Origin of the sequence: Nonomuraea sp. NPDC049637 (genome assembly GCF_040675235.1) — a bacterium.
Taxonomy (GTDB): Bacteria; Actinomycetota; Actinomycetes; order Streptosporangiales; family Streptosporangiaceae; genus Nonomuraea.
On the sequence record NZ_JBFAOM010000029.1, the window covers coordinates 57,672 to 114,726 of the forward strand.

Consider the following 57,055-nt stretch of genomic DNA (forward strand, 5'->3'; position numbering starts at 1 on the left):
CCCTTACTGAACTAGCTCGTATATCGATGAAGTCTTCTTGTCGCCGCGCTGGTTGTCGGCGAGTTCGTGGCGCTCGGTTTGGACCCAGAGCCGCGTCGTGCCCGGCGTTGGTGCGATATCGATGATGCGGTCAGCCGGACTGCCCCCGGGCAAGGTTGATTTGGTCCATCTGCCGTCGCGTAGGTTGATCACATAGGGGGCGCCGGAGGCGGGGTTGGCGGCGATCCACAGACCGCTCGCCGGGTCGGTGCGCACCGCAGTCAAAGCTGTCTGCACCAGGTTCAGGCTCACCTGCTTCCATTGGGTGCGGTCCCAGTGCAGCACGATCGGGCTGCCACCGTCCGCCCAGGCGGGGCCGACCGCCCACGCGTGGCCATCTGGCTGTGCGGCCAGACTCATCTGCTGGAGGTAGCGCCGCCCGCGACACGATGACCGAGCCGACTCCACCATGCACGGATGATCGACTTTCTTCCAATCTGTGCCGTTCCAATGCAGCGTGACGGCCACCTCATTGCTCATCTGCGCGTCGCTCACCGCCCACACGTCATCCGGACCCGTTGCGGCGACCGCGGCCAAAGAGCGCACCGGCAGCGTGCTCTGACGCCATGCCTTCCCGCTGTGATACAACACCGTCGAATCCCCGCCGTCGGGGTCCATGGAGGTGACGAACCACGCATTGTCTCGGGAGTCCACGGCGATATCGATCACCGGGTTCCACATCGCGCTTAGGGACCGTTGCCGCGTCCAGCTTCCATGAGACCACCGCCACAGATCCTCTGTGTTGTCGTCCACATGTTGCACGGTCGCGACCGCCCAGATCGTCTCGCCGGATGGCGAGCCGCCGACTTCGAGCTGCGAGGCCTTGCCGAGCTGTTTGGGCAGCCCGGCGCGCTTCCAGGAGACCCCATCCCAGCGCAGCATCGACCAGGCACGCCGGCGACCCTCCGCGGCGAACAGTAATGCCCCGCCGTCCGCCGTCGGCACCAACCGTAAACCGCTTTGGGTGGTGTATCTCACCGTCCAGCGCGACGCCGACTCGTCGGCGTCATCAGCCGTCCGCCCATAAACGCTCAGGGCCGTGTCGGAGGCCAACACACACACGCTGGCAAGGACCAGGACAGCGAGCACACTCGAAGCCTTTCGCATCCGACTAAGGATCACACAACGTGCGTAGGCATCGGTAATGCCGCATTACGCCGTCGCTCTGGAGCGCCGTACCTGGTCCGGCGGCATGGGTGTCTGAACCGCGCCATGCGGATCGACCTGTACACCGACACCACGCGGGAAACGATCAAGTCGTCCCTGGGAAGCGATGATCAACAGGCCCATGCTCGCCCAGCTCACGCCTACTCGTGAACCCCCCATCGTGGTGACGCTCACGTTGCCGGGGTCCTGCCGGATCGCCGCGAACACGTCCACGCCCTCAGCCTCCGCCGACACCTCCTCACCGCCGTCCCCGATCTCACCACCGGCCTCCTTAATCCCGATCTTCCGTCTCGGCGCCGTCCTCGCCGCGGCGCTCGATCAGGGTGAACATGCGCTCGGCCACGTCGTCACTGACCCGTGACCAGACGCGCAGTGTTAGTGCCTTCTCGGATTGGTCCAGCGCAGAGCCGACGATCCGCTGCAGTCGCTGCTTGGCCGGCGGCTCGATCCGCTCATCCTTCAAATGGGCCAGCAGCGCCGCCCGTACCCGGTCGGCCCGCCGCTCGGACAGGCACACGTCGCCGGACAGCCACTCGGCCGCCTTCTCGGCATCCTCGACACCGCACTCCCGAAACCCGGTGAAGGCACGCACGTCGGCCCTATGCGGTGCCGAAACTCGCCCATAGAATCTGATCTGGCCTTCTATCGTCAGCACACGTGTTTCGGCCCAGGTCGGAGATACGCCGGCACCCCAGTCCGGGTTCTCGGCGGCCAGGCACAGCGAGGGCGCGCATGGTGGGCGGGATCGGTGGCCGTCACGGCTGGTACTTGGGAGAGGTCCAGCGTCGCTTCACCTGGTCGGCGTGCCACGACGGCGCCATCGTCGCCGCCTCCATATCCTCGCTCCTTACCAGTCGCAGCGGATCCCGACGCGGGCCGCTGCTGTGGAGCATGCTTCTCGCAAGCAGCATCGCCAGTGTGGCGACCAACATCGCCGTCGCTTAACCCACACTCGCCGCGCGTCTCATCGCTGGATGGACGGGCTTCGCGCTGATCGGTGCGTACGAGATGCTCACGAGCCAAGTCAGCGCGGGCGCACGATCATCGGCCGACATGCGGCAGAGGCCGGGCGACGAGGTCCGGAATCACGGCTTGACCCTCCAGCAGAAAGCTTGGCGATGGCCCAAGCGCAGACCGATCCTGAGGGGCGCATCCCATCGGGCGCAGCCATCGCGCGAGTTCCAGCACTCATCACGTTGGGACAGCTCGCAAAGAGGGTGGGGGCGGCGGGCGAGCCCAGCGGACGAGAACTCTGGCGCATGACTCCTTGCCAGGAAGGCACTGACTGGCAACTGTTTGAGCGCCTCGCCATTGGCTAATTCAAATGCGGCATCCAGAACATACGAGGCATTTCACCCCCCGGACATCACGCTTCAATCACGTTCCGCAGACAGGGCAGGCGATTCCTTCTTGGCAGGCGACTTCTCTAAGGGACTATGCGCGAGGAGGAAACCATGAGCGCCAGCCAGATCGGTTATGCGGCGATCGATGTTGAGACGACAGGGCTACGTCCGTCATGGCATGACCGGATCATCGAGATCGGCATCGTCCACACCGATCCCACCGGGCGGGTGACGGGCGAGTGGAACACGCTGGTCAACCCGGAACGTGACCTCGGCCCGCAGCACATCCATGGCATCAGCGCCTCCGACATCCGCCACGCGCCGACCTTCAAGGAAATCGCAGGCACTGTGCTCTCGCTGCTGCGGCATCGAGTGCCGGTGGCCCATAATCTCCGGTTCGACGCCGAATTCCTGCAATACGAATTTGCCCGCATCGGTACCCCGATTCCATCCTTGCTGGACTTCGGCGTATGCACCATGACCGAGGCACGCCGCTTCCTGCCCCACGCACCACGGAACCTGGCAGGCTGCTGCGCAGTAGCGGACATATCCCTCGACTGCCACCATGACGCCTTGATCGACGCTCGCGCTGCTTCCGAGCTGCTTCATCACTATCTGGCCCTGTCCCGCCCCGCCTACCCTTGGCCGACAGTGCTTCACAGCACCAACACGACCATCCCATGGCCGGTGCTCGACGAGACCCGGAAAGACTGTGTGCGCAGAGGCATCTCAGCCGAACGCCAGAGCCACTTCCTCGCCCGCATCCTTGACCGCGTCCCCCAGACGGCGCAGCCTATGACAGCCGAGCCGTACCTTGCTCTCCTGGACCGGGTGCTTCTCGACCACCACATCTCCGCCACCGAAGCCGACGCCCTAGTGGAGCTGGCGACCTCACTCGGTCTCAGCCGCGTAGAACTCGAAGCCCTGCACCGCGACTACCTCGCTGAGATCGCACGAGCGGCCCTGGCTGACGGGATCGTCACCAACGCGGAACGACGCGAACTAGAGCTCGTCGCCTCTCTGCTCGGATTGCCCGACACCGCCGTCGAACAGGCATTGAACGTGGCCACCGTCCCCGTCGCCACCGTAAGGCGGTTCGAGTTGCATCCAGGTGACCCGGTCGTGTTCACCGGCGAGATGGACGACGGCCGGGAAGTGTGGGAGGGCCGAGCCCGCCAAGCGGGCTACCTCCCGCACCCCAACGTGACCAAGAAGGTCAGGCTCGTCGTCGCGGCCGACCCCGATTCCCTATCCGGCAAGGCTCGCAAGGCACGCGCGTACGGCATCCCCATCGTCACCCCCCATGCCTTCGCCCGCATGCTTGGCTGATCTAGATCTCCGACCCCCTGAACGTGAGAGGAGCATCCCCTGGTGCGTGCGTGGTATCCCCGAATGGCCGAGGTCAGCGGTGTCGGATTCGCCGGCAGCCCCGGCGTGGACAGAAGCCGCCTGCCTGAGACCCACGTCAGGCCCATCAAGGCGGACAACGGCTACATCTACTGGCCCACTCCCAGCGGGCACACATCCGCTTCGCCAGCGCATGCCAGAGCCTCCGCCGAGATGCGCGGCATGGATATCCCGTCACTGGTTCGATGGGTGTGGGAAGGGCTGGAAATCCCAGGTACCATCTCGGATTACCATTTCCTGCTGCAGAGCGCGATCGGCCGGCTGTGGTCGGCTCGTGCTTCTGATCCGGGCGGCCTGCAGTTCCTTGAGATCTTCGCCGATCTGGATCTCCGCCTGATCGAGGCCGCCCCTCGGCCATTCCTGATCGATGAGAATGACGCAACGAAAGGCTACTTCCACTTCTCCGGTGTGGCGACGTGGGTGTCGCTCCTGCGGACGGAAGGAGCACTACGAGAAGCTCTCGCGATCAACAGGAGGCTACGGCGCTTCGACGACGGATACCGGCTGGAGGATCTTGAAGCCAAGGTCGCCGCCCTCGACGAGGAGGCCCGGTGCACGAGACTCGCCTGATCGACGCCCTGACCGGTGACTCCTGTTTGGAAAACGCGTTTCTCAAGTGGGTCCTGAGTGCTGCCGCCATGCCGGGCATCGCCACGCACGTGCACGCACAGCATCCGGTATCGGCCGACGACCGTTCCTATCATCTCGACTACTTGATTTCCGGCGTGCGATCACAGGTAGTAGTCGAGCTCGACGGCTACGAGTTCCACAGCTCCAGGTCAGCCTTCGTGCACGATCGGATTCGGCAGAACGACCTCGTGGGGCTGAAATATGAGGTTCTCCGTTTCTCCTATGCCGCCATCCGTGAGCACACCGCCCGCTGTGTGACGCAGCTGCAGAAAGTGCTGCGACGGGATCCGCTGTTGGCCACCTATCTGATTCCCGATCCCATCGTCCCGGTCCCTGACGACATGGACCCCAACCCGCTGGGGTTCATCACTCCCCCGCCGCCCCGGCCGACGGTGACCGCGGGCGGCTATTTCGACCGCGCCCGCCGGCACCTGAACCTGAGCCCCTTGCGTGAATGCCAGAAAGAAGCCCTCGTCGCACTGGCGAACTACTACCGGCGCGGTGACATCAACGCCGCCTGCGTAATGTCCGTCGGCGCCGGCAAGACGGCCTTGGGCGTGGCCGCCACACTGGCCTTCACCCGGCGCAGGGCCTTGATCGTCACTCCGGGACGCGTGATCCGGGGAACGTTTGCCAATGCCCTGGACCCGGAGAGGGCGGGAAACGTGCTCTACACACTGCGGGGCGGACCGTTGCTTTCCGGCATGAGGGCTCCGGCCGCCGAGATCCTCGACACCGAGCTAGGCACGATCCAGGCTGTCAGCCGGGTGCAGTTGCTCAAGTCAGATGTGATCGTCACCAATTTCCATTCCCTCGGAGGTCCGGACAGCGGCCTGCTGTCCAAGCTGGAGCCGGATGACATCGACTTCATCGTGATCGACGAGGCCCATATCGCCGCTGCAGAGTCATACCGGCGTCTCTTTGCACGATTCCCGCGCGCCCGGCGCTTGCTGATGTCCGCATGCTTCAACCGTGCCGATGGCAGGACCATCACCGCGGACGTTGTGTACCGCTACCGGCTCATCGACTCGATCGCCGACGGCCATGCCAAGCACCTGCGGGCCCACAGGTTCACCCCCGACGTGGAGGAGACGGAGTACGAGATTGTCTGGCCCAGCGGCGAGCGTGAACCGATCGTCGGCAAGGCCGCATTGTTGGAGATCATGAATGACGAGCGGAAGGTGGCCAGAATCACCGCCACTTCTGAGGAACCGATCCGCCGCGTCATGCGGATCGTCCGTGACTGCCTGGCCCAGCAGACGCAGGCACTGTCACCGGTGCGGCCACGAGCCTTGTTCGCCGCGCTCGGCCAAAGTCACGCCGAGCAGATCGCCCGCATCGCCAACGCTCACGGCATCGCCTCCGGCACACTGCACCATTCGATGACCGACTCAGAGATTGCCGCCATCCGCAAGCGCTTCGAGTCCGAATCCGGCAACCTTCAGGCCATCGTGCAGCTGAAGATGCTTGGCCAAGGGTACGACCTCCCGGCGATCACTGTGGTAGTGCCGATGCGCCCCTACGGCAGCTTCGGTGAGTTCTATCAGCTGGTCGGGCGTGGCATCCGCACGGTGCATCATCCGGCGCTGGCCCAACGGGCGCAGCCACAACATCTGGACTTGGTCTACCACGGAGAGCTCGGCCTGGACGATCACCTCGAAACGCTGCGCAGGGAAAACGACATGGATCCTCGGCCCGCGGTCCCTGACGACTTCGGCGACGCGCCCGTGCCTGATCGCGGCGCACCCCCCCTCGACTCACCGGTGCACGCCGACATGCACGTGACCGTCATGGCAGAGCACGGCGACAATCGTCAGCAATATCTCTACACCGTCGACCAGGTGGAGGCGAGACGCCAGGAACGCGAACTGAACACCCTGGCCCATCGCTACGCCGCCTACGTCGCCACCACGACCAGCCCGAGGACCTTCGAGGAGTTCGTCGCTGTGATCAGGAGTGCCCATGGGTGAAACCGAGCTCGCCTCCAGGCTGGCATCCGCAGGCGCCGATGAGTTTCTCCACATTGAACGCGAGGCAGGGCAAGAGGCGGCCTTCAAACAGCTCGATGTCCTGACAGCGAACCTGATGCTCATGGCGCTGTCAGGCCGCCCGTTGGTCTCCATGACGCCGGGCAGACCTGGACGCAGCAGCGGCGACACCGTGTCGATGACCTTCCTGACCCCGCAGGACCGTGCCTTTGTCGATGACACTTTCTCCTTGGAGAGACAACAGCGAAAGGGAGCCTGGTTTCTGCCGGAGGAGGCACGGCTGAAGGCCGGCAACCTGAACCTTCCGGCCTATGCTCGCCATCATCCCGGACAGTGCTTCACGCTCGCTCAGAGTGACTCGATTCGTACCCAGCTCAGCTCGACCGCCGACGCACTGCTGGTCTGGGCTCTGCTCATCCCGCTCTTCGACACTCTGATGGCGCCCCTCGTGCTCCGCGCCGTGGGATCGGAGCAGTCCGCTGACGATCAACGCTCTGTCTGGGCGACGGTTCTGGACTCCTACACCAGCCTCGGGATAGCACGCACCCCTGAAGTGGAGGTATTCACCTACGGAGGTGGATGGGGGCATCTGGATCGGGCTGGTCAGGCCCACGCCCGCGTCCTGCTGCTGGATGCTCTGGCCCGGCACGACCTGCTCTCCGTCGCCGCGCGCCTCCGCGCGACGCGTCTGCGTACAGTCATCCGCGCGATCGTCGCGAAAACGCGCGCGACTACGCCACTCGCCCGTCGCGTCCTCAACTCGACCTTGAAGCCGACATTGAGCGCCTACTTCGCCGGCGACTGGTTGGCCTGTCTCGACTACCTCGGCATGCCGCCCAACCCAGGAGAAGAGCTGGTCACCGCTTTGCCGGCGACGAAGCTCTATGTCGGCGGGATTTCCAACGCCAGCTCGACAGCGGCCAAGCACGGAGTAGAGGTCGGCGACGTCGCGGCGATGCTGGCCGCCTTCCTCAACCAGACCACAGCGGTCTCACCCGTCGAGCAGCGTGTCGATGCCCTGCGCCGGTGGTGGGGAGAGTTCGACTCCGTGCATGCTCGGCAGGAGTCCGGAATGAAACCCCTCTGGGGCCTGGTAGAGGATGGCGGATATTCGGTCGGGTACGGCCAGCGGCCGGACCACAGGCTCTACCGAACCCTGCTTCCATCCGACCTGGTGGAGGAGATCGACTCCCTCTGGGACGGCACGACCCTCTCCCGCTGGCCCGAGGCCATCGTGAGCGAGCCCTATCCCCACCGGCTGATGGCCGAGACCTTCGGCATCGCTGTGCCGTTCTGGCACGCAGTAGCCCTGACCACCTGGTACATCTGCGAGGGGCCGACGTCACGCACCACCCTGTCAGGCTTGCGTGCCTACCATGAGGGCCACCTCGCGGAACTCGCCGACATCGGCACGCCTATTCACCCCAGCCTCTTCGACGAACTGGAGCAAGCAGAGGGCCGCCTCGGGCCTGTGGAGGAACTTCCTACCTACGAGCACTGGTTCCAGGGTAATGATGGCCTTGCGCTTCGAGTGACCGGTGGAGGCAATCGCCGCAACGGCTTCAGCATTCTGCGCGATATCGTTACTCGTCATCGGCGCGGATGGACCAGCCGCTACCTCGACGACTACTTGCGACGACGGTGGCACACCGAACTCACCACCGTGGCCCGAGAACTCAACAAGACGATCGCCACCACCGGCAGACCGCCGACGTTCAAGCGGTTCGCCCGCTTCGCCGCAAAGGCAGCGAACCACTGGTTCAACGGCGACCTGACCGGCCTTTACACCGCCATCGGAGAGAAGGCACCCACCAGCCCTCCTCGCGTCGATCTCCTACCGATCGCCGCACATGACTTCGTCGATGCCCTCTACGCAGAGCTCGGCGGACAGCCATACGAGGAGCTCCTGCGGGTAACAGATTTCCCTCTGGCCGACGTGTACCGGCAGAAGTCCCGGCTGGCGAGTGCTGGAGTCACGTATCTGCAGATGTTCGAGGCATTGGGACGGGCGCCTGAACCTAAGGAGTTCGGGGTCAGCCGGTACGAGTGGTCATGGTCGGGCGGGCCTGACAATGGATGGCCGATCTATCAGTCGGCCATCGAAACAATCCTGCGTCGGTACCAATAGTGGACATGGCCAGTTGCCTTGTGTCCTTCGGAGGCCGATGGGGCGTCGCCTCTTTCCCGTCCCGGTGGATCAAGCCGTAATGCCATGAAGCGCCCCGGGTTCGGTGGAGACTGTGGTGTGTCCCGGGTTGAGTGGAGGTGGGTTACTGGATTCTTGTGCCGCTTGATGAGAGGAAAGTCGCATGAAACGACGAGGCTATTCGCCAGAGTTCCGGCGCAAGGTGCTGGATCTGGTCGAGGCGGGGCGTAAGGTCACCGACCTGGCGTGCGACCTGGAGATCAGCAGTCAGACGATCTACACCTGGCGGAGGCATCGCCGTCGAGGTGGCCTGCCGCGTGCTGGACGTCTCGGTGTCCGGCTACTACGCCTGGCGGGATCGGCCGCCAATTTCGCGGGCACCGAACTGTGCCAGACCGGGTTCACCGATGTTGAGCTGGAGCGCTGCGACTTGTCCAACATGACGGTCAGAGCGTCGGGCATGCATCGTGTCCGAACGTCGGGGAGTCGGCTGATCGGCATGACTTGGACCGAATGCGCGTTCCGTGACGTGCTCTTCGACACGTGCCGTGCCGATCTGACTGGGTTTCGGTTCTCGACGTTCAAGAACACCGTTTTCCGTGACTGCATCGTGCCGGAGGCCAATTTCCAGAACGCCGACCTGCGGGGAGTTCGCTTCGAGCGCTGTGATCTAAGCATGGCCCAGTTCTTCCAGGCGCAGATGGATGGCGCGCACTTCTCCGACTGCGTGCTGCTCGGGATCGGCGGTGTCACCAGCCTCAAGGGCGCGACCGTCAAGAGCCGGGACGCGCATGGACTGGTTTTCGCCCTGGCCGGCGCGTTGGGCATCCTAATCGAGGAGTAGACCTCATCATTGATCATCCGGGTGAGCGGGCTGGTGTTCTCCTGTCGGCCGAGCTTGTCGAAGCCGGCGACCTTCGTTCTTCGTGACGCACTCGCTGGCGGCTTGGTCCACCGTGGCGAACTCCTTGTGTGCAATCGAGTGGGGGTTTACCGGCCCCGAAGGTGGTGGCGTGGTGCATGTCCTTCGTCGTAGTCATCGCCGCTCGTGCGGTGGACATGGCGTCGCGGGCGCCGAACTCGTTGCCGTGTCCGCAGCGCGTGTAGCGGATGACCCAGACCCGGCGCCGGGCCGACCTAGCTTGATCTTTAACCCTTCTCATCACCATGGGCGCCCACAGTCCCGGGTCGCCGTCGGCGATGGTGCGCGGGTGGTCGGCGGGGACGAAGCCGGCCACCGCGTCACCAGCCCTTCTCCCGGCTCTGCGACCGACCCTACTTTCCGGTATCACCGGCCGCACGCCGTCGCCGTCCACGCACAGGAGGCGACCGCCGGGGCGGTACGCGTCCATGGCGTACGGCCCGGCGGTGGCCGTCTGCTCCTGGCGGGGCGCCTACTGCTGGGGACGATCCCCGGCTTGTCGACGACCTTCGTCTCCAACTGCGCGCTCCACACCAGGGGAGCGCCAGCCTCGACGGTTCCGGCCGTCCCGCTGGAGAGGGCGTCATCGCCGCCTTGTATCCGATCGCACCGTCGCCGCCTACGAGGGCGTCGCGGCCGACCCGGACACCTCGAAATGTCGCGTCCGCCGTCCACGCGCCCTCCTGGCCCATCTTCTGATCTTTGGGGCCGACGGTCAGGCCCTCGATGTCCGCCTGGCGCTCGGCCACCAGCGTCGCCGCGCGGCTCGTCGGGCTGCAGGACCGCATCGGCGAGACCACGCCCGGCGCCTACGCCGACGTCCTGATGGTGGAGGGCGATCCGCTGGAGGACATCGCCGTGCTGGCCCGGCCAGAGGAGCACGTGAAGCTGGTGATGAAGGCTGGCCGCGTCATGCGCTCAACGGAGAGGGGGTGACAGGACTCCCCCTCCCGAACGTCTTAAGACCAGAAAGCCGGTTTGCCGGGCTTGAACAGCCAGTCTGTGAAGAGACCGGACAAGTCATGGCCGGAGACCCGCTCCGACAGAGCGATGAAGGCGCGAGTATCGGCGTTGCCGTACTTGTGCTCCGCCGTCCACCTGCTGAGGATCTGGAAGAACGCCATGTCACCCACCTTGCCCCGCAGGGCGTGGAGGGTCATCGCGCCGCGGTAGTAGACAGGGTCGTGGAAGAGCGCCGCCGGGCCGCCGGGGTCGGCGGGCGGCGTCCTCCAGAACGCGTCCTTGGCGGGGGTGGCGTAGGCCATGTCGAAGGACGTCTGAAGGCCTCGCTCGCCGATCTTGTCCTGCCAGAGCCACTCGGCGTAGGTGGCGAAGCCCTCGTTGAGCCAGATGTCCTGCCACCGACTGGGCGTCACCGAATCGCCGAACCACTGGTGCGCCAGCTCGTGGGCGAGCAGCCCCTCGCCGGGCACCTCCGCGTAGATGGGCCTGGTCTGGGTCTCCAGGGCGTAGTCCACCTTCGGCGCGTGATCGACGATCGCGCCGGTGGAGGAGAAGGGATAGGGGCCGAAGAGCGAGGCGAAGTAGTCGAGGACGGGAGCGTGGCGCTCGGCCAGGTTCGCGGCCTTGCCGGCCAGCTTGGGGTCGACGGCGACGATGGTCCGGTACTTTCCGATCTTGGCGTCGGTCAGCCGGAACTTTCCGATGGTGACGGTTGCGAGGTAACTGGCCATCGGCTCCTTGGCGTCCCAGACGTACGTGGCGCGGTCACCGGTGCTCCTGCGCGAGATCAGGTCACCGTTGGCGACCGCCACTCTGGTACTCGGCACAGTCACCGAGAAGCGGTAGGTGGCCTTGATGCGGGGCATGTCCCCCTACACGGCTGAGTCCGGCGAGACGATGTCCCAGGTGCCGAATCGGGTCAGGCCGGCCGATCCGGCCGCCGCCACCGAGGCGTGGTTGTCAAGCTGGCAGCGGTACTGCGGCTCGTAGCCCCGTGCTAGGGCGTGCCGGGAGATCGCGCGCACGAGGCGCCGGGCGTGGCCCTTGCCCCGGTACGGAGGCAGCGTGAGCACGCCGAGGTCGGCCAGCGGCGTATCGTTCCACGGGTACATGCTCGCCGCGCACACCAGCCGCCCGTCATCGAACGCGCCGTATACCGCCCAGTGGTCCAGTTCGACGAATGCGTCGTCGCGATCCTGTTCCGACGCCGCCGCCTCGAACTGCCCGAACATGTCCGCGTCAGCCTCGGTGAGCGGGCGGATCGAGGGGTCGTCCGGTTCGCCGAGCAACGTCTCCCGGGCCTCGTCGGTGAAGTAGAACAGGTTGTCGGCTCCGTGCAGCGAGATGCCGGACTTCTCCAGCCGCTGCCGGAAGTCCGCCTCGTCGACCGGCTGCCCGTCTTCCAGGCCCATCGTCGTGGCGACCGCCGAGGTGAGCAGAACGCGCGTCCTGCCGTCGGTCGTCGTGAGGATGGTGAGCCGTTCGTCCTCGTCGAGGACGGTGTCGACGAGAACGCTGAAGGCATCGTCCTCGTGGATGACCCGACTCGTCGTGGAGGGGGTCAGCCAGAACTCGGTGAGGGTGGAAGGGAACACGTCGGGTGCTTTCTGCTCGTTGTGGTCAGGCGGCCGGGTGGGCTGGGTCCGGAGAGGTCAGAAGCGTTTGACGAGACTGACCGCGCGGTCGGTGACGGTGAAGCCGAGACTCTGGTACAGGCCGAGGGCGCCGGTGGGGCTCTCGGCGTCGACGTCGAGTACGGCGTGGTCCAACCCCTCGGCTCGCAGGGCCCGCAGCAGGTGGGCCAGCAGCGTGCGGGCCAGCCCCTGCCCGCGCGCGTCCCGCCGTACGCCGACTGCCGTGATGTAACCGAACGGTCCGCCGCGCAGCGGCCACTCGTCCTGCGGCACGTCGACGAGGATGAAGCCGACGACGCGTTCGCCGTCGTGTGTGCCGGGGGTGACGGCGAGTACGGACAGGTCCGGGCGGAATGCTTCCAGCCGGTCACCGGAGGCCCACTCGGCGGCGGTAACCGGCTGGGAACCCCAGTGGTCGCGGAAGGCGTCGTTCAGCGCGGACCTGGTTCGCTCCTGCCACTCCTCGTCGTAGGGCACAAGCCGCACCCCGGGGACCGACGGCGGCTCGGCGACCGGCGCCTTGAGGTCGCGCTCCAGCTCCAGCCACCACCGGGCGCGCTCGTAGCCGTGCGCCTCCAGGAGCCGGATGGCAGGGGTGGCGTGGTCGTGCGCGCTCGAGACGAGCCACCCGGGCAGGGCCACGTCGCAGGCCGCGAGATGCTGGAGCCCCCGGGCCTCCTGCCACGCCAGCAGCGCCCTGCCGATGCCTTCACCACGACGGTCCGGGGCCACCGTTCCGTCGAGCTCCACCCGGACGATCGTCTCCTGGCTCGCCGGGGCCGCAGCCGAGCCGTAGGCGACGGCCCGCCCGGCGGCGTCGACGGCGATCACCGCGTCGCGCTCGGGGTCGAAGGTCGTGCTCTTGAACTCCTCCTCCAGCTCGTCCCTCATCACCAGCGAGCGCGGATGGTCGACCTGTCCGGCGGCCCGCTTCAGGTCGAGGATCAGGCCGATGTCGGCGACGGTGACAGGTCTCCAGGTCAGCCCGTCACCGACCGTGGGCAGCGCGATGGTCGACGGGGCGATCACCCGGTCGCGCAAGGCGCGGAGTCCAGGGCTGTGATGTGCTGTCCCGCTCATGGGACATCCTTTCTTCGACGCCGATCGCACCCATACGGGACGGCTGTGGCGCCGGGCCGATAGAGGAGCGGGCATGAGGACTCGCGGCCGCAGGGAACTCTCCTGTGCGATCACTGTCTTCAGACACGCTCTGTCTTTTAGCTTTCGCTCGTTTTGGATCCGATCGTATTGAAAAAGAACGGCAGAGCAAAACTGTTTAAAGCCCGGCGTACGGACGCGACACGGACAAGAGACACCGACCAGCGCTTCTCCAGTCACCAGGACACCTGATCAAAGGAAGTAGAGCCTGTTGAGACTGACGGACTCGGCCGGCGGCGAGGAGACGAGATCGCCGTCGAAGGTGACCGTGCCAGTGGAAGCGTCCACCTGAACAAGCCCCGTACGGTCGTTCCGGACCATCGCCGACGGCCCGAGGCCGCGGGTGTTCCGTACCCCTACACGGCGGCGGCGAGTGGGCATCCGGTCCGATGCGGCAGTCGCGGCGGCCTGGCTGACGAAGGCCACCGACAAGTCGGCGGCTGTGGCTCCGTGCGCGCCGAACTGCGGGCCCAGCACGAGCGGCTCGCACGTGTCGGTCGACGCGTTGGGGTCGCCGGTCACGCCGAAGGCGGGAAACCCGGCCTTGAGCACGAGCTGCGGCTTGGCCCCGAAGTACTGCGGCCGCCACAGCACGATGTCCGCCAGCTTGCCGACGCTGATCGAGCCGATCTCGTGCGCGAGGCCGTGGGCGATCGCGGGGTTGATGGTCAGTTTGGCGATGTAGCGCAGGACGCGGTCGTTGTCGTCGCCTCCCTCAGCACCTCGCTCGCCCTTCATCTTCGCAGCCAGCGCGAGGGTCCGGCGGACGGTCTCACCCGCCCGCCCCATGCCTTGGGCGTCGGAGGAGGTGATGGGGATGACACCGAGGTCGTGCAGGACGTTCTCGGCGCCCATCGTGCCCGCCCGGATGCGGTCGCGGGCCATGGCGGCGTCACCGGGCAGGTCGGTCTTCAGGCCGTGCGCCGAGACGATCATCCCGAAGTGCTCGCCGAGGGCGTCGCGGCCGAACGGCAGAGTCGGGTTGGTGGAGGACCCGATCACGTTGGGCAGACCGGCCATGGTGAGCACGTCCGGAACGTGCCCGCCACCACACCCCTCGATGTGGAAGGCGTGGATCGTCCGGCCGTCCAGGACGGCCAAGGTGTCGCGCACCGACAGGCATTCGTTGAGCCCGTCGGAGTGCAGGGCCACCTGGACGTCGTGGTCATCGGCGACGCGCAGCGCGGTGTCCAGGGCGCGCGTGTGGGCGCCCATGTCCTCGTGCACCTTGAACCCGGAGGCGCCGCCCTCGGCCAGTGCCTCGATCAGCGGCGCGGGATCGGAGGAGGAGCCGCGGGCCAGGAAGCCGATGTTGACCGGCCAGGCGTCGAACGCGTTGAAGGCGTGCCGCAGAGCCCATGGTGAGTTGACGCCGACGCCCCAGACGGGGCCGAACTCCTGGCCGATGATCGTGGTCACGCCGGACGCCAGTGACGCCTGCATGATCCTGGGTGAAAGCAGGTGGACGTGGGTGTCGACGGCGCCGGCGGTGGCGATCATCCCTTCTCCGGAGACGATGGCGGTGCCGGTGCCGACGACGACGTCGACCCCGTCCAGTGTGTCGGGGTTGCCCGCCCGGCCGACGGAGCAGATCCGCCCGGCCCGGATCCCGATGGAGGTCTTGCGGATCCCGAGCAGCGCGTCGATCACCAGCACGTTGCTGATGACCAGGTCGCAGGTCTCCCCCACGGCGGCGGCCTTGAGATGCATGCCGTCCCTGGCCGTCTTGCCGAAGCCGGCGAGGAACTCCTCGCCTCGCCGCTGCGCGTCGTGTTCCACGCGTACGACCAGGCCGGAGTCGCCCAGCCTTACCAGATCGCCGGTAGTCGGGCCGTGGACGGCGGCGTATTCGAATGCTTGTGTGGTCATGGCGCGTCCTCTCTGCCGCTCATGCTTCCGGCGGAACCCGGGGTGGGCTCCCGGCCCGCGGGACGGTCGAGGTACCCGCAGGCGCGGGCCCGGCGCAGGGCCTCCTCCCGGGCTCCGGGGGCGTCGAGCGGGCCGTCGACGAGCCCGGCGAAGCCGACCGCGACCCGGGCGCCGCCGATCGGCGTCAACGGGACGACGACGGTGTCGCCCGGGGCGAAGCGCAGGGTGGAGCCGGCCGGGATGGCCGCCCTCCTTCCGTAGGTGGCCGCGCGGTCGAAGCGCAGCCTCGGGTTGACCTCGAAGAAGTGGAAATGAGAGGTGACGCCGATGGGCACGTCGGCGGTGTTGGTGACCTCGACGGTCACCACCGCTTCCGGCATGGCAGGCGGCGCGTCGGCCGGGACGATCGCCCCGGGGGCGAGCGGGCCGAGCGAGCCGGCATCGATCGGGTCGACGATCACCGCCAGCCTGGTCCCGTCCTCAAAGACGGCCTCCACCTGGACCTCGGTGACGATGTCGGCGACGCCGGGCAGGACGTCGTCGACGCCGAGGACCGTGCGTCCCGCCGCGATCGCCTCGGCGAGCCGGGCGCCGTCCCTGGCGGTCTCGCACACGGTGTCGGCGATCAGCGCCGTCGCCTCCGGGACGTTGAGCCGCAGTCCCCGCGCTCGCCGCGCGCGGGCGAGTTCAGCGGCGGTGAACAGGAGCAGCCGATCCTGCTCGGTGGGGGTGAGACGCATCAGTTCTTCCTGTGGTCGGATGGTGAGGGGGAAGGCGTCGCCGCACGGGCGAGGGCGCGGCGGTGGGCGGCGACTGCGCCCGGATCCCAGCCGGGCCTCGGCGCCGAGTCCAGCAGCAGCCGGGTGTACGGGTGCTCCGGCGCGGCGAGGACCCGTGCGGTGGGGCCCCGTTCGACGATCGCCCCGCGCCACATCACGATCACGTCGTCGGTGACCCACCGGACGACTCCCAGATCGTGGGTGATGAACAAGTAGCCGACGCCGGTCTGCTCCCGGATGTCGGCCAGCAGGTTGAGAATCTGCGCCTGCACCGAGACGTCGAGCGCCGCCACCGCCTCGTCGAGCACGAGCACAGCGGGTTCGACGGCCAGAGCGCGGGCGATGGCCAGCCGCTGCCGCTGGCCGCCGGACAGTTCGCGCGGCAACGCCGCGGCGGCCCGCTCCCCCAGGCCCACCTGGTCGAGGAGTTCGGCGATCCGAGCGGTAGCGTCGCGCCGGGGGAAGTGCAGCCGGAGGGTCTCACGCAGCGCCGCCGCCGCGGGGATCCTCGGGTCCAGGGAGAGGAACGGGTCTTGGAAGACCATCTGCGCGTCACGGGCTCGCCTCAGCCGTTCGGCGCGGCCGTGCCGCCGGCTCCGCGTCCGGTCGCGTCCCGCCACCGTCACCTGGCCGGCGTCTCCCTGTTCGAGGCCGACGATGATCCGGGCGGTGGTGGTCTTGCCTGACCCCGACTCTCCGACCACGCCCAGCGATCGGCCTTTGGCCAGGGTAAACGAGACGTCGTCCACCGCGAGCACCGGACCGTACGTCTTGCGCAGGCCGCTCACCCGCAGCACGGGATCGGCGGCGCCTACCGCGGTCGGCTCATCCACGGGAGCGGTCTCCTTCCTGCACGTTGGCGAGGACGAGTTCGCCCGCGCGGTGGCAGGCGACGCCGCCGTCCGGCTCGGGCCGCTCGGCACGGCAACGTTCGATCGCGTGCGCGCATCGGGCCGCGAACGGGCAGCCGGGCAACCGGGCATGCAGATCGGGAGGCTGGCCGGGGATGGCGTCGAGCCGCTGGCCGGGCGCTTCCAACCGCGGCGTGGACCGCAGCAGCGCTGCCGTGTACGGGTGCCGCGGCGTGGCGAACAGCGACGCAGCCTGGCCGTGCTCGACGATCCGGCCGGCGTACATGACGAACACGCGGTCGCTGATCGCAGCCGCCAGCCCGAGGTCGTGGGTGACGAAGAGCATCCCCGTCCCGAACCTGTCCCGCAGGTCCGTCAGCAGAGCCACGATCTCGGCCTGGGTGGTGACGTCGAGCGCGGTGGTGGGTTCGTCGCACAGGAGCAGCCCAGGATCGTTCATGAGTGCCGAGGCGATCATGATCCGCTGGAGCATGCCACCGGACAGCTCGTGGGGGTACTGGTGGAGAACGCGGTCGGTCAGCCCGACCGCCGCGAGCAGATGCCGAGCGCGTGCCATCGGCTGGACGCCGTCGGCTCCGCCGTTGACGCGGGCGCTCTCGGTGAGGAAGTCCCCCAGCCGCCGGAGCGGGTTGATGCCCGCCCGCGGGTCCTGAAAGATCATCGAGACGGTACCTGCCCGCAGGCGCCGCAGCCGGGCGGGCGTCATCATGAGGACGTTCTCGCCGGCGACCCTGACCAGCCCTTCCACGGAGGCCTGACGGGGGAGCAGCCCGAGCGCCGTCCGCAGTGTCATCGACTTGCCCGAGCCCGACTCCCCGACGAGGGCGACGATCTCCGAGACGCCGACGGTCAGGTCGACGCCGTCCAGAACGGGTCGGGTGACGCGGGGTAGCCCCAGGGTCAGCCCGTCGATCTCCAGCACGTGAGTCGAGGCGCTCATTGTTCCCTCCTGGCGACCCGGTCGGCCCAGTGCTCGCCGACGACGTTGAAGGCCACGACCGTCACGACGATCGCGACGCAGGGCAGGACGGCCGGCAGCGGCTTGCCCTGCAGGAGGGCGCTCTGCCCGGCGTTGATCATCGATCCCCAGTCCGGGGTCAGCGGCGCCACACCCAGGCCGAGGAAGGACAGCGCCGCCATGTCGAGCAGCGCGTACCCGAAGTTGACCGTGGACTGGGCCAGAACGACCGGCGCGATGTTCGGGATCAGGTGCCGCAGGCAGATCGACAACCCGGAGAACCCCTGGACGCGGTAGGCGGCGAGGTATGGACGCTGTCGTTCGCTCAGCGTGAGGCTGCGCGCCAGTCTGCTGACGAACGGCAAGTAGGCCAGCGACAGCGCGGCCACCGGAGCGAGGAGCCCCTCCCCGTAGAGGGCCACGAAAAGGATCGCCAGCAGCAGTCCAGGGAACGCAAGCAGCAGTTCGCTGCTGCGGGAGAGGGCCGTGTCGATCCAGCCTCCGCGCCAGCCGGCGGTCACCCCGACCACGACGCCGAGGACGGTGGAGAAGGCCACGATCCCAAGGGGGCCGAGCAGCGAGGTGCGTGATCCCAGGAGCAGACGGGACAGGGTGTCGCGACCGGCGATGTCCGCGCCGAGCGGATGTCCGGACGACGGGTCGGCGAGCGCGGCGCCCAGGTCGGTGGCGTTGGGGTCGGCGGGCGCCAACCACGGGGCGATCAGGGCGACGAGGACCACCAGTCCGGCGAAGGCGAGGCACGCCAGGTACAGTCCGTTCCGCCGAGTTCGGAGGTGCTTCAGCCCTGGGCGGCGGCTCAGCGCGGCGGCCGTCATTGGGCACCCCTCGCGCCGTACCCGACCCGCGGGTCGATCAGCGGGTGAAGGAGGTCGACCACCAGGTTGACCACAACGAACAGGGCGACGACGAGCAAGCTGATCGCCTGGACGACGGGGAAGTCCTTCACCGACACCGAACGAGCCAGGAACTCCCCCAGCCCGCCCAGCCCGAACGCCGACTCCACCAGCACGGTGCTGATCACCAGCCCGGAGACGGTCAGGCCGCTCATCGTGCTGATCGGGCCGAGCGCGTTGCGCAGGACGTGCCGGCGGATCACCGTACGCTCGGGGATGCCGCGGCTGCGCGCCACCTCGACATGTTCCCTTCCGAGCTCGTCCAGCATCGAGGTCCTGGTTACGCGGGTCAGGACGCCGATCCAGTAGAGCGACAGGGCGACGGACGGCAGGGTCAGGTGGTAGATCATGTCCGCCACGCCCTGGCCGCTGCCGATGGCCGGGAACCAGCCGAGCCGCACCGAGAACAGCCACAGCAGCACGATCGCCGCCACGAACGACGGCGTCCCGAGCGCGACGGTCGTCCCGACCAGGACGGCCGAGTCGGTGCCGCCGCCCCGCACCGCGCTGATCCAGCCGAGGGCCACGCCGAACACCACGACCAGCAGGGCCGACATCGCGATCAACAGCAAGGTGGCGGGCAGCCGGGCCTCGATCAGGCCGAGGACCGGGCTGCGGTACTGCACCGACTGGCCGAGGTCACCGGTGACCACCTGCCCCAGCCACTTGGCGTACTGGATGAGGAACGGGTCGTCCAGGTGGTACTGGGCGCGGATCGCCTCCAGCGCCTCCGGGTTGGCCGCGCGCCCGGCGAGCAGGAAAGTCTCCGGGGAGCCTGGGGCCAGATATAGGGCGCCAAACACGAGGAACGACGCGGCAACCAGGGTGGCGACCAGACCGGCCAGCCGCCGGGCCAGGTAGGCGGCGATCATCCGGCCGCCCCCACGTCCGCCGCCCACGGGTAGTACATGTAGGCGATGGTGGTCGGTGCGCCGGTGATCCTCTTGTTGAGAAACATGGTGGTGGGCCACTCGGCGACAGGGATCCACAGGGCCTGCTCGGCCGCCATCCTCTGCAGCCGCGCGGTCAGCTCCGCCCGCTTGGCGAGGTCGTACTCGGCGGCGGCCTGGTCGAAGAGCCTGTCGTAGGCCGGGTCGCTGAACCCGCTGTAGTTCTCGAAGTCTCCGCTGCGGAAGACCGAGTAGCTCGCCAGCGGGTCGGTGATGGACAGGTAGTAGGTGTTGGGGAACACGTCCACCGCCTCCCGCGCCGTGGGATCGGAGAACAGGGCGGTGTAGGCGTCGGGCGCGATCGTCTTGAGTTCCACGTCCAGCCCGATCTCGGTGCCCGCGGCCTGGACGGCGGTGGCCAGCAGCGACACGTCGGGCCCGATGGGACTGGTCGCCACGACGACCTTCTTGCCCGTGGCGCCCGCCTCCCGGATCAGCCGCCTGGCCTGCTCGACGTCCCGGGAGGCGGGCGCGAGGCCGTCGTAGGCGGTGTCGATCGCCGTCTCGGGGACGCCCTGCCAGGCGTCGCGCGGGGCGGGCGCCGCGGAGAGCGCGCCGACGCCGCCGAGGCCCGTCCTGACGAAGCCCTGACGGTCGAGGGCCAGCATGAGCGCCTTGCGGACACGCACGTCACCCACGGCGCCCTTGAGGTTCGTGACGCTCAGGCTGACCGTGGTCAGGCTCTTGCCGAAGTACAGCTTGCCCTTGCCGCTGGCCTCCAGCCGGGGATAACTGTCCGGTGTGATCAGGTAGCCCCCGTCGGTCTCCCCGGTGGTCATGGTGGCGGTTCTGGTCGTGACATCGGGGATGAAGCGGAAGGTCACCTTGCCGGCCTTGGCCCGCCGCCCCCAGTACCCGGCGAAGCGGTCCAGTTCGATGGACTGCCCTTTGGTCCAAGTGCCGAGCGTGAACGGGCCGGTGCAATCCACTCCGCCGTCGGCGGTGCCGAAGCGCTTTCCCATCGCCTCGGCGGCCTTGGCGCTGACCACCGTGCCGGCGGAGGTCGCCATCCACTGTGGGAACAGCGCGTCGGGTCGCTTCAGCGTCACGGTGACCTGCATCGGGCCAGTCCTGGTCACCGACTCGACGTTGTCGAGCGCCTTGTTCCAGTACGACCCCAGTGCCGGGTCGAGATGGCGCCGGATGCTGTAGACGACGTCGTCGGCGGTCATCTCTCCGCCGCCGTGGAACTTCACGCCGGGCCGGATCGTGTAGACGAAGGTCTTCGGGTCGGGGTTGGCCACCTTCGTGGCGAGGCCCGGCTCCATGGTGAGCTCGGGCGTCCAGCGCATCAGGCTCTCGCACACGTTCGCGAGAATCATGTTCTGCGGATAGTCGAAGGCGTGGATGTAGTCCAGCCCTGAGGGTTCGGCGTAGAGCGCCCAGGTGAACGCTGGGATGTCCCCCTTGGCCGGCGGCGTGCCCGCCGAGAGCGTGTAGGACGTCCCCCCCGGCACACCGCTCGGGGCTGTGCCGCCGCAGGCGGCGACGAGGACGCAGAGGACGGCTGCTCCCGCGAGGTTGCGCGGCTTCGGGGATCGACGCACGGAAGGCTCCCTGGTTCGTGGATCGGCGCAGACGGCGAGCACGGTCCCGCGCGTCATCGGCCGGCCCGGCTCGTCATGGGCGAGGCGCCGGGATCTGCTGGGTGATGCAGTGCACTCCCCCGCCACCGAAGGCGATGGCGCGTGAGGGCACCCCGACGACCTTGCGGTCGGGAAAGGCATCCGCGATGACCGCCAGGGCGCCCTCGTCAGCCGGGACGCCAGCGACCGGCACGACGACCCCGCCGTTGGCGACGTAGAAGTTCAGGTAGCAGACCTCGGTGGTCACGCCGGCGACCGTCGCGAAGGCGCTTTGCGGCACCTCGATGATCTTCAGCTGGCGGCCGCGGGCGTCTGTGACCGCCTGGAGCACCGCACGGTTGGCGCGCATGCGCGCATAGTCGGGGTGGGCCGGATCTTCGGGCAGCGACACGATCACGGTGCCGGGTGCCGCGAAGGCGCAGACGCCGTCCACGTGACCGTCGGTCTCGGTGTCCTCCAGCCCTCCATAGGGCAGCCAGATGATCTTTTCGACCCCGAGCTTCGCCTTCAGCTCGGCCTCGATCTCGTCCCGGCCCAGCCGGGGGTTGCGGTTGGGGTTCAGCAGGCACTGTTCGGTGGTGATCAGGGTGCCTTCGCCGTCGACGGTGACTGCGCCGCCCTCCAGCACCATCTCCGACCGGACGGTCTCGGCCCCGAGCAGGTCGAGCAGTCGCGCGCCGACCTTGTCGTCGGAGTCGTAGGGCGCGTGCTTCTCCCCCCACGCGTTGAACCGGAAATCCACCCCGGCCCGGCGGCCGTCGCCGGTCAGCGTGAAGATCGGCCCCGAGTCGCGCAGCCACGAGTCGTCGATCGGCAGCCCGATCACCTCGACGGCCGCGCCGCAGGCCGCGCGGGCGTCCTCGACCTGGTCGGGCCGGGCCACCATCGTGACCGGCTCGAACGCCGCGATCGCCTGTGCCACTGCCGCGTACTCCGCCCGGACCTCGGCCAGCACCGCGCCCCAGAGATCTTCGCGAGTCGGCCAGGCCATGAGGCACCCCTCGTGTGCCTCCCACTCCGCCGGCATCCGCATGACAGCCTCCTCACTGGCTGAAATTTCAGTCAGCCCCTCATCAGTGGCTGCTATGGTGTGGCTGACTTAATTTTCAGTCAAGACCTTTGAGGATATTTTCAGTAACGTGAGCGAACTGAGTCATCGTCAGAAGTCGATCCTGGAGGCGGCGACGCGGGTGATCGCCAGGCGCGGCGTGCGAGGGCTCCGCGTCGAGGAGCTGTCGGCAGAAGCGGGGGTCTCTACAGCGCTGCTCTATTACCACTTCGGGGACCGTGCCAATCTGCTGCGCCGGACCCTGGAGTTCATCAGCGACCGCGCGGACCGGTACACCGGCGAAGGCGTCTCGGCCGACGCCGACCCGTGCGCGGCACTGGAGCGCACCCTGCTCCTGGAGCTGCAGGACGACCCCGACGTGCGGGAGAACAGCACCGCCTGGGGCGAGCTGCGGGCCAGCGCCGTCTTCGAGCCGGAGCTGCAGGACCAGCTACGCACGTCCACCGAGCAATGGGTGCGCGACATCGCCGAACTGGTGGAGCGCACGCGGGCCTGCTCGGCGACACCGGCCGCCTCACACCCTGCCGACACCGCCGAGCGGCTCACCGCCCTGGTCGAAGGGCTCAGCGAGCGCTGGCTCAGCGGCTCGATCACTTTGGAGCGGGCCCGCCACCTGCTCCGCGACGCGATCGCGGCCGAGGTCGGCGAGACCCTTCACACAGGCTGAGACGTCGATGGCAGACGAGCACCAGGACGAGACCGGCTCACCCGTACCCGGCGGAGAAGGTCGGCGCGACCTCCGGGCCATAGCCGCCGCGACCCTCGATCGCCTGCCCGAACTCATCGAGGCATTCGTGACCCAGGTGGTCACGCTACCCGGGTATGCGAACGGCGAGGTCGGCGACGATGAGCTCAGGAGCGGCGCCGGAGCCAGCATCGAACTGCTGATCCGCCACATCGCGGACCTCCCCCTCGACCAGCGCCTGCGCGACGCGTCGGGCGAGATCGGGCGCGCCAGGATGGATGCCGGCGTGCCGCTCGAGTCGCTGATGCAGGCCGTCCGCCTGGACTTCAGGCTCGTCTGGTCGGCGCTGTCCGACGAGATCCAGCCGTCGGAGATGGCGGTCCTCATCGCCGGCGGCGCCGATGTGTGGGAGGCCGTCGAGCAGCATGCCAACGCGGTCCTGATCGGGTACCAGGCGCGGCTGGCGGAGATCACCCGGGCCATCGAGGACGAGCGGCGGGAGTGGTTCGCCCGCCTGCTCGCGACCGACGGGCAGCGGGCCGAGACCGTGAAGCGCGCGGCGCACGTCCTCGGCTTCGTGCCCGAGCGCAGGTTCGTCGTCGCGGTGGCCCGTCGCGGGGAGTCGGCTCTCGCCCGCGTTCGCGCCGACGTCCTGGGCCGGGGCGCTCCATGCCACCTACACACGCAGGCGGAGTCGGACACGCTGCTGTTTCAGTTGCCGAACGGGGCCGGCGACGCTCCTCAGCAGCGGTGGTTCGCCGGGGCGGCGTGCGTGGTGAGCTCGCCCTTCGAGGGTCTCGCCGCAGCTCCCCGCCACATCCGGCTCGCGCAGGCGTGCCGACGAGCACTCGGCGAACTGAACGGCCCCCGGCTCGTCCGCGACGCGTGGCTGGAACTCGCGGCGGCCTCGATCGGAGAGTTCCGGCGCGACCTCGTGCGCGACCTCCTTAGTCCGCTGCGCGGCCTCACGGCGGCGGATCGGGAACGGATCGTCGAGGCGGTGCACACCGTTCTGGAGACCGGCGGCGTCCCCGCGGCGGCCGCGCGCCTGTACTGCCATCGCAACACCATCTTTAACCGGCTGAACCGCTTCCGCGCCCTCACCGGTCTGGACCCGTCGAGCCCGCGTGACGCGGCGTTGATCAAGCTCGCCCTCCTCTGCCTGGAAGCGGCGGACTGAGACCGTCCCCCCGCCGCACCCCGGCTCTGCCGCACACGTGAGCACTCTTTGGACGGCAGCACAGTATTTCGCCTGGAAACCGCGACAACCGCCCCTTCTGCCGCGCGCCCCGTCGCCTTAGGTTTACCGGCAATCCCCCTGACCTCGAGGACTCTCATGCTCACGACCGTGGCCAGGCCGCCCTCGCTGAAACGAGTCGCGGCCGCGTCGTTCACCGGCACCGCGCTGGAGTGGTACGACTACTATCTGTTCGGCACCGCCGCCGCCCTCGTCTTCAACACAGCGTTCTTCACCGACCTCGATCCGCTGGCCGGTACCCTCGCGTCGTTCGCCACCTTCGCGATCGGCTTCGTCGCGCGACCGCTCGGCGCCGCGATCTTCGGACATGTCGGCGACCGCTACGGCCGCAAACGAAGCCTGCTGATCACCATTGTGATGATGGGCGCCGTCACCGGAGCCATGGGCGTCCTGCCCACCTACGAGACGATCGGGCTGGCCGCACCCGTGCTCCTGATCGTGCTCCGCTTCCTGCAGGGGATCGCCATGGGCGGCGAATGGAGCGGCGCCTCCGCCCTGATCACCGAGCACGCGGAGACGCGGAACCGCGGCTTCTACGCCATGCTCCCGCAGCTCGGGAACCCGGTGGGCATCCTCGTCGGGGTCGGCGTCTTCACGCTGCTCACCAACATCCAGTCCCCCGAGTCCTTCCAGGCGTGGGGGTGGCGGGTCCCGTTCCTGCTGGCCGTGCCGTTCACGATCGTCGCGCTGTGGATCCGAACGGCCATCGACGAGAGCCGCCACTTCGCCGCGGAGGCCGCCGAGGCAGGGGCCGCCGAGCGTCGCATCCCGCTCGTCCAGGTGTTCCGCGCGGAGAAGACGCGCCTCCTCGCCGGCATCGGCGTGGCCTTCCTCGGCATTGCGGGCTACTACTTCTCCGACACGTTCCTGCTGAACTACGGCACCCGCCAGCTCGGGATCGACATCTCATTCCTGTTGAACGCCGGACTCGTCGCGTCCGTGCTCAACATCCCGCTCTTCGTCCTCTGGGGCCTGTACGCGAACCGCGTCGGCGGCACCCGGATCTCGGTGATCGGCGGCGTCGCCACCGTCCTGTTCGCCTATCCGATGTTCGTTCTCGTGGGGCAAGGATCTGCTCTCGCGGTCGCCGTCGCGATGGTGACCGGCTCTACGTTGGTCTCGATCTCGTTCGCGGCCAGCGGCCAGATCCTCAACGAGCTCTTCCCGACCGCGACGCGGCAGAGCGGGATAGGCCTGGCCTACAACCTGGCCGGCGCCGTGTCCGGGTTCGTGCCGTTCATCGCCACCGTCATCATCGACGCGGCCGGGGACGCCCGGCTCTGGGCCACCGCCGGCCTCCTCATGGTCATCGCCCTCGTCACCCTCGGCGGCACCGTCGCGGCCCGCCGCCTGAGACTCCCGACCTCGACGCCACCGTCGACTGACCCAGCACACGACAGGAAAGGACCCGCCGCACATGAGCGGTTTCGGCAGATCACGAGTCCACGACAGCCTCGGTCCCGAGCCCGAACCCGGGTTCCACGACCCCGGTGAACTCACCCGCAACTGGGGAGCGAAGTGGGGCGCGGCCGACGAGGTCAGCCCGCTGCGCACCGTTCTGATGCGTCGCCCGAACCCCGGCCTCGCTCGCATCAGCGCCGACGCCTGGGACGACGAGCTGGGAGCCCTCGTCGATCCGGACAAGAACTGGTACTGGCTCGACCGGAAGGCCCCCGACCTCGACCTGCTGCACCAGCAGTACGAGGGCTACGTGGCGGCGTTGCGCGCCGAGGGAGTCGAGGTCGTCTTCGCGCCCGAACTCCCCGAGAGCTTCACGAAGTCGATCTACACCCGCGACCCGCTGATCACCGTTCCCGGTGGCGCGGTCATCACCCGGCTCGCGCCCCGCATGCGGCGCGGCGAGGAGCGGTCCATCACCGCGACCGTCGCCTCCGCGGGGATGCCCGTGCTGGGCACGGTCACCGGAACGGGCATCGCAGAAGGCGGGAGCTTCGTGAAGCTGAACCGCGACGTCGCGGCCTACGGAACCTCCATCCGCTGCAACAAGGAGGGCCTCGACCAGATCCGCCGCCTCGTGGCACCGGCGGGGGTGAACGTCATCGAAGTGCCGCTCCCCGGGTATCTCATCCACCTCGACGGCGCCATGGTCATGATCGACCACGACCTCGCCCTGGTGAACAGCTCGCTGCTCCCGTACGCGTTCCTGACGACACTGCGGACGCTCGACATCGAGACCGTCGAGGTGCCCCTGAGCGAGGAGTGGGCGGTCAACTCGCTCACCGTCGCCCCGCGGCGCGTGATGGTCGCCGACCATCTCACCGCCGCCGCCGAGCTGCTGGCCAAGCACGGCGTGGAGGTCGTCCCCGTGGCCTACAGCGAAATCACCAAGAACGGCGGCAGCCTGCACTGCAGCACGATGGAGCTCCGCCGTGACTGGTGAGCAGCGTGGCCTGGCCGACTCGGTATTCCTGCGGGATTTCGCGTACCTGTCGTCGATCGGCGCGACGCCGAACGGCGGCGTCGACCGGGAGGCGGCGACCCTCCCGGACGCCATGCAGCGGGCCTGGCTCGGCGGCTGGCTGACCTCCCACGGATTCGACGTACGCGTCGACGCGATCGGGAACCAGTTCGGGCTCCTCGACCTGGTCCCCGGAGCGCCGTACATTCTCACCGGTTCGCATCTGGACAGCCAGCCGACGGCCGGCCGGTTCGACGGCGCGTACGGCGTCGCCGCCTCCGCCCACGCCGCCTACGCCGTAGCGCGGCGAGCACGTGAAGGGCGGATGACTCCTCGGCACAACCTCGCGGTGGTGAACTGGTTCAACGAAGAGGGGAGCCGGTTCGCGCCGAGCATGATGGGCAGCTCGGTGTTCACCGGCAAGCTCCCCCTGGAGAGCGCCTACGCCATCGAGGACGGCCGCGGCGTCAGCGTACGCGCGGCGCTAGAGCTCATAGGTGCCGTCGGACCAGCGGCCGACCTGCCGCTCGCCGGGTACGCCGAGATCCACATCGAGCAGGGCAAGGAGCTCGAGGACGACGCCGCCCGGATCGGAGTGGTGACCGGCACCTGGGGGGCGCGGAAATTCCTCGTCACCGTGGACGGCGAGCAGGCGCACACCGGGCCCACCGCAATGGCCGACCGCCGGGACGCCCTGCTGGGCGCCTCCCTGCTCGTCGTGCGCGCCCGGGAACTGGCCGACGAACTGGCGCACGCTCGGCTGCACACCGCCGTGTCGAAGCTCGACGTACGGCCGAACTCCCCCGTGGTCGTGGCCAGACAGGTCGTCTGCAATCTCGACCTGCGCAGCCCCGACCCCGAAGCGCTCCAAACAGCGGAGCGGCTCCTGCGCGAGGCCGCCGCCCACATCGAGCACCGTCACGGGGTGTCCATCACACTCGACCGTACGCACCACTGGGACCGCAACGACTATCCGGCCGACGGCGTCGAACTCGCCGAGGACGTGTGCGCGGAGTTGGGGCTGACGAGCCGCCGGGTCCTGACCGTCGCCGGCCACGACTCGACGAACGTCAAGGACGTCACACCGACGGTGATGCTGTTCGTCCCCAGCAAGGACGGGATCTCACACAACGAGGGCGAATTCACCACCGACGACGACATGGTGGCCGGGCTGTCGGTACTCACCGGCGTCCTGCAACGCCTCTGCGCCGCATGACCACACGGATCGGAGGAGGAGCCTTGGGCGAGCTGCGCATGCCGGCCGAGTGGGAGGCACACGAGGGGTGCCTGATGGCCTGGCCGACCCGCGAGGAGTTGTGGGATGGGATGCTGGCCGAGGCCAGGGCCGAGTACGCCGCGGTGGCGCGGGCGATCGCAGCGTTCGAGCCGGTCACTATGGCGGCCCGGCCGGACCAGATCGAGAACGCCCAGGCGGCCTGCGGCCCGGGTGTCGAGGTGATCGGCTTGCCCATCGACGACTCGTGGTTGCGGGATTCAGGGCCGATCTTCACGTTGACCGACGACGGCCACCGCGTCGGAGTCGACTTCGCCTTCAACTCCTGGGGCGAGCGGTACTTCCCCTACGACTCCGACAACAAGGTCAGTAGGAGGCTGCTCAACCTGCTCGGCGTCCCGCGACGTGCCTCATCGATGGTGCTGGAGGGCGGCGCGATCACCGTCGACGGCGAAGGCACGCTGATCACCACGGAACAGTGCCTGCTGAACGCCAACCGGAATCCGCACCTGGGCCGTCACGACATCGAAGCCGAGCTCTCCGCCCTGCTCGGCGTCGAGAAAGTCATCTGGTTGCCCTACGGTCACGCCGCCGGAGTGACCGACGGGCACGTGGACGGGGTCTGCGTGTTCGCCAGGCCGGGCCGGGTCGTCGTAGAGTCCTGCGTCGATCCCGCCAGTCCCGACTACGCGCGACTGCGCGCCAACCGGGCCGTCCTGGAGGCCGTCACGGACGCGCGCGGACGCCGGCTGGAGATCGTGGAGGTGCCGCCCCAGCAGGTCGTCACCGTCGCGGGACGGCTGGCCAGGGTGGGCTACGTGAACTTCTACGTGGCCGATGGCGGCGTCGTCGTGCCCACGGCCGACACCGCCGACGACGCGCGGGCACTGGAGGCCGTCGCGACGGCCTTCCCGGGCCGCGCGGTCGTCGGGGTGAGAGCGAGCACCATCGCCTTCGGAGGCGGCGGGATCCACTGCATCACCCAGCAGGTACCCGCCCCCGCCGCTTCCGTGCACGGGTCCCTCCTGGTGGACTGAACGGCGACATGGCCGCCCCTAAGTGACACAGGCGGCCATGTCCGCTGCCGGCGCCCCGTCCCGTGCCCGGACATAGCGGCCGATCACCGCGAATGCGCGGCGCCCGTCATTCGACGACGAGGACCGCTCAAGGCCCGTTGCGGAGGCCATGGAGGAGGACACCGGCGTTCGCCTACGGCGACCATGCCCGAACCGTACGCTTCGGCCCGCGACCTCGGTTTCTCGCCACCTCACGAAGAACTCTCGGACGCTTGTACCAACGGCGTCAGGGGGTGGTGGAGGCGTACGCCCGTGAAGCCGCAGTAGCCGCCCTCGTGGCCCTGCCAGACGCGCCCGCCGACCGTGGCACGGTATGTGGCCATCCCGTAGGTGTCGCCCAGCGCGACCGCCTGCGGCGACGGCATGATCATCTGCTTGACTGTGCCGGGCCGCAGGAGTTCCTTCCTCATGTACAACGCGTTGAGGAACCGGGCGCCGCCGAGCGCGGTGCCGGCGAACATCCCGTCCCCGGACGGCAGGCCATACAGGTGGTCAGTGGGGATGCCCGTGGCGCCGTAGGCGGTGAAGAAGTCAGTCACTTGCCGCCGTTCTCGACGTTGTAGCCGTGGGCGAAGCGGTGGAAGGCGTCTTTGGATCGCTCGGCGGTCAGCATGCCCCCTGGCTTCGAGCCCGCTCGCTTGAGGAGGAGCCGGAAGTCGCGTTCGAGGGTCTCATCTCCGCCGGCCGTTCTGCTCAGCACGCGGGTCAGGATGATAGATCCGGTGATGGAGTAGTCGAACTGTTGCCGGGCAACCGGTTCGCGAACGCCCGGCGCCAGCATGGCGAAGGTTTACGGCGGGTCCTGGTCATCGTGCGCGCCTCCCGGCAACAGGGGGCGGTCTCGGGGTCCTGGTACAGGTCGGGGTAGCCCCTCGGTGTGCGTGAGCAGCATCCGGAGCGTGGCGGTGTCCGAGCCTGGCACCTGCTGGCGCGGTGCCCCCGCGAGATCCAGAAGCCCAGGGCCGGAGGGGACCAGCATCGTCAGCAGGCATTGACAGCCGCCCTCAGGGACTCTGTGCCTACGCCATTCTTGAACCGCCGTCGACACGAGCCAGCATCGTGCAGCCAACGGCCGACGCGGCCGCCAGCAACGCGCCCAGCAGGAAGGTGCCACCCGTGCCGGTCTGCGTGACCATCAGCCCTGCAACGGCCGGACCCACGGCCTGGCCGGCTCTGCCGACCGTCCCCCAGTTGGCGAGCAGGCTCGTCCGGCATGGCTCGGTCGCCAGTCGCGCAGCCAATGTCTGCATGGATACCGAGATCAGCGTGAACCCGCTGCCGTATACCAAGGCGGCGACGGCCACGAGCCACACCGAAGCGGTGGTCGCCGTGACGGTGAAGCCTGCTGCGAACAGCGCGAATCCGATGGCCGTCAGGGTCCATGGCCGCCAGCGCCGTAGCAGTCGGCCAGCCGTCAGGGCGCCGACGAAGGCCGCGGCGAGCGGCAGCCCGATCAGCACCCCCCGAAGCCCCTCGGCGGACGGAAGGTGATCCTGTAGGCGGAGCGGCAGCACGGTGAAACTGACACCGAACAGGCAGGCCAGGGCGGCCGCCATCGCCATTCCAGAGCGCAGGATGTGCGACCTGAGCGGCCTCGGCAACGGCAGCACAGGGGTGGCGCCACCGCGGGTTGCCGATCGCACATCGGGCAGCCACAGGGCGACCACGCACGCCAGTGGGATCGCGAGCAGGCACGGAGCAAATGCCGCCCGCCAGCCCGCGACTGCCGTGAGGACGCTGCCGGCCAGGGGCAGCAACGCGAGGCTTGCCATGTTGACCGCACCATTGCGCCCCAGCGCCTTGGGCAGCGAGGTCTCCGCCGCCCAGTCGGCGACGAGCACCAGTGAAAGCGTGAGCAGCACGCCGGTGGCGGTGCCCTGGACCAGCCTCGCGGCCAGCAACGCTGGGTAGCCGGGGCAGAGCATGGCGGCCAGGCCGCCTCCAGCGAACACCAAGAGCGCCGGGACAAGCACGGCGCGGCGGCCCCAGCGACCGATCATGACCCCTGCCACTGGGGTGGCCAGCAGGGCAGGGGCGGAGGTGGCGGATACCAACAGGCCGGCGGCGGCAGCCGACACGTGCAGGGAGGCCGCAATGTCCGGCAACGCGGGCGAGACCAGTCCGGTGGCCATCGATGCGATCACGACGCAAAGTCCCGCCACCAACAGCCCTGGGCGTGGCCCCGAAGAGCCGCGGCCACGCCCAGGTTCACCGGAGGACATACACGAAACCGTCGCGGACGATCACTTGGTAGGTCGTCACCGGCCGTGTCGCGGGAAGGCAGAGCGCCCGGCCGGTGCGTAGGCAGAAGCGCGCGAGATGGTGCGGGCATTCGACCGTCTCCCCCTCGACCCAGCCCTCTGCCAAGGAGGCGGTTTCGTGGCTACAGGTGTCAGCGATGGCCAGCAGTTTCCCGTTCACGTTGAACACCGCGACCGGATCTCCGCCCGCCAGCACAGCGACCTCCCCAGGGGGCAGGTCATCCACAGCGCAGACGCGGTGCTCACTGCGAGTGTGGCCGCCGGTTCCTGATCCGCTCACTGTGTGGCACCGGCGGCGTGGTGCCCCCAGGAGCTCGGGCCAGTCAGTCTCGCGGGCCGCCAGATCTGGTCATCCACCAGCAGACCACCCCAGCCGATCTCCACCGTGAACCCGGACGGGGTGGCGGCGTAGAAGGAGACCACGCCGTCGTTGCTGTGTCGGCCGAGCGATGCGGCCACGGGTGCGGCTCCGGCCAGGCATCGGTCGTAGGAGTGCCCGACGTCGTCCAGCGTACCCAGCTCGACCATGAAGTGGTGCATGCCCTCGTCCGCATCGGCGTCGACCAGCGCCAGGCTGTGATGGCGCGCGTTGCAGTGCAGGAAGGTCACGCTGGTGCCGTGCAGGTCGAGCTGGTCAGTGAGCCGCATGCCCAGGAGGTCACGGTAGAAGTGGAGGGCTGCCTCGTAATCGCGAACGGCGAGGACGGCGTGCCCAACGCCCAGGCCATCGGCGAGGAACGTGCTGCCCGTGGGCGAGGCGAAGGGCTCCGTCGTGGCGAGGGCGCCCCGGATCAGGTGAACCTGGTAGCCGGCTGGGTCGACGGTGTACAGCAGCTGCTGTACGTCGCGACGCTCAGCCTCCTCACGGCTCGCCTCCTGCACCGCGTAGCCGGCCTTCTCGAGTCGCGCCACGATCTCGGCCAGCTCCGCCTCCTCACCGACTTCCCAAGCCAAGTAGTCGAGCCTGTCCTGGTCGCCAGCCGTGACGGCCAGCCGGTAGGTCATCCTGTCCATCCTCAGCCGCAGCTCTCCCGACGGCGCCGGGGTCTCCTGCATGCCGAGGACTGTGGTGCCGAACGTGCGCCAGGCAGCCAGGTTCCGGCTTTCCACGCCCAACTGCGCGAGCGCGCGGACACTGCTCATGATTGTTCTCCGATCATTTCGTTACAGATCACTGGCGGCGGGCCTGTTGCCGCTGCCCGCTCGGTGGAAGACGCCGCGTACGCCAATCCCGCCATCGGCTTCGATCACGGCTCCGGTCATCGCCTTCGCGCCTGAACGGGAGGCGAGCAGCACATAGGCGGACGTCATGTCGTCCACGGTCGGGACCACGCTCAGTGGCAGGGCCCGTGCCATCACGTCCTGCCAGTCACCGGCCCGCGTGGAGATGGACGCCGAGTCCAGCCCGAGCGCTGTCGGGCCTGACAGCTCGGTGGCCATACCCCCTGGTGCGACGGCGTTGACTCGGATGTCCGGCGCCAGCTCGTAGGCGAGCTGGCGCAACAGGCCGTGTGCCGCATGCTTGGACGCGGTGTACAGCGGGCCGCCGCCGTCAGGGTGGAACGAGGCGTTGGACAGGGTCAAGATCAAGGAGCCCCGGCTGCGGCGGAGCGCCGGAGCCGCAGCCTTGGCCGCTAGCAGATATCCCTTGACGTTGGTATGGAACACCTCGTCGAAGGCATCGTCGACAGATTCGGCGGGGAGACTGTCCAAGCTGGCCTGAAAGTCCCAGATACCCGCGTTCGCGACCACCACGTCCAGTCGGCCGAACCGCTGTCGCACCTGCTGGATCGCACGCTCGTTGTCCCTCAGCGAGCGGACGTCCCCGACGATGCCGAGTATTTCTGGCACCTCTGTTGTGAGCCTTTTCAGCCGTGTGGCGGAGCGGTCGAACGCGGCGACATGCGCCCCCTCCGTGATGAAGCGCTCCGCAATGGCCCGACCGAGCCCTGCACCGCCGCCGGTGATCAGGGTCACCTGTCCATCGAGCCAGCCCACTGCATGGGTCATGGTCGAGTGAGGAACTCGGTGACCAGGCTGTTGAACGCCGTGGCCCGCTCGGACTGAACCCAGTGCGCACATTGAGAGAAGACGTGCAACTCCGCCTGCGGTAGCTGCCGCAGCAGGAACATCGCCGCGTCCATGGGCACAGTGCGGTCGTCGCGACCCCAGACCAGCAGGACTTCATGCTGCACCTGGTCGACCTGCCGCCACAGGTCACCTCGTTTGCCGGAGCGGAAGATCTGGTTCATGACGTCGTAGAACCGCATCGTCTCCGGATCGGTGGCCGCCCGCAGCCGCTCATCGATGAGCTCGTCGTTCTCGCCCGCGCCGGCGTAGGTCATCACCTCGACCAGTTCCCGCATCTTTTCCCTGGTCGGGCCCTCGTCGGCGTAGAACCGTCCCATCACTCGGTAGCCCTCGGAGGGCTCGGGCGCGAAGAGCGGCACCCCACCGCCGGTTCCCATCAGCACCAACCGTCTCGCGCGTCGCGGCGCTTGCAGGGCGATCGTCATCGCGGTCGCACCGCCCATGCTGTTCCCGACGAAGTCCGCCTGGCCGATCCCGAGCTCGTCGAGCACCGACAGCACGGCACGAGCGTTGTACGGATTGAGCTCGGCGGGTGTCGAGTGTGCCGGCTTGTGCGACCGCCCGAATCCGGGCTGGTCTATGACCAGCACCCGGAACCGCTGTGCGAGCACCGGCACATTGGCGCGGAAATTGCTCCAGCCGGAGGCCCCGGGTCCGCCGCCGTGCAGCAGCACAACCGGCGGGCCATCTCCGATGTCATGCACGTTCATCGGTCCGACGCTGGTCGTGATCAGTGCGGCTGCGCCGTCAGCGGCAGCGGCTTGGGGCGGAGTCATGTCAGTAGCCCCCATCAGAAGAACACACTGATGTTGTTGGCCAGCACGACGGTCTGATCCAGCAGGACCTTGCGCGAGGCGATCCGCAGCCCGTCGTGAGTGCGACGGAGCACGTCCTGACGATCGGCCGCGAACACGTTGACCTCGCGCTCCAAGCGGTGCTGATAGACGAGGAGGCTGGATCGAACGACGAGCTCCGACCCGTCAGGCTTGATCCGGACGTTGGTGACGAACCGCCGCGTGCGCGATGGCGGATCCTCCGACCATGCCTGGTTGCTCTCGATACGGCGAACACGGATGGTGAGACTGCTCAGGTCTTCGTCGTAGTGCGCCATCTCGTCCGGCCCGGCGACCTCCAGCTTGTACTCCCGGATGCTGCGGTTCGTCCGGGTGGGCACCCAGTAGCGGACGTCCTCGGTGAAGAGTTCCAGCCACTCCCGGAACCCCCGGGCGTCGAGCAGTTCGGCCTCGGCGTAGAGAAATTGCTCGACCTCGAGCTGGAGGACCGGATCCAAGGCGGCGTGGGGGATCGTGTTCATCGGGTGATCTCCTGTCCGGCGCGTGCCGTGGCGTTGCCCCGCTGGCCGGGCCGAAGGGGTGTCTTCATGAGTTCCAGCCAGCGCTCGTAGAACCCGCGTGCGGCGTTGTCCGAGTAGACGTGGTTGATCCGGCCCGGGTAGTCGGGGTGATCGGACACCTCGTGCCCGATGCCCATCTGGTAGTTCAGATCGACGGTTTGGGCGATGTGCCCGCGCGACACTCGCTGCAGGTCGGTCCAGATCTCGCCGTCGTCCTGCTCGAAGGTCCCGGTCGGGCCGAAGGTCATAGAGGCGAACCGCCGCCAGGCGTCCTTGATCTCCGGCGACTGATCCTTGTCGACGAGTGTCCAGGACCACACCTCCATCTCGTGCGGCCCTCGGGGGTGCCAGACCCTCAGCACTCGGAACGCGCCGAGGAAGGAGAAGTTCGGGAAGACGGTGGCGTGACAGCCGATGGGGCCGCCCGCCTTGACCTCCCCGAGCCGCTCCCAGACAGCCGGGTCCGCGTAGTCGGCAGCCAGCACGGGGCCCAGGACGGTGGAGCCGGCACCGGTCGGGTCATGGAACCAGCCACCGCCCGAGCCCTGGCTCGTCATCTGGCTGCCGACGCTGGGCAACACCATCTCAGACAGGTCGGCCCCCTCCGGGGCCAGCGACTGCCAGGCCGAGGCGTGCAACATGAAGGAGTGGTACATGTCGCTGGCGAACTGCTCTGCGGCGAGCTTCCAGTTGCCGCCCATCACCCACTTCTGCACCCCGCCGATCAGCTCCGTGCCGCCCGGGCGGCGGTCCAGGAAGGTGTCCAGCAGGAAGGTGATATCGCCGAGTGCCTCCTCCACCGGCTGGGCTTCGGCGTCCCAGGTGCCGAAGATGAGGCCCTTGTACGACTCCACCCGCGGTACCCGCAGCAGGCCCCAGCGGGACATGTCGAGCTCGTTGCGGTAGCCCTCGGCCATGTTCGGCACCGAGACGAGGTCGCCATCGAGCCCGTAGGTCCAGCCGTGGTAACTGCAACGGAATGCCCTGGTGGTGCCAACATCCGCCCGGCACACCTTCATACCGCGGTGGCGACAGGAGTTGAGGACGGCGCCGATGCTGCCGTCGGAGCGGCGTACAACGATGACCGGGTCCTCACCCATGTACGTCGACACAAAGCTGCCCGGCTTCGGCAGTTGGCTCTCGTGCGCGAGGAACAGCCAGGAACGGCTGAAGATGCGCTCGAGTTCCAGGCGGTAGATGTCGTCATCCACGAAGACCTTGCGGCTCATCACGCCGCGTTCAAGGTCAACATGCTCATCGAGATCGATCATGTGCCTTCTCCGTCCCAGACCGGCGACCGCTGGTCGCCGTCATCCGTACTGCTGAGGTTCCGGTATTAGACGAGCTGATCCGGGCCGTCCGAAATGGGGTAGTTCCGAGAGGCGGAACCATTCGCCGTGGACGCCCGCAGCCGTTCAGTGCGACTGGGAGAAGCCGGACCGCCGGCACTGCCTGTCTGAACGGACGGCTCAGCCGGACCGAGACGGTCGCTGATCGCCGTTGCCGCAGCGCACACCCGGCTGGCCAGGTGGGTGCGCCAAGCCATGCCAGGCGGCCCAGAGACCGAGATCGCAGCCACCGCTCGACCCGCCCTGTCGGTTACCGGGGCGGCGGCACAGACCAGCCCGGGGATGCACTCCTGCTGGTCCCACGCGATCCTCGAATCGCGTGCCTGGGCCAGGGCGGCCTGCAGCGCCTTCTCACTGGCAACGGTTGATGGGGTCAGCGGGCGCAGCCGACCAGCGAGAATCGATCCAACCTCCCCAGGATCCGCGTAGGCAAGCAGCACCTTGCCGAGTCCTGTGGCGTAGGCGGGCATGCGCCCGCCTACCCTGGTGGGCGTAGGCATCCGCCGATGTCCGAAGATCTTGCTGAGATACAGCACTTCGCCCTGGTCGAGAACACCCAAATGGACCGTGTGACCCGTCGCTGCGGCCAGTTCATGCAGATACGGAAGGGCGATCTGCTGGACCCTGGAGTTGGGTCCGACGCCCGCGAGCGAGCCGAGTTCGAACATGGTGATGCCGAGCCGCCAGCGCCCGTCCCACCGTTCCACAACCCCCTGCTCGGCCAGCACCGCCAGAAGGCGATGTGCCGTTGACTTCGGCATGCCACACCGCCTCGCCAGTTCGACGACGCCGATCGGCCCCCCAGTGGGCGCAAAGGCGCGCAGCAGGGACAATGCCTTGCCCACCGAACTCCCTGATTCCCCGGCCGCAGTGCCAGCGTTCGTCATGATCCCTGCCCGATGTAATTTGCGACATGGTGTCACACGGACTGTCACATTCTTATGCACCGAGGTCAAGGGGGCCGAGGCGCGCGCATGGAGACCACGCCTGAAGAACTTGTGAGAACCGATCTCGACGCGTCACAGCGGTTCCGCGCAGTTGAACCAGGCCCTGTCCTGGCCGGATCCGCCTGACTAGCGTCCCGCGACCATGAGCATTCGCGAGGTAGCAATCATCGGTGCCGGGACGGCAGGTGTCGCAGCGGCGATGGCCCTGCGAGACGGCGGCTTCGAGGGGACGATCAACCTGCTTTCCGCAGAGAAAAGGCTGCCCTATCGGCTGCCGCCACTGTCCAAGGCTGTACTTGCCGGCACGTCCGGCCCAGAGCCGCTCCGGCCCGCCGAACACTACCGCGATCAAGACATCCGCCTTCATCCCGAAGCGCGTGTAAGGGCCATCGAGCCTGCGACGCTGCACATCACCAGCGCGGCCGGAACCTTCGCCCCTGACGCGGTCGTGATCGCTACCGGCTCCTCCCCGTACCGGCCCCACTGGACCGGAATGGAGCTCGACGGGGTGCACGTCCTTCGCACACTCGTCGATGCCGAAGCCCTCAAGGCCGAGCTGACGCGCGCTGCCGAGCTCGTCGTGATCGGCGGAGGCTTTGTCGGCACCGAGGTGGCCTCGGTCGCCAGTCGGCTCGGCATCGAAGTCACCATCGTGGAAGCCGGACCGGCTCTGCTCGGCCGCGCCATCGGGCCGGCGGCCGGCGACTGGATCGGGCGGCTGCATGCCGCCCACGGCGTGCAGGTGCTCACCGGCCGGACCGTCACCGGACTGCGCGGACGGAACCGTGTCGAAGCGGTAACGCTCGCCGACGGCACCGAACTGCGAGCCGACACAGTGCTCATCGGCCTCGGCGCCGTGCCGCGGACCCGACTTGCCGCACAGCTTGGGGTGGGCGGGCCTGCAGGCATTGAGGTGGACGGCGCCTTCCGCACCGCTCGTCCGGGCGTGTACGCGATAGGTGATGTTGCGCTCGCCTCCGCCGGGCCTGGCGGTCAGCGGATCCGGCTGGAGCACGAGCGCACCGCCGAACAGCACGGCGTAGCGGTGGCCGGCGCGCTGCTGGGCCATCCACCCGCGCCGGCCTCGGTGCCGTGGTTCTGGTCGGATCAGCATGGCGTGACGCTGCAGGTCGCCGGGCTGCCCGACGGTGAGCTGGAGACCGTGGTGGAGGACACCGATGACGGCCGCCTGCTGGTCACCTGGCACACCGGGGGCCTGGTTCGGGCGGTCCTCGGTGTCAACCGGCCTCGTGACGTCCAGGCGGCGATGCGGGAGATGAGGTCCGGACGGTACCCGCGCCTGCCCGCCCGCTGCGGCAACCAGATCCCTGAGCTCGATCAGCGTTCCTCCGACCACCACGGACCGGGGCCTGCCAATGCCGAATAGACTGATCGCCGTGGCTTCCAGACCAGCCGTCCAGGCACGGGCACGGGCCCGCCGGCGGGACGTCCGGGCGGACATCCTTAACTCTGCGAGGTCGCTACTCGCCGAGGTCCCGTTCGCGGATCTGTCGATCGATATGGTGATGGCGGCGGCGGGCCGATCCCGGACCATCTTCTACCGCCATTTCGACGACAGGCAGCAGCTTCTGCTCGCACTGCTGGAGGAACTCGGCGGCGAGATGACCGCCCTCGGGCAGGATTGGACACAGGAAAGCGCCGGCCAAGTGATCCTGCGACTGCGTGAGGACCTCGGCGGCCTAGTCGACATCTGGGTGCGGAACGGCTCTCTCATGCGCGCGCTAGCGGCTGCCGCCGCCCAGGATCCCGAGGTCGACGCCATGTACCACGCGCTTGCGAACCGGTTTGTCGCGATTATCGGCGAGCGCATCAAAGCCGATATCGCGAGCCGAGCGAGCACCGTGGCCAATGGGACGGAAACCGCGCGTGCGCTCGTCTGGATGACAGAACGCTACTTGTCGGAGTGCTTCGGGCGCGGGCCTGCCGCAGTGCCGCCCGAGACGGCGAAGAAGACTCTAGGCGACATCTGGGTTAGAGCCATCTACGGCATATCGCCCGACTGCTGACATGCTCGCTGGGCAGAACCTTGCTCCGACAGCAGGCATCGATCCAGAGGTTCACGACGGCAGGACCTCACCCCCGCTCCATCACCGCATACACGCGTAGCCTGCGGACGCAGGCGAGCCGTATGGATGCCGGCCTCGGCCACGATCTCGTCCATGAGTTCGGTTCGGTGCGTACAGTCGAATGTGATGGACACCCCGTGACGGTGCTCGATGTGGGCGGCGGCCTCGCGCAGGAGCTGTTTGGAGCGCTTCGGGGTCAGGGCTGCGTAGGTCGAGATTGCAGGCGACCTGTCGGGCCACGACCACGGGGTAGTTCGGCCGTACGTCGAGCTTCGACACGGCGGTGTGCAGCCGAACGTGCGCCAGTTTGGGAACTTCCCATCCCGGTCTCGGATCAGACAGCGCGCTCGGCAGTCCGCTGCCTCCAGATCCATCACGAGGTTCTTGAACATCTGAAGCACCCAACTCGCGGTCGGGTGGGAGGCGACGCCACTGGGACCGCAACGATTATCCGGCCCACGGCGTCGAACTCGCCGACGACGTGTGCGCGGGCTTCGGACTGAAGAGCCGCCGGGTCCGGACCGTCGCCGGCCACGACTCGACGGACGTCAAGGACGTCACACCGACGGAGATGCTGTTCGTCCCCAGCAGGGACGGGATTTCACACAACGAGCGCGAGTTCACCACCGACGACGACATGGTGGCCGGATCGTCGGCACCCACCGGCGTCCTCGAACGGCTCTGCGCCGCATGACCATACGGCCTGCACTATCGTCGGGGTGCGGGCTAGCGTGATCGCCTTGGGCGGTGGCCGCCTCCGCAGTTGACGGCGGCGGCCATGGTGCAGCTTGGGAGCGGGGTGGTCCGCGCCTGCGTAGGATCCACGGCGCCCCATCCGGCCCACTTCCCGTCGCCTGGCTACCGGGCATGGCGAGGAGGGGGCCACAGACGGGCGGCCCCTTGACGACGACACGGGTGGATGCCGCGTCCAGATCAAGGGGCCCGCGACGTGACTCAGGGTGTGATCCACTCGGTGGAGGTGGTCAGCCGCGCCAGGGAGGCGGGGTCCGGCGTGATGCCGATGCCGGGAGCTGTCGGCACTTCGAGGTGGCCGTCGGCGAGCGAGAAGGGCTCCGTGATGTCTTCGGTGTAGTAGCGCGCGGTGGCGCTGATGTCGCCGGGCAGCTGGAATCCAGGCAAGGAGGCGAGGGCGAGGTTGGCGGCCCGGCCGAGGCCGGTCTCGAGCATGCCGCCGCACCAGACGGGCACACCGTGGGCCTGCGCGACATCGTGGACGCGCCGGGCTTCCAGGTAGCCGCCGACCCTGCCGGGCTTGATGTTGATGACCGAGCAGGCCCCCTGCCGCAGCGCGGTGGCGGCGTCGTGGGCGGAGGTGATGCTCTCATCCAGGCAGAGCGGCGTCTCCATCGCCGCGGCCAGCCGCGCGTGCGAGTGCAGGTCCTCGGGCGGGAAGGGCTGCTCGACCAGCAGCAGCCCGAACTCGTCCAGCCCACGCAGATGCCGGATGTCCCCCGGGCGATAGGCAGTGTTCGCATCCACGGTCAATGGCACGGACGACCCGAACGTCTCCCGGACAGCCCGGACCGGCTCGATGTCCCAACCCGGCTCGATCTTCAGCTTGATCCGCAGGTATCCGGCGGTGAGGTACCTGTCCACCAGGCCCAGCAGATCGTCGATCGTGTCGGTGATCCCCACGGACACGCCCACGGGCACCCGGCGCCGCACGCCGCCGAGGTAGGCGCTCAGACACATCCCCGTGGCCCGCAACGACGCGTCCAGCACGGCCGTCTCCACGGCCGACTTGGCCATCGGATGCCCCCTGAACCCGTCGAGCGCCACCGCGACCCCGGCCGGATCGAGTTCCCCCATTGCGAACAACTTGGGCAGGAAGAGCCGTCTGATCACGTCGGCGGCCCCCGCGAGGTATTCGGGGCTGTAGCTGGGTTCGTCGTCGGCCACGCACTCCGCCCAGCCCTCCCCGAGGCTGGTCTCCAGCCGCAGGATGAGCGCGTTGCGCACCGCTTGGGTGCCCAGGGAGGTCCGGAACGGGGTCACCAGGGGCAGGGACACGAAACGCAGCTCGGCGGCGCTCAGCTTCACGAGATCTCCAGGGGGTCGAGGAGGTACCAGCCGTCACGGGTGAACCCCGTCACCCGGTAGCCGGCCGCGAGAGCCGTACCGAGGGAGTCCCGCAGCGCCGCCCGCCACGCGCGGGCGAGGCCCGGGTCGGTCTTGCGCAGTCCCTCGATGTCGGCGGGCGTGGCACAGCGTGCCGGCTCACCGGTGGGCGACGACGAGATCAGGTCCTCCGTGAGCAGGTCGACTCGGCGCACCTCCTGCGGCGGCTGCGGCGGGTCCGAGATCCATCGCACGAACAATCTGTCGGACGCGTCGCCTTTGTTGATGCTGTCACTCATCGCCCCGTAGAAGTCGGACAGGTATGCCTCGGCGACGGCTCCCAGCTTGGTCAGATTGAAGTAGGCGTTGCGCCGGATCAACGGGTCGAACGTCCAGGTGATGTCATCGAGTTCGTGGCAGGCCGCCCAGCCCTGCTGATGTCGTTTGAGCGCCATGCCGATGCCCTGGCCGTGCCTGCCGGGGGCGACCCCGGTGATGTGGGAGTGCAGGCCGCCGTCGGCGGCGCGGAATCCGACAGCCACGCCGACCAGAGCGTTCCCATCGTAGGCGCCCGCCACGTAGCCGCCGGTGTAGGCCAGCGCACGCATCATGTCCAGGGCCATGGGCGGCGCGCCGCAGGGCGTGCCCCACACCTCACGTAGCAGTTCGTCGGCCGCCCGCAGGTCGGGCAGCCGCACGAGGGATTCAATCCGCAATTCCATGTCGTTCCGCATCTCCATGCGCGCTGTCGGGGCGCGGCGTCGGGTTTCGGTCGGGACTACGGCGCATCCTGAGCTGGATGACCAAGGCCAGCCGCGTGTCGGGGTCGTCGAGGTCGATCAGTTCGCTGATTCGCCGCAGCCGGTAGCGCAGCGTGTTGGGGTGCAGCGACAACATCTCGGCGGCCCGCGGTACGTCGAAGTAGGAGGCGAACCACGCCCGCAGGCTGAGCAGGTATTCGGTGCCGTGCGTGGCGTCGTGTTCGGCCACCAGCGACAGCGGCTCCCCGGTCAGCGCCGGACTGCCCCGCAAGGCCGTGCCCAGCTCAGCCAGCAGCAGCGCGGGGGCCAGCTCCTCGTACCTGCCGGCGGCGCCGCGGCCGAACGGACCGTCGAGCACGCTCAGGACCGCCTCGGCCTGGCGCGCGCTCTCCGGCGCTCCGGCCAGCGAACGCGCCGTGCGGCCGATGCCCGCCCGCGCGTCCGGACCGAGCCGGGAGACGACGTCCTCGACGATCCGGTGCAGCAGCGGAGCGCCGGAGCCGGTGGCGACGACCGCGTACGCACGTCCCTCCACGACCCCGGCGACCGCTCTGATCCGGTAGGCGGAGAAGGCCGTCCGCAGCAGGCCGCCGGCGTGGATGGCGTCCACGGGCCCGTCGTGGCGGCTGATCACGATGACTGTGACCGGCTGGTCCAGCTCCAGGCCCAGCGCGACCGCGAGGTCCTCCAGCGGCCCCTGCCCGCGCAGCAGCGCGCCTAGTTGCTCGGCGCTGCGGCGCCGTACCTGGTCGGCGGCCAGGTTGTAGCGTGCCAGGTGCGGAGCCGCCGCGACGGCGGCCTCGGCCAGGATCTCCGCCGCGTCCGGGGCGAGCGGCCGGTCTCCCTCCACCGCCCAGATGGTCCCGATCGCATCCCCCCTGGCCCGTACGGCGATCGCCAGCCGGGGAAGGCATTCGGCGGGCACGTAGCTCCAGATCGCGGAGTCGGTGCGCAGGACCGCCGCGTACTCCTCGGCGTTGGTGGGGTGCGCGGGCACACGGAGGCCGAGGATGCCGTCCCGCCGCAGGTCGTCGATCCGCTGGTCCTCGATCGTGGAGTAGGCGAGCACCCGCATGGACAGGTCCTCGATTGTCACCGCTCCGCCGATCCTGGCCGCGATCTGGTTGGCCAGCGCGAACAGGTCGCCAGGCTCTCCCGGGGGCGCGTGGCCCACTACGGCGAGCGTGGTGTCGATCAGCATGTAGAGCCGGCCCCAGGAGACAGTGGGCGCGGCCAACAGCAGCGCGATGCCCGGCTCGCCGGCGACCGGATGTCTGGTGACGACCGCCGCGACTCCCGCCTTCACCGCCCGCGCCACCAGGTCGGGCTCGGGATGTCCGGTCACCAGGAGCATCGCGCCCTCGATCAGCGGCTCGGAGGGGTCATAGATCACCGGGACGCTGACAGGCACGTCGGCGCCCGCGGGCAGCGCGACAGGCCGCACCACCTCGGGGCCCAAGGTCTCCAGCAGCATCCCCAGGCTCACCCGGCCGGTCATGGACGGTTGTGACGCAGGATGCGCCCGTGCCTCCCCCCGGTGAACTCGCCGTCCTCGATCACCGGACAGCCGGCCAGGAAGACGTACCGGACGCCCGTGGGCCGCACATCCGGCTTCTCATAGGTTCCGGCGTGACCGATGGTCCCGGGGTCGAACACCGTGATGTCCGCGATCGCCCCCGCTGCCAGCCAGCCGCGGTCCGCCAGCGCGAACTGCGCCGCCGTCGCGGAGGTCATCTTGCGGATCGCCTCCCGCAAGGGCACGACCGCGCCTTCGCGGACATGGGTTCCGAGGAAGCGCGGAAAGGTCCCGAACGTACGCGGATGGTTGGGGCCGATCGGCGGGCCGGAGTCCGAGCCGATGCTGACCAGCGGGTCGGCCATGATTTGGGCCACATCGTCTTCGTGCATCGTGTGGAACACCCCCTCGGCGTCGGGGTCTCCCATGATCAGGTCGCACAGAGCGTCCCAGGGGTCACCGCCCAGGCCGGCCAGCGTTCTGCCGGCGATCGCCGGATCGCGGTGCACCAGGATGGTCACGTCATCTGGATGGAGTTCGCGCCAGAACCCGGATCCGGTGCCCCGGGAGGGGTCTTCGGCGGCTCTACGCAGCGCCGCTCTCGTGGCGGGCTCGCGCAGCCTGGCCAGCAGGGCGTCCTGGCCGCCCTCGCTCGCCTCGGGCGGGAGCACGGCTGTGAAGGAGGTGCAGAAGGCCTGGTACGGATACTGGTCACCGCGTACGTCCACACCACCGCGGCGTGCCCTGGTCAACTTGCCGAGCAGCATCACCGAGGAACCGTGCACCGCCCGGCCCGAGGACTTGCAGTGGGAGATCTGCAACCTGATCCCGGCTGACCGGGCCACGGTGATCGCCTCGTCCAGCGCGTCCGCCAGACCTTCGCTCTCGCTGCGCATGTGGGTGGCATAGGTGCCGTTCCAGCGTCTGGCCACGTATCCGAGGGCGATCAGCTCGTCGATTCCGGCGAAGGCGCCGGGCACGTACTCCAGCCCGGAGGAGAAGCCGAACGCGCCCGCCGCGAAGGCCTGGCCGGCCAGGTCGAGCATCCGGTCCAGACCGCCCTCCGGGAGGTTGCGGTCCTGGCCGGCCACGGCCTCGCGCAGCGTGTTGTGCCCGACGAGCAGGGCGAGATTGTTGGTCGTCCCCGCCGCCTCGGCCGCGTCGAGATAGTCGCTCAGCGGTCCGCCGGAGTATCCGCAGTTTCCCGCTATCTCGGTGGTCACACCCTGATACAGCTTGAACGGCTGTGCCTCGTCCAGGAACGGCACCTCGTCCGAGTGGCTGTGCGGATCGACGAACCCGGGGGCGACGGCCAGGCCGGCCACGTCGATCACGCGCCGACCGGCCAGACCGGGACCTACTCGGGCGACCCGTCCGTCACACACGGCTACATCGGCACTTCGGCCCGGTGTCCCGAATCCGTCGAACACTGTGCCGCCTCGCAGCACCAAGTCGTACATTTCTACCTTTCCAAAGATATTTCGCTCGAGGAGACGAGTCGGCGGGTGTAGGGGTGTTCGGGGGCGTCCAGCACCCGTCCGGTCAGCCCCGACTCCACGACCTGACCCTTCAGCATCACGACCAGCCGATCGGTGACCTGGCGCACCACCGCCAGGTCGTGCGTGATGAACAGCATGCTCGTGCCCAGCTCGCGGTTGACCCGCCGCAGCAGCTCCAGGATGTGCGCCTGCACCGACACGTCCAGCGACGCCACAGGCTCGTCGCAGACCAGCAGCGCCGGCCGTACGGCCAGCGCCCTGGCGATCGCGACCCGCTGCCGCTCGCCTCCGGACAGCTCCGCAGGTTTCCGCCGGGCGTAGGCGGGCGGCAGGCCCACGAGCTCCAGCAGTGCCTGCGGGGTCATCCGCCCTTCGGGAGCGCCCTGGCGGGCCGCCTCGGCCAGCGTCGCGCCGATCGAGCGGGCCGGGTTCAGTGAGGTGTAGGGATCCTGGAAGACGCACTGCACGAGGCGGTGCCGCGGCCCGGCTCCCAGGTCGATGCGCCCGCTGGACGGCGTGACCAGGCCGAGGACGCACCTGGCCACCGTGGTTTTCCCGGAACCCGACTCGCCGACCACGCCGACGCTCTCGCCCTCCGCCACCTCGAAGCTCACCTCACGTACGGCCCTGACCTGGCGGTAATCCTTGCGCAGGCCGGCGACGCGGAGCAGCGGAGGCCCGAACGTGGGCGTACGGCCCGCGTCCTCGGTACGGTGTGGCTGCCGCTCGACCGGGAACGGGCACGCCGTCTGCCGATCCGCGCCCGCCTCCCGCAGCGGCGGCCGGGCGCCGGCGCATTCGTCCCTGGCCTGGTCGCAGCGGGAGACGAAGGCGCAAGACCCCTGAACCGCGGAGGCGGCCGGGACGCTGCCGGGGATCCCGGTCAGCCGGTCCACGGTCCGCTCGATGGACGGCAGCGCGCGCAGCAGCCCAGCGGTGTAGGGATGGCCCGGATCGTCGGCCATCGCACGGGCCGGGCCTCGCTCGACGATCCGTCCCGCGTACATCACCGCGATCCGGTCGCACAGGGCGAAGGCCACGCGCAGGTCGTGGGTGATCAGCAGGACCGACATGCCGCGCTCGCGCTGGATCCGGGCAAGCAACCGCATGATCTCGTCCTGGATCGTGGCGTCGAGCGCGGTCGTCGGCTCGTCGGCGATCAGCAATTCGGGGTCGCGGGCCAGCGCCGCCGCCAGGGCGACCCGCTGGCGCATCCCGCCGGAGAGCTGGAACGGATACCGCTTGAGCACCGAGGGGTCGTCGATGCCGACCTCGGCGAGTCGGTCGGCGACCTCGCCGCGCCCGGCACCGGGCAGCGACTCGGCGATGTGCTGCCCGGCGGTCCGCAGCGGGTTCAGCATGGCGAACGGGTCCTGCATGAGCAGCCCGACCCTGCTCCCCCGCAGGCCGCGCAGCACTCCCTCGCCCGCGCCGATGAGCTGCGTGCCGCCCACGGTGATCGAGCCCGTGGCGGTGACGCCGTGCGGGAGCAGGCCCACGACCGCGCGTGCCGTCAGCGACTTGCCGCTTCCCGACTCCCCCACCAGACCGAACGTCTCACCGGCCCGGACCCGCAGGTCCACGCCGTCGACGATCAGCCGGGAGCCGTACCTGACCTGAAGCGCATCAATCGCCAGCACGCCCGGCTCCCTTCCTGTTGAACTGCTCGAACAGCCCGTCACCGAGCAGGGTCGCCGCGATCGCCGCCAGCGCGATGAGCACGGCGGGCGCCAGCGCGGCCCACGGGTTGAGGTCCAGGAGGGCGCGGTTCTCCTCGATCATCAGCCCCCAGTCGGGTGTCCCCACGGGCAGCCCGATGCCGAGGAACGACAGACCCGCCAGTGAGACCAGCGCGACCACGAAGGTCATCAGCACGTTGGCCAGCACCGTCGGGGCGAGGTTGGGCAGGATGTGCCGGAACATGATTGTCCGTGACCGCAGCCCCAGCGTGCGCGCGGCCTCCACGTAAGCCAGCTCCCGCTGGGCGAGCGCCAGGCTGCGGATCACGCGCGTGTCGAACGGGGCGTACAGCACGATCAGGGCGGCGATCGACCAGCCGTACCCGCCGCCCATGATGCCGACCAGCACGATCAGCACCAGCAGTCCGGGCAGCGCGATCATCAGGTCGGCCACCCGCATGAGCACGGCGTCGGTCCAGCCCTTGTGGTAGCCGGCGACCAGGCCGAGCGTGGTCCCGAGCGCCGTGGTGCCCACGGCGACGACGGCCGGCCCCCACAGCGCGGTGCCGGCCCCGGCCAGCAGCCGCGAGAACACGTCCCGGCCCAGGTCGTCGGTGCCCAGCCAGTGCCCGGCGCCGGGTCCGGTCGGCCCCAGCGCGATGTCCTGCCCACCCGGTTCGTACGGCGCCAGCCAGGGCCCCGCGACCGCGGCCACCACCAGAACCGCCAGTACGACCGCCGAGGCCCAGAGGGTGATCCGATCCCTCATGGCTCCATCACCCCGTGCCGGACCCGGGCGTCCACCGCGAGGTAGGCCAGGTCGATCAGGAGGTTCACGGCCACCACGATCGAGCCGCCGAGCAGCACCAGAGCCTGGACGAGCGGGACGTCCTTCTGCCCGACGGCCTGGATCAGCAGGGAGCCGAGTCCCGGCAGGCTGAAGATCCGCTCGACGAAGACGGCCCCGGTCAGGTAGGCGGCCAGCGTGAGCCCGCCCACGGTCAGGATCGGAAGCGAGGCGTTGCGCAGCGCGTAACTGATCCAGATCCGCGACCGGCCGAGCCCGCGCGCCCTGGCGAAGGTCAGATAGTCCTGTCCCGCCAGGTCGAGCGCGGCCGCGCGGGTCTGCCGGATGATGATGGCTGCCTCCCCCGCGGCCAGTGCGATGGCGGGCAGCGTGAGGTGGGCGAGGCCGCCGGTGCCGTAGACCGGGAACCAGCCCAGGGCCACGGCGAAGCCGTACAGCAGGATCAGGCCCAGCACGAACGACGGGATCGACGCGGCGACCAGCGCGGCGGTGCTGATGCCCTGGTCCACCGCGCTGCCCCGGCGAAGGCCCGCGATCAGGCCGGCCGGGATCGCGACGATCAGCGTGAGCGCCATCCCGTAGACGGCCAGCGCGGCGGTGACCGGCAGACGCTGGCCGATCACGGAGGTCACCGGCTCCCGGGAGTAGGAGGAGGTGCCGAAGTCGCCCTCCAGGGCCTTGCCGAGCCAGTGGACGTACCGGACGGCGACGGGCTCGTCGAGCAGATACTCCGTCCGGATCGCCGCCCGGGTCTCCGGGGTGGAGGGACGGTTGCCGAGCAGGACCTGCTCGGGGCTGCCCGGCGCGGCGGCGAGCAGCGCGAAGGTGAGGACGGACAGGACACAGAGCAGGAGTCCCGCCGCCGCCGCCCGTTTGCCGATGAAGGACAGGATGGCCACGTCAAGCCACCGCCGGACGGATGGCGCTGTACACGTCGACGGTCCAGGCGCTCAGTTCGGCGGTGAACTTCTTGTTCAGCGTGTAGGGCTGGTCGATGCAGTACAGGGGAATGTAGGGGACCTGATCGGCGACCTCGGCCAGCACCTCCGTGACCAGCTCGGCCTTGGCCGGGCCGGTGGCGGCCAGCGTCTTGCCGAGCCGCTCGTCCAGTTCGGCCGAAGCGTACATGGAGAAGTTCCAGCCGCCCTCCGTGACCGAGGCGCGGCTGAGCAGATCGGGCAGGACCTCGCCCGGGTCGGGCGTGGAGTAGCCCAAGTCGGCGAAGTGGATGCCGACGCGGTCGTGGGACATCAGCCGCGCCCGGAAGGCGTCTTCCGGCTGGTTGTCCAGGGTGAGCTTGATCCCGATCTTGGCGAGGTCGGCGATGATGGCCTGGATGACCAGCGGATTCTCGACCGGGGCGTAGGGCACGGTGATCGAGAACCCGTTGGGGTAGGCCGACTGGGCCAGTTCCGCCTTCGCGGCGGCCAGGTCGTGCTTGTAGGTTCTCAGCCGGCCGGTGGCCTGCTCCACCTGGTCACCGTAGAGCGTCGTGAGCTGGGGGGTCGTCAGCAGTGCCGGGATGAGCTTGCCGTGCCCGGCGGTGCCCACTCGGGCCAGCGCCTCCCTGTCCAGGGCGTGCGCGACGGCGCGCCGTACGTGCACGTCCTTCAGCGGCCCCGCCGTGACGTCCAGGGACAGGAAGGCCAGGTTGTTGGAGGGATAGAAACCGGTAGTGACGCCGGTCATGCTGGTCCACTTGCGGATGTCCGGGATCGGGACGTCCATGGTCCCTTCCACGTCGCCCGAGGCGATGGCCAGGCGAAGCGACTCGGGGTCTTCGATCGCCTTGACCTCGATCTTGGACAGGGCGGGCTGCTTGCCCCAGTAACGTTCGTTGCGAACCAGTGTGAGACCGTCGGTGATGGAGTACCGGGCGACCTTGTAGGGGCCGGTGCCGAGGGTGCCGACGTCGGGGCTGCCCAGGTCCTTGGGGTGGGCCTCGGCCACCTTGCGCGGCACGACCTGCCAGCCGATCGCGGCGGTGGACAGGAAGGTCCCGTTCGGCTGGCGCAGCACCACGCGGACCGCGCCGGGCCCGGTGGCCTCGACGCTCTTGACCGTGGTGAAGTAACTCGCTGCCTCCGAGGCGACCTTGGGGTCGAGATGGCGGCGCAAGGAGAAGGCCACGTCGTCGGCGGTCAGCGGCGTGCCGTCGGAGAACGTCACGCCGGAGCGGAGTTGGAAGTCGTAGACCCCGGGCTTGGTCTCCCCCCAGGACTCGGCCAGCGAGGGGACGACCGTGCCGGCCTTGTCCAGGGTGACCGGGGTGTCGAGCATCGCGAACTGGGCCAGGGTTGAGGCGGTGTCGAAGCCGTGCGCGATGTCGAGACTGCGGACCGGGGAGGTGTTCGCCCAGACCAGGGTGTCCTTGGCGGCGGTGGGCGCGGGGACTTGCGCGCATCCGGCCAGGAGGAGAGCGGCGGCGCACAGCGCCTGATGGATCTTCACGTGCGGCCCTTCGATGACGTTGGGGGTGTTCCGCACCGGCTCGCGACGCGAACAGCGTGGCGAGCCGATTCTCAGAGCAGATGATGGGTGGCACCGGCGTCGGCGCGAGCAGCGTGGCCAGGCGTACCTCGTGGGTGCCGTGCCGGTCAGCATCACAGCTCAGGCATGGTTTGCGGTTGGCCGGGACGCAAAAGTCGCCGCGGGCGTTTTGTTCATACGCGAAAAACGGCCGCGGGATCGGCCCGCCGTGGTTGAGCACCGCACGGTGAGCGGCGGACTAGGACGGGAGGATGGCACGTGGGAGGATCGGCTGGACGAGGAGCGCCCTCCACACGCGGGCGGGTGACTTCAGCTGGTGGCCGAGGCGTACGTCCTGGCCAGGCGTGCGAAGACTTTGTCGGCCGCGTCCTTGCCCAGATTGTTGGCCACCACCATCATCGTCACGCCGCGGGTCAGGTCGGTCCCGCCCAGCGTGTTGAAGCCGCCGTACGCGCCCGCGTGTCCCTGCCAGACACGGTCCCCGGCCTCGAAGCGGTAGCTGGCCATCCCGTAGGGATCCTTGGCAGCGATGGACTGCGAGGTGGGCGTGATCATCGCCCGCAGGGTGGCCGGCTTCAGGAGCCCCTTTCTGGCATACAGCGCATCGATGAACTGCGCGCCGCCGAGCGCGGTCCCGGCGAACAGACCGTCGCCCCATGGGAGGCCGAACATGTCGGTCGGGATGCCCGTGTCGCCGAAGTGGGTGAACATGTCGATCCTGCCCTGCTTGGGGAAGTAATCGTAGCCGTGGGCGAAACGGGAGTAGTCCCGCTGCTTTCGCTCCATTGTCAGCACCTTGCCGTCCTCGGGCACGACGGAGCCGGCGCGGGCGGTGAAGGCGTTCACGGCGGCGGTGAGCTCTCGGTCGCCGCCCGCGCGCACGCTCAGCACGTGGGTCAGGATGAGGAATCCGGTGTTGGAGTAGCTGAAGTTCTTGCCGGGATCGACGGGAGGGCGCAGGGCGCGGGCGATCATCTGCCAGGTGAAGGGCCTCCCCGGCTCGTACTGGTCGCCGCCGGGAAGCAGCGCGGCGAGCTTGGGCGACTCATACACGTCGGGGTAGCCCCCGGTGTGGGTGAGCAGCATCCGGAGCGTGACCACGTCGGAGCCAGGTACGTCGTCGCCGATGTAGGCCGAGATCGGGGTGTCCAGGGCGAGTTTGCCCGCCTCGACCTGGTGAAGCGCGTACGTGCCCAGGAGCAGCTTGCTGAAGCTCGCGAAGCCGAACAGCGTGTCGTCGGCGACGGGCGTGGGCGGGTCGTCGACGGCCTTGCCGTGCTTCCCCGACCAGACGAGCCGGCCGTCGCGCAGGATGACCGCCTGGACGCCCGGGTTTCCCACCTTGGCCGCGCTCTCGGCCAGGGCGGCGTCCAGCAGTCGGGCCAGGTCGGTGGCCGGGACGACGGTGGCCGAGGTGTCCGGGGCGGCGGGGGTGGCGGCGGTGGCGACAGTCGGGGTGGCGGTGAACACGCTGGCGAGTAACCCGGTGAGGCCGGTCAACGCCAGGAACCCTCGTGCTGTGATGGTAGGCATGGGGAATCGTTCCTTTCGGGGGAGGTGCAGCAGCAAGAGAGCGGGACGATGACCACCTGCTGCACCTGGCTGAACACGCCATCAGTGTGGGAGCGGGTTCGTCACCCGGCGTTGGATGGAGCGCCAAACTCCGCGGGACCGGAATTATCCGATCGGCCAATGCGGGATCCCGGTGGCAGCTGAGTTGCGACGAGGTTCCATGGGTCATGCACGAGGTGATCGCCTGTGCTCACGCGTGAGGATCTATCGGAAGATGGACGCCCGGCGGCGGTCCCCTCGGCGATCCGAGGATTGAGCAACGGCGAGATCGCCGCCGCGTGCACCTTCGAGGCAGGCACCGTGAAGACGCCTCACGTCCGCAGGTCTGCCGCAGCCCATGGGTCGGGGGGATCACCTGGAGGCATCGCCCGTCCTCGTCCACCACGCGGCCATAGATCTTCACCTGCCGAAGGATCAGCCGTCGTTCAGCGACGGCAACGCCGGGAGACAACCTCGCGGCCCGGATCAGCAACTCCTCCAGATGCTCGAAGGAGTGCAAATTGACGATCAGGGCGAGATTGGTTGAAGCGGTCACAGCCGCGCACATGCGGGTTTCCGGCCAGGTCGCCAGGCGGTTCCCCACGGCACGCAGGTCGATGTCCGGGACGGTCAGCCAGAGCAGCGCGAGCAGGTGCCAGCCGGCCAGCCGCCGCGCGACGTCGACGCGGAAGACGATGTCATCGTTGCGTGGCTGCGTCCCGACGCTGATCACCTACCGGGCGCTGGCGGAGGTGGGCCTGCGGTACGGCCTGCCGCCCGGCAGTCATCGCAAGGTTTCCGAAGTGCTCGACCACGGGCTGCGCGCCCTGGAACTGGCTCACCGGGGCGGCATCGACATCGTCTTCGGCACAGACTTGCTCGGCGGCATGCACCCGCACCAGGCGCGGGAGTTCGACCTCCGCGCCGAGGTGCAGCCCACCCTCGATGTCATCCGCTCCGCCACCAGCGTCGCCGCGCGCCTCGTGGGGCTGCCGGGCCGCATCGGCGAGATCACGGCCGGCGCCCACGCCGACATCCTGATGGTGGAGGGCGATCCGCTGCAGGACATCACCGTGCTGTCCCGGCCGGACAAGCACCTGAAGCTGGTGTTGAAGGCCGGCCGGGTCATGCGCTGACGGCAGGCGCCCCCGGGTCACGACGTGATCGAGCCGTAGCCGCCGGGGGCGTTGAAGACCAGTACGGCTGGCGTAGCAAACGGGAAGCGCAAGCCGTACACCTAGGATCACAAAGCCGGTTTGCCGGGCTTGAACAGCCAGTCTGTGAAGAGACCGGACAAGTCATGGCCGGAGACCCGCTCCGACAGAGCGATGAAGGCGCGAGTATCGGCGTTGCCGTACTTGTGCTCCGCCGTCCACCTGCTGAGGATCTGGAAGAACGCCATGTCACCCACCTTGCCCCGCAGGGCGTGGAGGGTCATCGCGCCGCGGTAGTAGACAGGGTCGTGGAAGAGCGCCGCCGGGCCGCCGGGGTCGGCGGGCGGCGTCCTCCAGAACGCGTCCTTGGCGGGGGTGGCGTAGGCCATGTCGAAGGACGTCTGAAGGCCTCGCTCGCCGATCTTGTCCTGCCAGAGCCACTCGGCGTAGGTGGCGAAGCCCTCGTTGAGCCAGATGTCCTGCCACCGACTGGGCGTCACCGAATCGCCGAACCACTGGTGCGCCAGCTCGTGGGCGAGCAGCCCCTCGCCGGGCACCTCCGCGTAGATGGGCCTGGTCTGGGTCTCCAGGGCGTAGTCCACCTTCGGCGCGTGATCGACGATCGCGCCGGTGGAGGAGAAGGGATAGGGGCCGAAGAGCGAGGCGAAGTAGTCGAGGACGGGAGCGTGGCGCTCGGCCAGGTTCGCGGCCTTGCCGGCCAGCTTGGGGTCGACGGCGACGATGGTCCGGTACTTTCCGATCTTGGCGTCGGTCAGCCGGAACTTTCCGATGGTGACGGTTGCGAGGTAACTGGCCATCGGCTCCTTGGCGTCCCAGACGTACGTGGCGCGGTCACCGGTGCTCCTGCGCGAGATCAGGTCACCGTTGGCGACCGCCACTCTGGTACTCGGCACAGTCACCGAGAAGCGGTAGGTGGCCTTGTCGGTCATGTGGTGGTTGCCGGGGTACCAGGTCATCGCGCCCTGGGGCTCGTTGGCGTTGAACACACCGTCGCTGGTACGGATCCAGCCGCCGCGTGAGCCGTCGGGGTCCACGACGTGCTTGGGCCTGCCCTTGTAGGTGACCACGATCGTGAAGGCACGGCCCGAGGCGAGCGCCGCGACGGGCGTGACGGCGAGTTCCGTCCCGCCTTGGGTGAAGGTCGCGGGCGCGCCGTTCACCGTCACCTCGCTGACGCCGAGGTCAGCGGTCAGGTCCAGATTGAACCTGCTCAACTCCTGCGTGGTGCGCGCCTTGATGGTCGCGACGCCGCGAAGGACGTTGGAGCTCGGGTTGTAGTCGAGTAGGAGATCGTAGTGGCCCGCGTCGTAACCGCCGTTGCCCTGCCCGGGAAAGTACGGATCTCCCCCACCGGCGTCGCCAGGCGCGCCCGAGGAGGCGGAGACCGTCAGGAGGGCTGCTGCGGCAAGCGCCAGAGATCGCTTCATAGTGAACATTCGACAGTCAGATCGCTCTTGTTGCACATTTTTTCCTGTCTATCTACAGGGATGCCGAAAAAGTGACGGTGAAGCCGAGGCTCCGGTACAGGCCGACGGTGCCGGTGGGGCTTTCGGCGTCGACGTCGAGTACGGCATGGTCCAACCCGTCGGCCCGCAGTCCTCGCAGCACATGGGCCAGCAGCGTGCGGGCCAGCCCCTGTCCTTGCGCGTCCCGCCGTACTCCGACGGCGTGATGTAACCGAACGGCCCGCCGCGCAACGGCCATTCCCCTGCAGCACGTCGACGAGGACGAACCCGACGATGGATATGAACTGCGTCAGGGAGCGACGGAGGCGTACGCCTCGGCCAGTTCCTTCCAGATCTCCACAGCAGTATCGGCGTTCATGCGGTTGGCCACGACCATCAGGGTCACGCCACGCGTCAGGTCGGTCGCTCCCATCGAGCCGAATCCGCCGTACCCGCCCGGGTGACCCTGCCAGACGCGCCCGCTGACCTCGGCCCGCTCGGTGGCCATCCCGTACGTGTCGCTCTGCGCGGCCGCCTGCGGAGACGTCCTGATCATCTCTTCGATCGTGTCGGGCCGAAGGAGCCGCTTCCCGACGAACAACGCGTCGAGGAACTTGGCCCCGCCGAGCGCGGTGCCAGCGAACAGCCCGTCCCCGAACGGCAGGCCGTACAAGTCGGTGGGGATGCCCGTGGCGCCGAAAGCAGTGAAGAAGTCGACCAGCACGCCCTCCTTCTCGATGGAGTAACCGTGGGCCAGGCGACGGAAGGCTTCCTGGGACCGTTCGGCGGTCAGCGACTCGTTCGTCACCCCTGCCGGTCGGAGGAAGTGCCGGAGGTCGCGCTCGAGCGCCTCGTCTCCGCCGGACATCCTGGTCAGCACGTACGTCAGGACGAGGAATCCGGCGTTGGAGTACTCAAACCGCTCGCCGGGGTTGACTGGCTGGAAGATGCCCTTCGCCAGCATGGCGAAGGTGTAGGGCTCGTTCGGATCGTAGTGGTCGCCGCCCTCGAACAGCGGAGCGGTCTCGGGGAGCTCGTACAGGTCCGGGTAGCCGGCGGTGTGGGTGAGCAGCATCCGGGGCGTGACCAGGTCGGAGCCCGGAACGTCCTGCCCGACATAGGCCGATATCGGGTTGTCTAGGGCCAGGACCCCGCTTTCGACCTGGCGTAGGGTGTACGCGCACAGAATCAGCTTGCCGAAGCTGGCGAAGCTGAACATCGTCGAGCCGGTGACCGGCGCGGGCGGGTCGTTGATCGCCTTGCCGGAGTTCGCCGACCAGATCAGCTCGCCGTCGCACATCGCGACCGCCTGGACGCCCGGATCACCGAACTCCGCGGCCGCCCTGGTGAACGCCTTGTCCAGGGCAACCCGAACCGGCCCCTCCCCGACTCCGGCCGCCGCCGTGTCCTCCGGAGGAACGCGCTCGCCCGCGGGCAGGCTGCTTTCCGACGTCTTGACCATTGCTGTCCTTCCGTGGGGTCTGCGGTTCTCTTCTTGGATGAGTTCGCACCAGTGTGAATCCGGTCCTATGACTGAGCTTTGGCGGGAGCGCCAAGAGTCCAGCCACACGAGTGACGCAACCGCCAAACTCCGCAGATTTCGCAGCGTCCGGCTGCCCTGGTCACGGAGCCGGTCGGAGAAGCCGCCGAGATCAAGGTTGACGGCCAGCGCGGTCGCTCTCGCCTCGGCTGTCTCGGCGAGCCGATCGGCGCGGGCGAGCACGACGACGGGCCACATGAGCGGCTCCGCGCGCCCGGACAGAAGCCCAGCCGCGCGGGACAGAGCGGCGAGAGCCGCTGCCCGTCGCCGTCCTCCGGCACCCAGTCACACTGACCACGCCAGGCGCGAAGATGGCGCGAGGTCGGCGTAGGCGCGACGCAGATCCAGCAGCCTGCCGAGTTCAGCGTCCGCTACGACGTCCACCGCATGACGGAGGTGTCCTCCTCGCCCGACGAGGAGTATCTGATTTCAAGTTCAACGGCCACCCCTACTTCAACATGCGCCTGGAGGTGCGCGGCGACATCTCCATGTCAGTGGAGACACGCAGCACTTCGTTAGTTCTGCATACTATCGTAGCTGTTACGATAGTTTCATGAAAGCAAGACGTTGGGTCAAGCGACTCTGGATCTCCCTCGCCTGCGTGTTCGCCCTGGTGGCCGGGCTCGGGGTGTGGGTCGTCGTGCAGAACGACTTCGCCGTGCGCGAGGTGCAGGTCACCATTCCCGGACCGAAGCACCCACTGAAGGCGGTGCTCGCCCTGCCGACGGAGGGGGAAGGGCGGCGGGGACTGGTCGTCTTCGCTCACGGGGATGGTGAGGCGGACGCCTCCCGGGACGGGTTCTACCGGCCCATCTGGGAGGCGTTCGCACGTGCCGGCTACGCCTCGCTGTCCTGGAACAAGCCCGGCATCGACGGCGCGCCGGGGAACTGGCTCCACCAGAGCATGAGCGATCGCAGCGCGGAGGTGGAAGCAGCGCTGGACTGGGCCAAGAAGCAACCGGAGATCGACCCGAACCGGCTGGGCCTGTGGGGGATCAGTCAGGGTGGCTGGGTGCTGCCCAAGGTGGCGGGAGAGCGTACCGACCTGCGCTTCATGATCCTGGTCGGGGCGGCGGTGAACTGGTTGCGGCAGGGCGAGTACAACCTGCGGACAGAACTTCGTGAGCAGGGCGCACCGGAAGCCAAGCTCGACAGCGAACTCCGTCGGCGTGCCGCTCAGATCCGCCTCCTGGAGAAAGGTGTCGGATATGACCAATACGTCGCCTCCGGTCTGGACAACCCGCCGATGAGCAAGGACCGTTGGGGGTTCGTGCTCAAGAACTTCCGCGCCGATGTGACCGACCAGCTGCCGAAGGTACGTACGCCGACGCTTCTCGTACTCGGGGAGCTCGACCGC

General features: G+C 68.5%; 54 protein-coding genes and 1 pseudogene (1 of these 55 running past the window's edge). 18 read left to right on the forward strand and 37 right to left on the reverse strand.

What is annotated here, in order from left to right; all coding sequences use genetic code 11:
* Positions 1-3 precede the first annotated feature (3 nt).
* Genes AB0J71_RS32730 through AB0J71_RS32740 form a run of 3 tightly spaced genes read right to left on the reverse strand, consistent with a single transcriptional unit; the run spans position 4 to position 1,798 of the window.
* Complete coding sequence (locus tag AB0J71_RS32730) at positions 4-1,146, reverse strand: hypothetical protein (protein WP_364417676.1); 1,143 nt, start codon at positions 1,144-1,146, stop codon at positions 4-6.
* A 45-nt stretch (positions 1,147-1,191) separates the two neighbouring features.
* Entirely contained in the window at positions 1,192-1,419 is a 228-nt protein-coding gene (locus tag AB0J71_RS32735; RefSeq protein ID WP_352321267.1) for a hypothetical protein, read from the reverse strand.
* A 58-nt stretch (positions 1,420-1,477) separates the two neighbouring features.
* Positions 1,478-1,798, reverse strand: a complete 321-nt coding sequence (locus tag AB0J71_RS32740; RefSeq protein WP_364417678.1) for a hypothetical protein — start codon at positions 1,796-1,798, stop codon at positions 1,478-1,480.
* Between the two features lie 862 nt (positions 1,799-2,660).
* Between AB0J71_RS32740 and AB0J71_RS32745 the strand changes: the two genes are divergently transcribed.
* The 7 genes and pseudogenes from AB0J71_RS32745 to AB0J71_RS32775 all read left to right on the forward strand — a co-directional run bounded on the left by AB0J71_RS32745 (position 2,661) and on the right by AB0J71_RS32775 (position 10,578).
* The gene (locus AB0J71_RS32745; RefSeq protein ID WP_352321271.1) at positions 2,661-3,878 is read left to right on the forward strand and encodes an exonuclease domain-containing protein; all 1,218 of its coding nucleotides are present in this window, start codon (positions 2,661-2,663) and stop codon (positions 3,876-3,878) included.
* Between the two features lie 63 nt (positions 3,879-3,941).
* The gene (locus AB0J71_RS32750) at positions 3,942-4,526 is read left to right on the forward strand and encodes a hypothetical protein (protein WP_352321272.1); all 585 of its coding nucleotides are present in this window, start codon (positions 3,942-3,944) and stop codon (positions 4,524-4,526) included.
* The gene (locus tag AB0J71_RS32755) at positions 4,508-6,556 is read left to right on the forward strand and encodes a DEAD/DEAH box helicase family protein (protein ID WP_364417680.1); all 2,049 of its coding nucleotides are present in this window, start codon (positions 4,508-4,510) and stop codon (positions 6,554-6,556) included. The genes AB0J71_RS32750 and AB0J71_RS32755 overlap by 19 nt, the downstream gene beginning before the upstream one ends.
* Entirely contained in the window at positions 6,549-8,702 is a 2,154-nt protein-coding gene (locus AB0J71_RS32760; RefSeq protein WP_352321276.1) for a hypothetical protein, read from the forward strand. Before AB0J71_RS32755 ends, AB0J71_RS32760 begins: the two co-directional genes overlap by 8 nt.
* A gap of 181 nt (positions 8,703-8,883) precedes the next feature.
* Positions 8,884-8,979, forward strand: a pseudogene (locus AB0J71_RS32765) (hypothetical protein); the annotation flags it as partial.
* Positions 8,980-9,105: 126 nt separating this feature from the next.
* Positions 9,106-9,564, forward strand: coding sequence for a pentapeptide repeat-containing protein (locus AB0J71_RS32770; RefSeq protein ID WP_352321287.1), 459 nt, complete (start codon positions 9,106-9,108; stop codon positions 9,562-9,564).
* Positions 9,565-10,368: 804 nt separating this feature from the next.
* Positions 10,369-10,578 carry an amidohydrolase family protein gene (locus AB0J71_RS32775; RefSeq protein WP_352321278.1) on the forward strand — a complete coding sequence of 70 codons (210 nt, stop codon included), beginning with the start codon at positions 10,369-10,371 and terminating at the stop codon, positions 10,576-10,578.
* A gap of 23 nt (positions 10,579-10,601) precedes the next feature.
* On the opposite strand, the gene AB0J71_RS32780 is transcribed toward AB0J71_RS32775, so the two are convergent.
* The 11 genes from AB0J71_RS32780 to AB0J71_RS32830 all read right to left on the reverse strand — a co-directional run bounded on the left by AB0J71_RS32780 (position 10,602) and on the right by AB0J71_RS32830 (position 22,358).
* Positions 10,602-11,471 carry a M1 family metallopeptidase gene (locus AB0J71_RS32780; RefSeq protein ID WP_364417682.1) on the reverse strand — a complete coding sequence of 290 codons (870 nt, stop codon included), beginning with the start codon at positions 11,469-11,471 and terminating at the stop codon, positions 10,602-10,604.
* 6 nt (positions 11,472-11,477) lie between these two features.
* The gene (locus AB0J71_RS32785) at positions 11,478-12,200 is read right to left on the reverse strand and encodes a GNAT family N-acetyltransferase (RefSeq protein WP_364417684.1); all 723 of its coding nucleotides are present in this window, start codon (positions 12,198-12,200) and stop codon (positions 11,478-11,480) included.
* Between the two features lie 57 nt (positions 12,201-12,257).
* Positions 12,258-13,319, reverse strand: coding sequence for a GNAT family N-acetyltransferase (locus tag AB0J71_RS32790; protein ID WP_364417686.1), 1,062 nt, complete (start codon positions 13,317-13,319; stop codon positions 12,258-12,260).
* Positions 13,320-13,589: 270 nt separating this feature from the next.
* Complete coding sequence (locus AB0J71_RS32795) at positions 13,590-15,266, reverse strand: urease subunit alpha (protein ID WP_364417688.1); 1,677 nt, start codon at positions 15,264-15,266, stop codon at positions 13,590-13,592.
* Positions 15,263-16,006 (reverse strand): urease subunit gamma, encoded by a 744-nt coding sequence (gene ureA / locus AB0J71_RS32800; protein WP_364417690.1) that lies wholly within the window; start codon positions 16,004-16,006, stop codon positions 15,263-15,265. Before ureA ends, AB0J71_RS32795 begins: the two co-directional genes overlap by 4 nt.
* Complete coding sequence (locus AB0J71_RS32805; RefSeq protein ID WP_364417692.1) at positions 16,006-16,878, reverse strand: ATP-binding cassette domain-containing protein; 873 nt, start codon at positions 16,876-16,878, stop codon at positions 16,006-16,008. Before AB0J71_RS32805 ends, ureA begins: the two co-directional genes overlap by 1 nt.
* Positions 16,871-17,857, reverse strand: coding sequence for an ABC transporter ATP-binding protein (locus tag AB0J71_RS32810; RefSeq protein ID WP_364417694.1), 987 nt, complete (start codon positions 17,855-17,857; stop codon positions 16,871-16,873). The genes AB0J71_RS32805 and AB0J71_RS32810 overlap by 8 nt, the downstream gene beginning before the upstream one ends.
* Positions 17,854-18,711: an ABC transporter permease gene (locus AB0J71_RS32815; protein WP_364417696.1), complete on the reverse strand. Its 858-nt coding sequence runs from the start codon at positions 18,709-18,711 to the stop codon at positions 17,854-17,856. The genes AB0J71_RS32810 and AB0J71_RS32815 overlap by 4 nt, the downstream gene beginning before the upstream one ends.
* Positions 18,708-19,661, reverse strand: coding sequence for an ABC transporter permease (locus AB0J71_RS32820; RefSeq protein ID WP_364417698.1), 954 nt, complete (start codon positions 19,659-19,661; stop codon positions 18,708-18,710). The genes AB0J71_RS32815 and AB0J71_RS32820 overlap by 4 nt, the downstream gene beginning before the upstream one ends.
* Positions 19,658-21,286 (reverse strand): ABC transporter substrate-binding protein, encoded by a 1,629-nt coding sequence (locus tag AB0J71_RS32825; protein ID WP_364417700.1) that lies wholly within the window; start codon positions 21,284-21,286, stop codon positions 19,658-19,660. The genes AB0J71_RS32820 and AB0J71_RS32825 overlap by 4 nt, the downstream gene beginning before the upstream one ends.
* 73 nt (positions 21,287-21,359) lie before the next feature.
* Positions 21,360-22,358: an agmatine deiminase family protein gene (locus AB0J71_RS32830; protein ID WP_364417702.1), complete on the reverse strand. Its 999-nt coding sequence runs from the start codon at positions 22,356-22,358 to the stop codon at positions 21,360-21,362.
* Positions 22,359-22,464: 106 nt separating this feature from the next.
* Between AB0J71_RS32830 and AB0J71_RS32835 the strand changes: the two genes are divergently transcribed.
* Genes AB0J71_RS32835 through AB0J71_RS32860 form a run of 6 tightly spaced genes read left to right on the forward strand, consistent with a single transcriptional unit; the run spans position 22,465 to position 29,027 of the window.
* Positions 22,465-23,061, forward strand: coding sequence for a TetR/AcrR family transcriptional regulator (locus AB0J71_RS32835; protein WP_364417704.1), 597 nt, complete (start codon positions 22,465-22,467; stop codon positions 23,059-23,061).
* Between the two features lie 7 nt (positions 23,062-23,068).
* Complete coding sequence (locus tag AB0J71_RS32840) at positions 23,069-24,259, forward strand: helix-turn-helix domain-containing protein (protein WP_364417706.1); 1,191 nt, start codon at positions 23,069-23,071, stop codon at positions 24,257-24,259.
* 48 nt (positions 24,260-24,307) lie between these two features.
* Entirely contained in the window at positions 24,308-25,831 is a 1,524-nt protein-coding gene (locus AB0J71_RS32845; protein WP_364417708.1) for an MFS transporter, read from the forward strand.
* Entirely contained in the window at positions 25,755-26,738 is a 984-nt protein-coding gene (locus AB0J71_RS32850) for an arginine deiminase family protein (protein ID WP_364417710.1), read from the forward strand. The genes AB0J71_RS32845 and AB0J71_RS32850 overlap by 77 nt, the downstream gene beginning before the upstream one ends.
* On the forward strand, positions 26,728-27,972 hold the full coding sequence (locus AB0J71_RS32855) for a M20 family metallo-hydrolase (RefSeq protein WP_364417712.1): 1,245 nt from the start codon (positions 26,728-26,730) through the stop codon (positions 27,970-27,972). The genes AB0J71_RS32850 and AB0J71_RS32855 overlap by 11 nt, the downstream gene beginning before the upstream one ends.
* 23 nt (positions 27,973-27,995) lie before the next feature.
* The gene (locus AB0J71_RS32860; protein ID WP_364417714.1) at positions 27,996-29,027 is read left to right on the forward strand and encodes an agmatine deiminase family protein; all 1,032 of its coding nucleotides are present in this window, start codon (positions 27,996-27,998) and stop codon (positions 29,025-29,027) included.
* 230 nt (positions 29,028-29,257) lie between these two features.
* On the opposite strand, the gene AB0J71_RS32865 is transcribed toward AB0J71_RS32860, so the two are convergent.
* The 10 genes from AB0J71_RS32865 to AB0J71_RS32910 form a co-directional block, all read right to left on the reverse strand.
* Entirely contained in the window at positions 29,258-29,605 is a 348-nt protein-coding gene (locus AB0J71_RS32865) for a hypothetical protein (RefSeq protein WP_364417716.1), read from the reverse strand.
* Positions 29,602-29,847, reverse strand: coding sequence for a hypothetical protein (locus tag AB0J71_RS32870; RefSeq protein WP_364417718.1), 246 nt, complete (start codon positions 29,845-29,847; stop codon positions 29,602-29,604). Before AB0J71_RS32870 ends, AB0J71_RS32865 begins: the two co-directional genes overlap by 4 nt.
* Before the next feature lie 238 nt (positions 29,848-30,085).
* Complete coding sequence (locus AB0J71_RS32875; protein WP_364417720.1) at positions 30,086-31,210, reverse strand: MFS transporter; 1,125 nt, start codon at positions 31,208-31,210, stop codon at positions 30,086-30,088.
* A 64-nt stretch (positions 31,211-31,274) separates the two neighbouring features.
* A complete protein-coding gene (locus AB0J71_RS32880; RefSeq protein ID WP_364417722.1) occupies positions 31,275-31,607 on the reverse strand; it encodes a bifunctional 3-phenylpropionate/cinnamic acid dioxygenase ferredoxin subunit in 333 nt (110 codons plus the stop codon).
* A complete protein-coding gene (locus AB0J71_RS32885; RefSeq protein WP_364417724.1) occupies positions 31,604-32,470 on the reverse strand; it encodes a VOC family protein in 867 nt (288 codons plus the stop codon). The genes AB0J71_RS32880 and AB0J71_RS32885 overlap by 4 nt, the downstream gene beginning before the upstream one ends.
* Before the next feature lie 21 nt (positions 32,471-32,491).
* Positions 32,492-33,409, reverse strand: coding sequence for a 3-(cis-5,6-dihydroxycyclohexa-1,3-dien-1-yl)propanoate dehydrogenase (gene hcaB / locus AB0J71_RS32890; RefSeq protein ID WP_364417727.1), 918 nt, complete (start codon positions 33,407-33,409; stop codon positions 32,492-32,494).
* Positions 33,334-34,128 carry an alpha/beta hydrolase gene (locus AB0J71_RS32895; protein ID WP_364417729.1) on the reverse strand — a complete coding sequence of 265 codons (795 nt, stop codon included), beginning with the start codon at positions 34,126-34,128 and terminating at the stop codon, positions 33,334-33,336. Before AB0J71_RS32895 ends, hcaB begins: the two co-directional genes overlap by 76 nt.
* 80 nt (positions 34,129-34,208) lie before the next feature.
* Positions 34,209-34,733 (reverse strand): aromatic-ring-hydroxylating dioxygenase subunit beta, encoded by a 525-nt coding sequence (locus AB0J71_RS32900; RefSeq protein ID WP_364417731.1) that lies wholly within the window; start codon positions 34,731-34,733, stop codon positions 34,209-34,211.
* Positions 34,730-36,043, reverse strand: a complete 1,314-nt coding sequence (locus AB0J71_RS32905) for an aromatic ring-hydroxylating dioxygenase subunit alpha (protein WP_364417733.1) — start codon at positions 36,041-36,043, stop codon at positions 34,730-34,732. Before AB0J71_RS32905 ends, AB0J71_RS32900 begins: the two co-directional genes overlap by 4 nt.
* Positions 36,044-36,108: 65 nt before the next feature.
* Positions 36,109-36,966, reverse strand: coding sequence for an IclR family transcriptional regulator (locus AB0J71_RS32910; RefSeq protein ID WP_364417736.1), 858 nt, complete (start codon positions 36,964-36,966; stop codon positions 36,109-36,111).
* 244 nt (positions 36,967-37,210) lie between these two features.
* On the opposite strand from AB0J71_RS32910, the gene AB0J71_RS32915 reads away from it, so the two are divergent.
* The 3 genes from AB0J71_RS32915 (at position 37,211) to AB0J71_RS32925 (ending at position 39,849) form a co-directional block, all read left to right on the forward strand.
* Positions 37,211-38,455, forward strand: coding sequence for an FAD-dependent oxidoreductase (locus AB0J71_RS32915; protein WP_364417738.1), 1,245 nt, complete (start codon positions 37,211-37,213; stop codon positions 38,453-38,455).
* Between the two features lie 10 nt (positions 38,456-38,465).
* A complete protein-coding gene (locus tag AB0J71_RS32920; protein ID WP_364417740.1) occupies positions 38,466-39,095 on the forward strand; it encodes a TetR/AcrR family transcriptional regulator in 630 nt (209 codons plus the stop codon).
* A 541-nt stretch (positions 39,096-39,636) separates the two neighbouring features.
* A complete protein-coding gene (locus AB0J71_RS32925) occupies positions 39,637-39,849 on the forward strand; it encodes a hypothetical protein (protein ID WP_364417742.1) in 213 nt (70 codons plus the stop codon).
* 260 nt (positions 39,850-40,109) lie between these two features.
* On the opposite strand, the gene menC is transcribed toward AB0J71_RS32925, so the two are convergent.
* The 10 genes from menC to AB0J71_RS32975 form a co-directional block, all read right to left on the reverse strand.
* The gene (gene menC / locus AB0J71_RS32930; RefSeq protein ID WP_364417745.1) at positions 40,110-41,216 is read right to left on the reverse strand and encodes an o-succinylbenzoate synthase; all 1,107 of its coding nucleotides are present in this window, start codon (positions 41,214-41,216) and stop codon (positions 40,110-40,112) included.
* Complete coding sequence (locus AB0J71_RS32935) at positions 41,213-41,956, reverse strand: GNAT family N-acetyltransferase (protein ID WP_364417748.1); 744 nt, start codon at positions 41,954-41,956, stop codon at positions 41,213-41,215. The genes menC and AB0J71_RS32935 overlap by 4 nt, the downstream gene beginning before the upstream one ends.
* The gene (locus AB0J71_RS32940) at positions 41,940-43,481 is read right to left on the reverse strand and encodes a helix-turn-helix domain-containing protein (protein WP_364417750.1); all 1,542 of its coding nucleotides are present in this window, start codon (positions 43,479-43,481) and stop codon (positions 41,940-41,942) included. The genes AB0J71_RS32935 and AB0J71_RS32940 overlap by 17 nt, the downstream gene beginning before the upstream one ends.
* Positions 43,482-43,489: 8 nt before the next feature.
* Positions 43,490-44,845, reverse strand: a complete 1,356-nt coding sequence (locus tag AB0J71_RS32945) for an amidohydrolase family protein (protein WP_364417752.1) — start codon at positions 44,843-44,845, stop codon at positions 43,490-43,492.
* A 128-nt stretch (positions 44,846-44,973) separates the two neighbouring features.
* Complete coding sequence (locus AB0J71_RS32950; RefSeq protein ID WP_364417754.1) at positions 44,974-46,650, reverse strand: ABC transporter ATP-binding protein; 1,677 nt, start codon at positions 46,648-46,650, stop codon at positions 44,974-44,976.
* Positions 46,637-47,458 carry an ABC transporter permease gene (locus AB0J71_RS32955; RefSeq protein ID WP_364417756.1) on the reverse strand — a complete coding sequence of 274 codons (822 nt, stop codon included), beginning with the start codon at positions 47,456-47,458 and terminating at the stop codon, positions 46,637-46,639. The genes AB0J71_RS32950 and AB0J71_RS32955 overlap by 14 nt, the downstream gene beginning before the upstream one ends.
* Entirely contained in the window at positions 47,455-48,396 is a 942-nt protein-coding gene (locus AB0J71_RS32960; protein ID WP_364417758.1) for an ABC transporter permease, read from the reverse strand. Before AB0J71_RS32960 ends, AB0J71_RS32955 begins: the two co-directional genes overlap by 4 nt.
* Before the next feature lies 1 nt (position 48,397).
* The gene (locus AB0J71_RS32965) at positions 48,398-49,948 is read right to left on the reverse strand and encodes an ABC transporter substrate-binding protein (RefSeq protein ID WP_364417761.1); all 1,551 of its coding nucleotides are present in this window, start codon (positions 49,946-49,948) and stop codon (positions 48,398-48,400) included.
* Between the two features lie 348 nt (positions 49,949-50,296).
* Positions 50,297-51,520, reverse strand: coding sequence for a serine hydrolase domain-containing protein (locus tag AB0J71_RS32970; RefSeq protein ID WP_364417763.1), 1,224 nt, complete (start codon positions 51,518-51,520; stop codon positions 50,297-50,299).
* Positions 51,521-51,749: 229 nt separating this feature from the next.
* The gene (locus AB0J71_RS32975; protein ID WP_364417765.1) at positions 51,750-52,142 is read right to left on the reverse strand and encodes a hypothetical protein; all 393 of its coding nucleotides are present in this window, start codon (positions 52,140-52,142) and stop codon (positions 51,750-51,752) included.
* On the opposite strand from AB0J71_RS32975, the gene AB0J71_RS32980 reads away from it, so the two are divergent.
* On the forward strand, positions 52,105-52,674 hold the full coding sequence (locus AB0J71_RS32980) for an amidohydrolase family protein (protein WP_364417767.1): 570 nt from the start codon (positions 52,105-52,107) through the stop codon (positions 52,672-52,674). The two genes, AB0J71_RS32975 and AB0J71_RS32980, sit on opposite strands and share 38 nt — an antisense overlap.
* Before the next feature lie 107 nt (positions 52,675-52,781).
* Here the strand turns inward: AB0J71_RS32980 and AB0J71_RS32985 are convergent, their stop codons facing one another.
* Genes AB0J71_RS32985 through AB0J71_RS32995 form a run of 3 tightly spaced genes read right to left on the reverse strand, consistent with a single transcriptional unit; the run spans position 52,782 to position 55,896 of the window.
* Positions 52,782-54,140 (reverse strand): M1 family metallopeptidase, encoded by a 1,359-nt coding sequence (locus AB0J71_RS32985; RefSeq protein WP_364417769.1) that lies wholly within the window; start codon positions 54,138-54,140, stop codon positions 52,782-52,784.
* A gap of 52 nt (positions 54,141-54,192) precedes the next feature.
* Positions 54,193-54,417: a GNAT family N-acetyltransferase gene (locus AB0J71_RS32990; RefSeq protein WP_352321281.1), complete on the reverse strand. Its 225-nt coding sequence runs from the start codon at positions 54,415-54,417 to the stop codon at positions 54,193-54,195.
* Positions 54,418-54,468: 51 nt separating this feature from the next.
* The gene (locus tag AB0J71_RS32995; RefSeq protein WP_364417771.1) at positions 54,469-55,896 is read right to left on the reverse strand and encodes a serine hydrolase domain-containing protein; all 1,428 of its coding nucleotides are present in this window, start codon (positions 55,894-55,896) and stop codon (positions 54,469-54,471) included.
* A gap of 355 nt (positions 55,897-56,251) precedes the next feature.
* On the opposite strand from AB0J71_RS32995, the gene AB0J71_RS33000 reads away from it, so the two are divergent.
* Positions 56,252-57,055, forward strand: the 5' portion of a protein-coding gene (locus AB0J71_RS33000) for an alpha/beta hydrolase (protein ID WP_364389368.1). It continues 225 nt past the right edge of the window; the window shows 804 of its 1,029 coding nt (coding positions 1-804); it begins with the start codon at positions 56,252-56,254; its stop codon lies beyond the right edge, outside the window.

What these genes read in the sequence shown, in the direction of transcription:
- AB0J71_RS32840 (WP_364417706.1), top strand. Translation starts at nt 23,069, where the DNA reads ATGGCAGACGAGCACCAGGACGAGACCGGCTCACCCGTACCCGGCGGA.
- AB0J71_RS32985 (WP_364417769.1), bottom strand. Translation starts at nt 54,140, where the DNA reads ATGAAGCGATCTCTGGCGCTTGCCGCAGCAGCCCTCCTGACGGTCTCC.
- AB0J71_RS32870 (WP_364417718.1), bottom strand. Translation starts at nt 29,847, where the DNA reads ATGCTGGCGCCGGGCGTTCGCGAACCGGTTGCCCGGCAACAGTTCGAC.
- hcaB (WP_364417727.1), bottom strand. Translation starts at nt 33,409, where the DNA reads ATGTGCGCACTGGGTTCAGTCCGAGCGGGCCACGGCGTTCAACAGCCT.
- AB0J71_RS32760 (WP_352321276.1), top strand. Translation starts at nt 6,549, where the DNA reads ATGGGTGAAACCGAGCTCGCCTCCAGGCTGGCATCCGCAGGCGCCGAT.
- AB0J71_RS32935 (WP_364417748.1), bottom strand. Translation starts at nt 41,956, where the DNA reads ATGGAATTGCGGATTGAATCCCTCGTGCGGCTGCCCGACCTGCGGGCG.
- AB0J71_RS32970 (WP_364417763.1), bottom strand. Translation starts at nt 51,520, where the DNA reads ATGCCTACCATCACAGCACGAGGGTTCCTGGCGTTGACCGGCCTCACC.
- AB0J71_RS32995 (WP_364417771.1), bottom strand. Translation starts at nt 55,896, where the DNA reads ATGTGGCCCGTCGTCGTGCTCGCCCGCGCCGATCGGCTCGCCGAGACA.
- AB0J71_RS32905 (WP_364417733.1), bottom strand. Translation starts at nt 36,043, where the DNA reads ATGATCGATCTCGATGAGCATGTTGACCTTGAACGCGGCGTGATGAGC.
- ureA (WP_364417690.1), bottom strand. Translation starts at nt 16,006, where the DNA reads ATGCGTCTCACCCCCACCGAGCAGGATCGGCTGCTCCTGTTCACCGCC.
- AB0J71_RS32810 (WP_364417694.1), bottom strand. Translation starts at nt 17,857, where the DNA reads ATGAGCGCCTCGACTCACGTGCTGGAGATCGACGGGCTGACCCTGGGG.
- AB0J71_RS32790 (WP_364417686.1), bottom strand. Translation starts at nt 13,319, where the DNA reads ATGAGCGGGACAGCACATCACAGCCCTGGACTCCGCGCCTTGCGCGAC.
- AB0J71_RS32775 (WP_352321278.1), top strand. Translation starts at nt 10,369, where the DNA reads ATGTCCGCCTGGCGCTCGGCCACCAGCGTCGCCGCGCGGCTCGTCGGG.
- AB0J71_RS32745 (WP_352321271.1), top strand. Translation starts at nt 2,661, where the DNA reads ATGAGCGCCAGCCAGATCGGTTATGCGGCGATCGATGTTGAGACGACA.
- AB0J71_RS32900 (WP_364417731.1), bottom strand. Translation starts at nt 34,733, where the DNA reads ATGAACACGATCCCCCACGCCGCCTTGGATCCGGTCCTCCAGCTCGAG.
- AB0J71_RS32795 (WP_364417688.1), bottom strand. Translation starts at nt 15,266, where the DNA reads ATGACCACACAAGCATTCGAATACGCCGCCGTCCACGGCCCGACTACC.
- AB0J71_RS32990 (WP_352321281.1), bottom strand. Translation starts at nt 54,417, where the DNA reads ATGGCCGTTGCGCGGCGGGCCGTTCGGTTACATCACGCCGTCGGAGTA.
- AB0J71_RS32820 (WP_364417698.1), bottom strand. Translation starts at nt 19,661, where the DNA reads ATGATCGCCGCCTACCTGGCCCGGCGGCTGGCCGGTCTGGTCGCCACC.
- AB0J71_RS32815 (WP_364417696.1), bottom strand. Translation starts at nt 18,711, where the DNA reads ATGACGGCCGCCGCGCTGAGCCGCCGCCCAGGGCTGAAGCACCTCCGA.
- AB0J71_RS32955 (WP_364417756.1), bottom strand. Translation starts at nt 47,458, where the DNA reads ATGAGGGATCGGATCACCCTCTGGGCCTCGGCGGTCGTACTGGCGGTT.
- AB0J71_RS32750 (WP_352321272.1), top strand. Translation starts at nt 3,942, where the DNA reads ATGGCCGAGGTCAGCGGTGTCGGATTCGCCGGCAGCCCCGGCGTGGAC.
- AB0J71_RS32980 (WP_364417767.1), top strand. Translation starts at nt 52,105, where the DNA reads ATGCGGGTTTCCGGCCAGGTCGCCAGGCGGTTCCCCACGGCACGCAGG.
- AB0J71_RS32895 (WP_364417729.1), bottom strand. Translation starts at nt 34,128, where the DNA reads ATGAACGTGCATGACATCGGAGATGGCCCGCCGGTTGTGCTGCTGCAC.
- AB0J71_RS32730 (WP_364417676.1), bottom strand. Translation starts at nt 1,146, where the DNA reads ATGCGAAAGGCTTCGAGTGTGCTCGCTGTCCTGGTCCTTGCCAGCGTG.
- AB0J71_RS32885 (WP_364417724.1), bottom strand. Translation starts at nt 32,470, where the DNA reads ATGAGCAGTGTCCGCGCGCTCGCGCAGTTGGGCGTGGAAAGCCGGAAC.
- AB0J71_RS32915 (WP_364417738.1), top strand. Translation starts at nt 37,211, where the DNA reads ATGAGCATTCGCGAGGTAGCAATCATCGGTGCCGGGACGGCAGGTGTC.
- AB0J71_RS32850 (WP_364417710.1), top strand. Translation starts at nt 25,755, where the DNA reads ATGAGCGGTTTCGGCAGATCACGAGTCCACGACAGCCTCGGTCCCGAG.
- AB0J71_RS32830 (WP_364417702.1), bottom strand. Translation starts at nt 22,358, where the DNA reads ATGCGGATGCCGGCGGAGTGGGAGGCACACGAGGGGTGCCTCATGGCC.
- AB0J71_RS32780 (WP_364417682.1), bottom strand. Translation starts at nt 11,471, where the DNA reads ATGCCCCGCATCAAGGCCACCTACCGCTTCTCGGTGACTGTGCCGAGT.